This window comes from Pradoshia sp. Z5_111, assembly GCF_058267535.1.
Map to the genome: position 1 here is coordinate 1 of NZ_JBZCPQ010000010.1, position 57,671 is coordinate 57,671.

Annotated in this window: 58 protein-coding genes (1 of these 58 running past the window's edge); 25 read left to right on the top strand and 33 right to left on the bottom strand. The window is 37.3% G+C overall.

The features are described from left to right. Window positions 1-370 precede the first annotated feature (370 nt). Window positions 371-1,252 carry a nucleotidyltransferase-like protein gene (locus tag AC4D4A_RS16320; protein WP_490996859.1) on the bottom strand — a complete coding sequence of 294 codons (882 nt, stop codon included), beginning with the start codon at window positions 1,250-1,252 and terminating at the stop codon, window positions 371-373. 141 nt (window positions 1,253-1,393) lie between these two features. Here AC4D4A_RS16320 and AC4D4A_RS16325 point away from each other — a divergent pair, with 141 nt between their 5' ends. Continuing rightward, window positions 1,394-1,750: a YgzB family protein gene (locus AC4D4A_RS16325; protein ID WP_066107876.1), complete on the top strand. Its 357-nt coding sequence runs from the start codon at window positions 1,394-1,396 to the stop codon at window positions 1,748-1,750. Window positions 1,751-1,807: 57 nt separating this feature from the next. On the opposite strand, the gene perR is transcribed toward AC4D4A_RS16325, so the two are convergent. From perR to AC4D4A_RS16355, 6 genes are all read right to left on the bottom strand, one after another. After that, window positions 1,808-2,251 carry a peroxide-responsive transcriptional repressor PerR gene (gene perR, locus AC4D4A_RS16330; protein WP_066107879.1) on the bottom strand — a complete coding sequence of 148 codons (444 nt, stop codon included), beginning with the start codon at window positions 2,249-2,251 and terminating at the stop codon, window positions 1,808-1,810. Window positions 2,252-2,378: 127 nt separating this feature from the next. Then, complete coding sequence (locus AC4D4A_RS16335; RefSeq protein ID WP_490996860.1) at window positions 2,379-2,930, bottom strand: cob(I)yrinic acid a,c-diamide adenosyltransferase; 552 nt, start codon at window positions 2,928-2,930, stop codon at window positions 2,379-2,381. 1 nt (window position 2,931) lies between these two features. After that, window positions 2,932-3,888 (bottom strand): D-2-hydroxyacid dehydrogenase, encoded by a 957-nt coding sequence (locus AC4D4A_RS16340; protein WP_490996861.1) that lies wholly within the window; start codon window positions 3,886-3,888, stop codon window positions 2,932-2,934. Window positions 3,889-4,571: 683 nt separating this feature from the next. Continuing rightward, a complete protein-coding gene (locus AC4D4A_RS16345) occupies window positions 4,572-5,681 on the bottom strand; it encodes an aminopeptidase (RefSeq protein ID WP_490996862.1) in 1,110 nt (369 codons plus the stop codon). 119 nt (window positions 5,682-5,800) lie between these two features. Then, a complete protein-coding gene (gene bcp / locus AC4D4A_RS16350) occupies window positions 5,801-6,271 on the bottom strand; it encodes a thioredoxin-dependent thiol peroxidase (protein ID WP_490996863.1) in 471 nt (156 codons plus the stop codon). Between the two features lie 61 nt (window positions 6,272-6,332). Further along, the gene (locus AC4D4A_RS16355; RefSeq protein WP_490996864.1) at window positions 6,333-6,755 is read right to left on the bottom strand and encodes an ion channel; all 423 of its coding nucleotides are present in this window, start codon (window positions 6,753-6,755) and stop codon (window positions 6,333-6,335) included. Between the two features lie 164 nt (window positions 6,756-6,919). Here AC4D4A_RS16355 and AC4D4A_RS16360 point away from each other — a divergent pair, with 164 nt between their 5' ends. From AC4D4A_RS16360 to AC4D4A_RS16370, 3 genes are all read left to right on the top strand, one after another. Continuing rightward, on the top strand, window positions 6,920-8,212 hold the full coding sequence (locus tag AC4D4A_RS16360; RefSeq protein WP_490996865.1) for a glutamate-1-semialdehyde 2,1-aminomutase: 1,293 nt from the start codon (window positions 6,920-6,922) through the stop codon (window positions 8,210-8,212). A 327-nt stretch (window positions 8,213-8,539) separates the two neighbouring features. After that, window positions 8,540-13,018 carry a glutamate synthase-related protein gene (locus AC4D4A_RS16365; protein ID WP_490996866.1) on the top strand — a complete coding sequence of 1,493 codons (4,479 nt, stop codon included), beginning with the start codon at window positions 8,540-8,542 and terminating at the stop codon, window positions 13,016-13,018. A 413-nt stretch (window positions 13,019-13,431) separates the two neighbouring features. Next, window positions 13,432-14,514: an FUSC family protein gene (locus tag AC4D4A_RS16370; RefSeq protein ID WP_490996867.1), complete on the top strand. Its 1,083-nt coding sequence runs from the start codon at window positions 13,432-13,434 to the stop codon at window positions 14,512-14,514. Window positions 14,515-14,845: 331 nt separating this feature from the next. Here AC4D4A_RS16370 and AC4D4A_RS16375 read toward each other — a convergent pair whose 3' ends face one another. From AC4D4A_RS16375 to AC4D4A_RS16390, 4 genes are all read right to left on the bottom strand, one after another. Beyond that, window positions 14,846-16,594, bottom strand: a complete 1,749-nt coding sequence (locus AC4D4A_RS16375) for an ABC transporter ATP-binding protein (RefSeq protein ID WP_490996868.1) — start codon at window positions 16,592-16,594, stop codon at window positions 14,846-14,848. Between the two features lie 56 nt (window positions 16,595-16,650). Then, complete coding sequence (gene ntdP / locus AC4D4A_RS16380) at window positions 16,651-17,181, bottom strand: nucleoside tri-diphosphate phosphatase (protein WP_490996869.1); 531 nt, start codon at window positions 17,179-17,181, stop codon at window positions 16,651-16,653. Between the two features lie 356 nt (window positions 17,182-17,537). Beyond that, on the bottom strand, window positions 17,538-17,792 hold the full coding sequence (locus AC4D4A_RS16385; RefSeq protein WP_066107909.1) for a YgaB family protein: 255 nt from the start codon (window positions 17,790-17,792) through the stop codon (window positions 17,538-17,540). Window positions 17,793-17,943: 151 nt separating this feature from the next. Further along, window positions 17,944-18,138, bottom strand: coding sequence for a gamma-type small acid-soluble spore protein (locus AC4D4A_RS16390; RefSeq protein ID WP_490996922.1), 195 nt, complete (start codon window positions 18,136-18,138; stop codon window positions 17,944-17,946). A 137-nt stretch (window positions 18,139-18,275) separates the two neighbouring features. Between AC4D4A_RS16390 and AC4D4A_RS16395 the strand changes: the two genes are divergently transcribed. Continuing rightward, window positions 18,276-18,500 (top strand): hypothetical protein, encoded by a 225-nt coding sequence (locus AC4D4A_RS16395; RefSeq protein WP_490996870.1) that lies wholly within the window; start codon window positions 18,276-18,278, stop codon window positions 18,498-18,500. A 70-nt stretch (window positions 18,501-18,570) separates the two neighbouring features. Here AC4D4A_RS16395 and mutY read toward each other — a convergent pair whose 3' ends face one another. Beyond that, on the bottom strand, window positions 18,571-19,650 hold the full coding sequence (gene mutY / locus AC4D4A_RS16400) for an A/G-specific adenine glycosylase (protein ID WP_490996871.1): 1,080 nt from the start codon (window positions 19,648-19,650) through the stop codon (window positions 18,571-18,573). 185 nt (window positions 19,651-19,835) lie between these two features. Here mutY and AC4D4A_RS16405 point away from each other — a divergent pair, with 185 nt between their 5' ends. Both AC4D4A_RS16405 and AC4D4A_RS16410 read left to right on the top strand, forming a co-directional pair. Next, window positions 19,836-20,816 carry a metal-dependent hydrolase gene (locus AC4D4A_RS16405; protein ID WP_490996872.1) on the top strand — a complete coding sequence of 327 codons (981 nt, stop codon included), beginning with the start codon at window positions 19,836-19,838 and terminating at the stop codon, window positions 20,814-20,816. A gap of 84 nt (window positions 20,817-20,900) precedes the next feature. Beyond that, window positions 20,901-21,062 (top strand): small, acid-soluble spore protein K, encoded by a 162-nt coding sequence (locus AC4D4A_RS16410; protein ID WP_302621346.1) that lies wholly within the window; start codon window positions 20,901-20,903, stop codon window positions 21,060-21,062. Window positions 21,063-21,106: 44 nt separating this feature from the next. Here AC4D4A_RS16410 and AC4D4A_RS16415 read toward each other — a convergent pair whose 3' ends face one another. After that, the gene (locus AC4D4A_RS16415) at window positions 21,107-21,424 is read right to left on the bottom strand and encodes a YfhH family protein (protein WP_490996873.1); all 318 of its coding nucleotides are present in this window, start codon (window positions 21,422-21,424) and stop codon (window positions 21,107-21,109) included. Window positions 21,425-21,437: 13 nt separating this feature from the next. Then, window positions 21,438-22,271: a recombination regulator RecX gene (gene recX / locus AC4D4A_RS16420; protein ID WP_490996874.1), complete on the bottom strand. Its 834-nt coding sequence runs from the start codon at window positions 22,269-22,271 to the stop codon at window positions 21,438-21,440. 131 nt (window positions 22,272-22,402) lie between these two features. On the opposite strand from recX, the gene AC4D4A_RS16425 reads away from it, so the two are divergent. Together AC4D4A_RS16425 and AC4D4A_RS16430 are read left to right on the top strand one after the other, a co-directional pair. Continuing rightward, entirely contained in the window at window positions 22,403-22,531 is a 129-nt protein-coding gene (locus AC4D4A_RS16425) for a YfhE family protein (protein ID WP_066107935.1), read from the top strand. 86 nt (window positions 22,532-22,617) lie between these two features. Continuing rightward, window positions 22,618-22,803, top strand: a complete 186-nt coding sequence (locus AC4D4A_RS16430; RefSeq protein WP_066107938.1) for a YfhD family protein — start codon at window positions 22,618-22,620, stop codon at window positions 22,801-22,803. A gap of 83 nt (window positions 22,804-22,886) precedes the next feature. On the opposite strand, the gene AC4D4A_RS16435 is transcribed toward AC4D4A_RS16430, so the two are convergent. Then, window positions 22,887-23,393 carry a hypothetical protein gene (locus tag AC4D4A_RS16435; RefSeq protein WP_490996875.1) on the bottom strand — a complete coding sequence of 169 codons (507 nt, stop codon included), beginning with the start codon at window positions 23,391-23,393 and terminating at the stop codon, window positions 22,887-22,889. A gap of 228 nt (window positions 23,394-23,621) precedes the next feature. Between AC4D4A_RS16435 and AC4D4A_RS16440 the strand changes: the two genes are divergently transcribed. Continuing rightward, complete coding sequence (locus AC4D4A_RS16440; protein ID WP_490996876.1) at window positions 23,622-25,175, top strand: ABC-F family ATP-binding cassette domain-containing protein; 1,554 nt, start codon at window positions 23,622-23,624, stop codon at window positions 25,173-25,175. 196 nt (window positions 25,176-25,371) lie between these two features. Here AC4D4A_RS16440 and AC4D4A_RS16445 read toward each other — a convergent pair whose 3' ends face one another. From AC4D4A_RS16445 to AC4D4A_RS16460, 4 genes are all read right to left on the bottom strand, one after another. Continuing rightward, window positions 25,372-26,118, bottom strand: coding sequence for a metallophosphoesterase family protein (locus AC4D4A_RS16445; RefSeq protein WP_490996877.1), 747 nt, complete (start codon window positions 26,116-26,118; stop codon window positions 25,372-25,374). A gap of 93 nt (window positions 26,119-26,211) precedes the next feature. Further along, window positions 26,212-27,351 carry a zinc-dependent alcohol dehydrogenase gene (locus AC4D4A_RS16450; RefSeq protein ID WP_490996878.1) on the bottom strand — a complete coding sequence of 380 codons (1,140 nt, stop codon included), beginning with the start codon at window positions 27,349-27,351 and terminating at the stop codon, window positions 26,212-26,214. Between the two features lie 106 nt (window positions 27,352-27,457). After that, window positions 27,458-27,856 (bottom strand): ferritin-like domain-containing protein, encoded by a 399-nt coding sequence (locus AC4D4A_RS16455; RefSeq protein ID WP_490996923.1) that lies wholly within the window; start codon window positions 27,854-27,856, stop codon window positions 27,458-27,460. Window positions 27,857-28,417: 561 nt separating this feature from the next. Then, window positions 28,418-28,987 (bottom strand): general stress protein, encoded by a 570-nt coding sequence (locus tag AC4D4A_RS16460; protein ID WP_490996879.1) that lies wholly within the window; start codon window positions 28,985-28,987, stop codon window positions 28,418-28,420. 141 nt (window positions 28,988-29,128) lie between these two features. Between AC4D4A_RS16460 and AC4D4A_RS16465 the strand changes: the two genes are divergently transcribed. Both AC4D4A_RS16465 and AC4D4A_RS16470 read left to right on the top strand, forming a co-directional pair. Next, window positions 29,129-29,446 carry a DUF948 domain-containing protein gene (locus AC4D4A_RS16465; RefSeq protein ID WP_490996880.1) on the top strand — a complete coding sequence of 106 codons (318 nt, stop codon included), beginning with the start codon at window positions 29,129-29,131 and terminating at the stop codon, window positions 29,444-29,446. 210 nt (window positions 29,447-29,656) lie between these two features. Beyond that, window positions 29,657-30,022 (top strand): VOC family protein, encoded by a 366-nt coding sequence (locus tag AC4D4A_RS16470; protein WP_490996881.1) that lies wholly within the window; start codon window positions 29,657-29,659, stop codon window positions 30,020-30,022. Between the two features lie 97 nt (window positions 30,023-30,119). On the opposite strand, the gene AC4D4A_RS16475 is transcribed toward AC4D4A_RS16470, so the two are convergent. After that, the gene (locus tag AC4D4A_RS16475) at window positions 30,120-30,749 is read right to left on the bottom strand and encodes an HAD family hydrolase (RefSeq protein ID WP_180350013.1); all 630 of its coding nucleotides are present in this window, start codon (window positions 30,747-30,749) and stop codon (window positions 30,120-30,122) included. A gap of 303 nt (window positions 30,750-31,052) precedes the next feature. Here AC4D4A_RS16475 and AC4D4A_RS16480 point away from each other — a divergent pair, with 303 nt between their 5' ends. From AC4D4A_RS16480 to qoxD, 5 genes are all read left to right on the top strand, one after another. After that, window positions 31,053-31,196: a BA3454 family stress response protein gene (locus tag AC4D4A_RS16480; RefSeq protein ID WP_066107964.1), complete on the top strand. Its 144-nt coding sequence runs from the start codon at window positions 31,053-31,055 to the stop codon at window positions 31,194-31,196. Window positions 31,197-31,517: 321 nt separating this feature from the next. Beyond that, complete coding sequence (gene qoxA / locus AC4D4A_RS16485) at window positions 31,518-32,411, top strand: cytochrome aa3 quinol oxidase subunit II (protein ID WP_490996882.1); 894 nt, start codon at window positions 31,518-31,520, stop codon at window positions 32,409-32,411. Window positions 32,412-32,432: 21 nt separating this feature from the next. Continuing rightward, window positions 32,433-34,376 carry a cytochrome aa3 quinol oxidase subunit I gene (qoxB, locus tag AC4D4A_RS16490; RefSeq protein ID WP_490996883.1) on the top strand — a complete coding sequence of 648 codons (1,944 nt, stop codon included), beginning with the start codon at window positions 32,433-32,435 and terminating at the stop codon, window positions 34,374-34,376. Further along, a complete protein-coding gene (qoxC, locus tag AC4D4A_RS16495) occupies window positions 34,373-34,969 on the top strand; it encodes a cytochrome aa3 quinol oxidase subunit III (RefSeq protein ID WP_490996884.1) in 597 nt (198 codons plus the stop codon). The genes qoxB and qoxC overlap by 4 nt, the downstream gene beginning before the upstream one ends. Before the next feature lie 4 nt (window positions 34,970-34,973). Beyond that, on the top strand, window positions 34,974-35,261 hold the full coding sequence (gene qoxD, locus AC4D4A_RS16500) for a cytochrome aa3 quinol oxidase subunit IV (RefSeq protein WP_066108542.1): 288 nt from the start codon (window positions 34,974-34,976) through the stop codon (window positions 35,259-35,261). Between the two features lie 638 nt (window positions 35,262-35,899). Here the strand turns inward: qoxD and AC4D4A_RS16505 are convergent. From AC4D4A_RS16505 to AC4D4A_RS16515, 3 genes are read right to left on the bottom strand one after another with little or no spacing between them, the layout of a single operon-like run. Then, the gene (locus tag AC4D4A_RS16505) at window positions 35,900-36,469 is read right to left on the bottom strand and encodes a manganese catalase family protein (RefSeq protein WP_066107973.1); all 570 of its coding nucleotides are present in this window, start codon (window positions 36,467-36,469) and stop codon (window positions 35,900-35,902) included. Between the two features lie 19 nt (window positions 36,470-36,488). Next, complete coding sequence (locus AC4D4A_RS16510) at window positions 36,489-36,752, bottom strand: spore coat protein CotJB (RefSeq protein ID WP_490996885.1); 264 nt, start codon at window positions 36,750-36,752, stop codon at window positions 36,489-36,491. After that, complete coding sequence (locus AC4D4A_RS16515) at window positions 36,749-36,997, bottom strand: spore coat associated protein CotJA (RefSeq protein ID WP_066107980.1); 249 nt, start codon at window positions 36,995-36,997, stop codon at window positions 36,749-36,751. The genes AC4D4A_RS16510 and AC4D4A_RS16515 overlap by 4 nt, the downstream gene beginning before the upstream one ends. Before the next feature lie 184 nt (window positions 36,998-37,181). Here AC4D4A_RS16515 and AC4D4A_RS16520 point away from each other — a divergent pair, with 184 nt between their 5' ends. Further along, window positions 37,182-37,529 (top strand): DUF4064 domain-containing protein, encoded by a 348-nt coding sequence (locus AC4D4A_RS16520; protein ID WP_490996886.1) that lies wholly within the window; start codon window positions 37,182-37,184, stop codon window positions 37,527-37,529. 201 nt (window positions 37,530-37,730) lie between these two features. Further along, the gene (locus AC4D4A_RS16525; protein ID WP_490996887.1) at window positions 37,731-38,873 is read left to right on the top strand and encodes a SpoIIE family protein phosphatase; all 1,143 of its coding nucleotides are present in this window, start codon (window positions 37,731-37,733) and stop codon (window positions 38,871-38,873) included. A 275-nt stretch (window positions 38,874-39,148) separates the two neighbouring features. On the opposite strand, the gene AC4D4A_RS16530 is transcribed toward AC4D4A_RS16525, so the two are convergent. Both AC4D4A_RS16530 and AC4D4A_RS16535 read right to left on the bottom strand, forming a co-directional pair. Continuing rightward, window positions 39,149-39,574, bottom strand: coding sequence for a MaoC family dehydratase (locus AC4D4A_RS16530; protein WP_490996888.1), 426 nt, complete (start codon window positions 39,572-39,574; stop codon window positions 39,149-39,151). 240 nt (window positions 39,575-39,814) lie between these two features. Then, entirely contained in the window at window positions 39,815-40,252 is a 438-nt protein-coding gene (locus tag AC4D4A_RS16535) for a GNAT family N-acetyltransferase (RefSeq protein ID WP_490996889.1), read from the bottom strand. Window positions 40,253-40,735: 483 nt separating this feature from the next. Here AC4D4A_RS16535 and AC4D4A_RS16540 point away from each other — a divergent pair, with 483 nt between their 5' ends. After that, on the top strand, window positions 40,736-42,091 hold the full coding sequence (locus tag AC4D4A_RS16540) for an arsenic transporter (protein ID WP_490996890.1): 1,356 nt from the start codon (window positions 40,736-40,738) through the stop codon (window positions 42,089-42,091). Between the two features lie 968 nt (window positions 42,092-43,059). Next, entirely contained in the window at window positions 43,060-43,731 is a 672-nt protein-coding gene (locus AC4D4A_RS16545; RefSeq protein WP_490996891.1) for a DUF2642 domain-containing protein, read from the top strand. Between the two features lie 105 nt (window positions 43,732-43,836). Here the strand turns inward: AC4D4A_RS16545 and AC4D4A_RS16550 are convergent, their stop codons facing one another. From AC4D4A_RS16550 to cls, 3 genes are all read right to left on the bottom strand, one after another. Then, entirely contained in the window at window positions 43,837-44,679 is an 843-nt protein-coding gene (locus tag AC4D4A_RS16550; protein WP_257469175.1) for a CheR family methyltransferase, read from the bottom strand. A 21-nt stretch (window positions 44,680-44,700) separates the two neighbouring features. Beyond that, window positions 44,701-47,463 (bottom strand): ATP-binding protein, encoded by a 2,763-nt coding sequence (locus tag AC4D4A_RS16555; RefSeq protein WP_490996892.1) that lies wholly within the window; start codon window positions 47,461-47,463, stop codon window positions 44,701-44,703. Window positions 47,464-47,622: 159 nt separating this feature from the next. After that, on the bottom strand, window positions 47,623-49,077 hold the full coding sequence (gene cls / locus AC4D4A_RS16560; protein WP_066107992.1) for a cardiolipin synthase: 1,455 nt from the start codon (window positions 49,075-49,077) through the stop codon (window positions 47,623-47,625). A gap of 279 nt (window positions 49,078-49,356) precedes the next feature. On the opposite strand from cls, the gene AC4D4A_RS16565 reads away from it, so the two are divergent. Further along, window positions 49,357-49,590, top strand: coding sequence for a hypothetical protein (locus tag AC4D4A_RS16565; protein ID WP_490996893.1), 234 nt, complete (start codon window positions 49,357-49,359; stop codon window positions 49,588-49,590). 63 nt (window positions 49,591-49,653) lie between these two features. Beyond that, on the top strand, window positions 49,654-49,821 hold the full coding sequence (locus tag AC4D4A_RS16570) for a hypothetical protein (protein WP_175354307.1): 168 nt from the start codon (window positions 49,654-49,656) through the stop codon (window positions 49,819-49,821). A 34-nt stretch (window positions 49,822-49,855) separates the two neighbouring features. Here the strand turns inward: AC4D4A_RS16570 and AC4D4A_RS16575 are convergent, their stop codons facing one another. The 3 genes from AC4D4A_RS16575 to AC4D4A_RS16585 form a co-directional block, all read right to left on the bottom strand. Continuing rightward, window positions 49,856-50,578 (bottom strand): amino acid ABC transporter ATP-binding protein, encoded by a 723-nt coding sequence (locus AC4D4A_RS16575; protein ID WP_490996894.1) that lies wholly within the window; start codon window positions 50,576-50,578, stop codon window positions 49,856-49,858. Further along, window positions 50,575-51,231, bottom strand: coding sequence for an amino acid ABC transporter permease (locus AC4D4A_RS16580; protein ID WP_066108002.1), 657 nt, complete (start codon window positions 51,229-51,231; stop codon window positions 50,575-50,577). Before AC4D4A_RS16580 ends, AC4D4A_RS16575 begins: the two co-directional genes overlap by 4 nt. Window positions 51,232-51,302: 71 nt before the next feature. After that, a complete protein-coding gene (locus AC4D4A_RS16585; protein ID WP_490996895.1) occupies window positions 51,303-52,121 on the bottom strand; it encodes a basic amino acid ABC transporter substrate-binding protein in 819 nt (272 codons plus the stop codon). Window positions 52,122-52,368: 247 nt separating this feature from the next. Here AC4D4A_RS16585 and AC4D4A_RS16590 point away from each other — a divergent pair, with 247 nt between their 5' ends. Together AC4D4A_RS16590 and AC4D4A_RS16595 are read left to right on the top strand one after the other, a co-directional pair. Continuing rightward, entirely contained in the window at window positions 52,369-53,256 is an 888-nt protein-coding gene (locus tag AC4D4A_RS16590; protein ID WP_490996896.1) for an STAS domain-containing protein, read from the top strand. Window positions 53,257-53,412: 156 nt separating this feature from the next. Then, window positions 53,413-54,486 (top strand): AI-2E family transporter, encoded by a 1,074-nt coding sequence (locus AC4D4A_RS16595; RefSeq protein WP_490996897.1) that lies wholly within the window; start codon window positions 53,413-53,415, stop codon window positions 54,484-54,486. A 56-nt stretch (window positions 54,487-54,542) separates the two neighbouring features. Here the strand turns inward: AC4D4A_RS16595 and AC4D4A_RS16600 are convergent, their stop codons facing one another. After that, window positions 54,543-57,302: a GTPase domain-containing protein gene (locus AC4D4A_RS16600; protein ID WP_490996898.1), complete on the bottom strand. Its 2,760-nt coding sequence runs from the start codon at window positions 57,300-57,302 to the stop codon at window positions 54,543-54,545. Window positions 57,303-57,631: 329 nt separating this feature from the next. Then, a protein-coding gene (nadE, locus tag AC4D4A_RS16605) for an NAD(+) synthase (RefSeq protein ID WP_490996899.1) crosses the window boundary here: on the bottom strand, window positions 57,632-57,671 show its final stretch. Its footprint extends 779 nt past the window's final position; 40 of the gene's 819 nt are visible here — the last part of the coding sequence; its start codon lies beyond the right edge, outside the window; its stop codon occupies window positions 57,632-57,634.

A 57,671-nucleotide genomic window follows, 5' to 3' on the forward strand; every position in this document is an offset into this window, starting at 1 on the left:
GCCAGGATCAAACTCTCCGAAAGATGTTTGATCTAGCTAAATTTTAAAGCAAATTGACGAGATTTTAAAAATCTCTTTTTTTAGACTTGCTTGGCGTTTCGTTTTGTTTAGTTTTCAAAGAACAATCTGTCGTGTTAGCGACTTTTACATTATATCAAGATAACTTTTCGTTGTCAAGCATTTCTTTTAATGTAATTTACTAACATTTAAAGCTCATTTGTAAAAGAGCGACTTTGTTATCTTATCATTGTTAAACTCGTAAGTCAACAACTTTTTTCATTTTTTCTTTGCCGTCTCGCTTCGTTTTGTTTACCTCAGCGGCGACGTTTATTAATATACCACCCTAAAATCATTTGGTCAATATAATTTTTTAAATTTCTTTATGAATTTTATAATACCTATGAAAAAGCTTTGCTCCCTTAGTGTTTTCCAATACAACATCAATATAACCACGATCAATCAAGTACTCTACTAATATCCTTAAGTCCTCTCCGTAATAGCATAACTCTTGATGTGCATACAGCTCATCAAAAGACCAGTACTCTTCTCCTCTTTCACCTATAATTTCTAATATATGCCCAGACCCTGATTCTGTTCTTGTATGAATAAAAAAGTCACTAACAAGGAAAAGAAGCTCTAGTCTTTGATTAAGACTTTCTTCGCTAAAAACCAGCTCTTCATATAATTTATAAATATCTGGACCAATTTGCTTCACCTGATTCCATACAGTTACTTCAGGGTGAAATCCTTTTTCGATGATTTCTAATCTTGCAAGGTGGTGGAGTGCATGGATTATTTGATTATACGCATCTAGAGAGTTCCCTTGATCAAACAATTCTTTACCTTCCATATAACTTCTAATTAAACGCGCAAACTCTATACCTTTTTTTACTTTCCTTCCATAGAAAGGGAATTCATTTAATTCTCTTTTTAATGAGGCAAGATAATCATTACGGTCAAAAACAATTTTCCCATTGTATATCCAATCAATAATTTTTTTATTGGATCCTAATAACCTCCACTCGTTTAACTTATCATCTGTTACGATGTGGAGTGCAGCTTTTTTATTTTCGTAAGCATAATGTTTAATAAAGACTGGTTGTTTATCCTTACTATCCGTAATGATTAATAAAATGTAATCAAATGTATCTGTAATTGAACTCTCAGGGGAGTTCTTCTCAATTAATAAAACTCCTTTTGTATCCGGGTTGCTGGCTCTTTCTTGATAAACGGGTCTTAGGATGTCCTCCATGTTCCATTCCTCCACAATTTAATTCGCTCTCCTTATCTATTCAACAATATTCGACAGACTCCTGCCACTATTTTAATATCTATTGTTATTAAATCATTTGGATATTATGGTATATTATAGAAGATAAAAGGGGGAAAAACGGTGGCAAAGTATTCAAGTAAGATAAATAAAATACGAACATTTGCACTCAGCTTAATTTTTATAGGCTTTATCATAATGTACGGAGGTATTTTCTTTAGAAACTCACCACTGGTTATGACTATTTTTATGGTACTCGGACTATTAGCTATTTTCGCAAGCATGGCCGTCTATTTCTGGATAGGTATGCTCTCCACAAAAGCTGTTCAAGTTGTTTGTCCAAATTGTAATAAATACACAAAAATATTAGGCAGAGTGGATATGTGTATGTACTGTAAAGAACCATTAACACTTGATAAAGACTTGGAAGGCAAAGAATTTAACGAGGATTACAATAAGAAAAAGTTAAAAAATAAATAAAAAGAAAAAGCTGGCGAACGTCCAGCTTTTTCTTTTTATTTAACTTCCCTATCTGGTTTAATGAACTTCTTTAGCAGAACATTCCGGACAATCACCATAAATCTCCATTCGGTGATGTGTTACTTTAAATCCTGCAACATGCGACGCAAGATGTTCCACTTCATCAAGACCTGGATAATGAAAATCAACTATTTTTCCGCACTTTTCACAAATTATATGATAGTGATCTGATGACACAAAATCAAATCGACTGGATGAGTCTCCGTACGTCAACTCTTTTACTAAGCCAACCTCTTTAAACACACGTAAATTATTATATACTGTCGCTACGCTCATATTAGGAAACTTGCCTTCCAACGCCTTATATATATCATCAGCTGTTGGATGCGCATGGGCAGTTATTATATACTCGAGTATGGCATGACGTTGCGGAGTCATGCGGACACCAGTTTGTTTCAAAGTATCTAACGCTTCTTTAAGTTGTGGTTGAGACACCGTCATGCACTCCTTTTTTATATTATTCTCACTTTATAATTGTTACAATAAGTTTACTTGATGATTGGTTGAGTTGTCAATATTTCCAACACCTCATTCAGATATATTATATCCAAGGTGTTGGAAACTTGTCTCAAGAATTATGTAAAGTTGGTTCCATTTTTCCTAATTTATAATTTACATATCTGGCAACAATAAACAACAGATCGGATAATCTATTCAAATATTTTATAACTAAAGGATTTACCTCTTCTCCGAGAGCAACTGAATTTCGTTCAGCTCTACGTATCACTGTTCTGGCCACATGAAAAGCTGCTCCAGCTGGGTGTCCACCTGGAAGTATAAAATTCTTAAATGGAGGTAATTCCTCATTAAGTTCATCAATATAGGCTTCCATTTCATTAATCGACTCTTCTTTTATAACCCATCCAACTTTTTTGCCGTATGGAGTAGCTAGTTCTGCACCAACGTGAAATAAATCAGTTTGTATTTTATGGAATTCCTCTAATAACTTATCTTTCCCTGAGAACTCTACATCATTTAAATAGCTTATCCCAAGTCCAATCATAGAATTCCCTTCATCACATGTTCCATACGCCTCTACACGTTGGTCAGTTTTGGATACACGTGTACCATAAACAAGAGAGGTTTGACCCTTATCTCCGGTTTTTGTATAAATTTTCATTCTAATACCCCTTTCCTACATCAATTTTATTCACATAGTTATCATCTTTATGATTAACAAACCGCTGAAAATTCTGCTCAAATATATCAAATGCACGTGGTAAGTACTTTTTTGAAACGCTAGAAATATGCGGTGTGATAGTCAAATTAGGATATAACCAGAGCTTATTATCTTCATTTAACGGTTCATTCGGAAAAACATCAAGCACCATATGGCCTATAACTTGATTTTCCAACACCTCATGTATCGTGTCTTCTTTCATTAAGTCTCCACGGCCTATATTGATAAACATAGCTATATTTTTCATCATTTCAAAATGTTTGTATTTTATGAGGCCCTTAGTTTCTGATGTACTGGGTAATACTGATATAATAAAATCTGCTTTCGGGAGAGTTTCCTCAATTTGAGACATTGTAATAATATCATCAAAATATGAACTGGTGGAAATCCCGCTGCGATTCATCCCAATCGTTTTCATTCGAAAGGCTTTTCCTAATCTAGCTATCTCTCCCCCAATTGCGCCAGTACCCAAAATAAGAAGATTTTTCCCATTCAGCTCACCAAAAGATAATCTCTTATCCCATATACGTTTATCTTTATTCTCTGCCATAATCGAGAATTGCTTCATATATGAAAGCATCATCCCCATGACGTACTCTGCCATCGGTATCGCATGAATCCCTCTCGCATTTGTAACCAGGATATTTCTTTCTCTAATTTTTTCAAAAGGCAATCTTTCAATCCCAGCTGACATTACACTGATCCATTTCAACCGTATTGCCTGGTCGATTGTTTCCTCATCCACATCTTCTCCATATGTTATGAGCACATCCATATCCTTAATAACCGAACCTGCATTTTTGATACCTTTACAAAAATGAAACTCATGCTCCTTGTATGACTCAATCAAACGTTTCCTAATCTCCCCCGGAGGATAAATTGCAGAAACAACCTTCATCCAAATACCCCCTTCATCCACACATCACTAATATGATAACATCTTTTACCAGTATAAAAAGCTGAAACGGCTTGCTCAGAAGTGAGGAGCATAAGACAAAGGTACGTAGGGGATGGTCCTTACCCGCAGTAGCTTTGCTTATGTCCTGAGCTTCTAGCCGTCGAAGCTAGATTACATAAAAAGCTGAGACGACTGCATTAAGGAACAAAGGCTAAATTCGCCACGTCCTGTGGCAACGCCTTTGTGACCAACATCCTGTTGGCCTCCGAAAAGCATAAGAGGAGACATGCAGGGAGCGTTCTTTCCTCCCGTAATGGCTCACTTATGTCTCGAGGAGCTAGGAGTCGAAGCTAGATTGAATAAAAAGCTGAAACGGCTTAGTTCAATGAACGAAGACTAAATTCGCCACGTCCTGTGGCAACGTCTTTGTGACCAACATCCTGTTGGCCTCCGAAAAGCATAAGAGGAGGCATGCAGGGAGGCGTTCTTTCCTCCCGTAATGGCTCACTTATTTCTCGAGCGTTTTAAGCTAGCTCACATAAAAGCAGAAACTAAATAAAAAAAACGGACAGCCAGTTCCGGCTGTCCTTCAAATAGTTGTATGAGGAGGTATTCCCTGATTCTATCTTATTCAAAACAGCTTGTTATGCTTGGTCTTTTGCCATAGATTTTAAAAACAATCATTATAAAAGTGATTCAGGATTTAATCCTTTTAACTCCGGTAGTACAAATAATCCATCCTTTCGAATCAATTGACCATCAAAATAGATTTCGCCTCCGCCAAATTCAGTTCGCTGGATAAGCACCATATCCCAGTGAATAGAAGATATATTTCCATTGTCGGCTGCTTTATAGGCTAATCCCGGTGTGAAATGCAGGCTTCCACAGATTTTCTCGTCGAATAAAATATCTCCCATTGGTTTTGTTATTAACGGATTTACGCCTAAGGCAAATTCTCCAATATAACGGGCACCTTCATCAATATCAAATATTTTATTGATTTTATCTGCTTGATCCGCTCTTGCATCAATTATTTTCCCATCTTTAAACGTCAAACTGACATCTCTGAAGGTAGTCCCTTGATAAGGACAAGGTGTATTATAGGTAATCGTTCCGTTTACACTGTTTTTAACGGGGGCTGTATACACTTCTCCATCTGGTATATTTCTTTCTCCGAAACACATCACTGCCGGAATTCCTTTAATTGAAAAGGAAAGATCTGTTCCCGGTGATATGATTCTGACCTGGTCTGTTTGCTCCATTAGAGATTTCAACGGCTCCATTGCCTTCTGCATTTTAGCATAATCAATTGTACATACATCAAGCAGGAAATCTTCAAATTGACTTGTGCTCATCCCTGCTTTTTGAGCAAGTGATTTAGTCGGATAGTTCAATAATACCCAACGGCAATTATTAATATAGTAATCAACGACTGGCTTCATTACTTCTCCACTCAGCTGAAATTTCTCTGATGGAATCTCAGCAAATTCCGCATCATTCTCTTCTCCAATCACAATGATGACAGCATCCATGTCTTCAAATTTTTTCAAATCCCAATTAGCCATGATTTCCAACTGTTCCCGGCTATACCCTTTTGCCATATATTTTTGAATCTCATCATCGAGCATTTGGACAAATGGGTATGCTCCTAGCTCATACGTTTGATTAACAAGTTCAATCAACAGCGGTTTCGTAATGTAGTGACCTTCTATCAACACTTTTTGCCCCGTCTCCAACCGGACAGAATGGGTTAGCAGTTGTCTTGCCAATTTTTTAATTCGTGGATCCTTCATACGTCATCTCCCCTGATCTCTTTATTAAACACCTACTATCAATATACATATATTTCCTTCCAAGAGCTGTTTATTTATAAAGAAAGCAGGCATTATTTTATGCCTGCTCACGATCTAAATTATGATAATTCATTTTTAATAAATGCCAAGGCATCTTCTACATGCCCTTTCACTCTCACCTTACGCCACTCTTTTACTACTATACCCTCTTTGTTAATAACGAATGTAGAACGTTCCGTACCCATATACTCATTTCCAAAATTCTTTTTTAATACCCATACTCCATACGCTTTTGACAATGTGTGATCTGGATCTGACAACAAAATAAAAGGAAGGTCATACTTCGTTTTAAATTTTTCATGCTTTTCAACCGGATCTGGACTAACGCCAACAATAATTGTCTCCAATTCTGCAAATGAGGTGTGATTTTCTTTGAAGTCACACGCTTCAGTCGTGCATCCCGGTGTCATATCTTTAGGATAAAAATAGAGAACTACATTTTTCCCCTTAAAATCAGCTAATGTAACCTCTTTGCCATTACTTGCCTGAAGCTTAAAATCCTGCGCCTTCTCACCAACTATACTACTCATAAAGCTCACTCCCCTGTTAGATAAAAATAGTTAAGAACAGCTCGTTCTATTATTACTATACCTAATTTCGGGTTGTTTTTGCATGTTCAAGGTCTATTGCAGTCCTTACGACAAAGGCTGCTGGTAATGCATATCCAATTAAAGCTTCCATTGAAGCAATCCATCTCCCAAATCCTATAGGAACCATATCTCCATACCCTACTGAGAGAAGAGTCATTGTACTGAAATAGAAGGAAGAGGCAAGCTTCGGAAACAAACCTCCCTCAACGGGTAAACCATTCAAATGAATAACCGGTCCAAATTTTATTTCGACCAATACGTATAGGATTCCGAAACCTATTAAAAAAGTGAAGTACACCGTGATGATCCAATAAAGATAATCGAGTGATATCCGTTCAGCCCGGGTTGGGTCTGTTGGCATCAATAATCCTTTTAAACTCATTAGCAACGTGATAACAACCGCAGCAAGGATAATATAAAACAAAGGTAACACCCCTTTTTATTACAACCGCATTTGTAATATATACGCTCATACAGGCATACCTATGATTGCTTGTACACGAATCTATTGCTAAGGTGACCATGTTGTACAAACAAAGAATTCCAGTGCTAAAATGAAGCAGTTACATACGAAGGAGGAGAAATAAAATGAACCACGCTCAATCTGAAAGTTTGCATGCTGAAGCTATGCAGCACATCGTCGGCGGTGTCAATTCACCATCCAGATCATACAAAGCCGTTGGAGGAGGATCTCCAGTAGCAATGGAAAGAGCAAAAGGCGCGTATTTTTGGGATGTTGACGGCAATCGATATATTGATTATCTTGCCGCTTATGGACCTATTATTACCGGGCATGCCCATCCGCATATTACTAAAGCAATTACAAAAGCAGCTGAAAACGGCGTTCTTTATGGAACACCTACTCCTTTTGAAGTTAAATTTGCCAAGATGCTTAAGGATGCCATCCCTTCCATGGACAAAGTACGGTTTACAAATTCCGGAACTGAATCAGTTATGACCACGATTCGCGTAGCAAGAGCGTATACAGGACGGGATAAAATAATTAAGTTCGCTGGCTGTTATCACGGACATTCCGATCTTGTTTTAGTCGCTGCAGGATCAGGCCCATCCACACTTGGAACTCCCGATTCTGCCGGTGTACCAAAAAGTATTGCTCAGGAAGTCATTACTGTGCCATTCAATGATATAGATGCCTATAAGGAAGCAATCAATAAATGGGGAAATGAAATTGCGGCCGTTTTAGTTGAACCAATTGTCGGTAATTTCGGGATTGTTGAACCAAACCCTGGTTTTCTGGAAGCAATTAATGACATTACTCATGCAGCAGGAGCACTTGTTATCTATGATGAAGTAATTACAGCCTTCCGTTTTATGTACGGTGGTGCACAAAACCTTCTTGGTGTTGAGCCTGATATGACAGCGCTCGGAAAAATCATCGGCGGCGGCTTACCGATTGGTGCTTACGGTGGCAAAAAAGAGATTATGGAAACAGTCGCACCCCTCGGTCCAGCCTATCAGGCAGGAACGATGGCCGGGAATCCCGCTTCCATGCTTGCTGGTATTGCTTGCCTTGAAGTATTAAAGGAAGAGGGAGTATATGAACGACTAGATTATCTTGGCGCGATGCTGGAACAAGGTATCCTTCAGGCAGCAGAGAACCATCATGTTTCTATTAAAGTAAATCGATTAAAAGGTGCATTAACGGTTTATTTTACTAATGCTAAGGAAGATGTCAGTAACTATGCTCAAGCTGAAGCTACGAATGGCGAAGTGTTCGGTCGATTCTTTAAGCTTATGCTTGAACAAGGGATTAACTTGGCCCCATCAAAATATGAAGCCTGGTTCTTAACGACAGCCCATACAGAAGAAGACATAGAAACTACCATTAAAGCTGTAAATCACGCCTTCAAATCATTATAAATACAAATCGTTGAATAATTATGCATAACATCAATTCTACTAATCACGGTAGAATTGATGTTTTAACGTTGTTGAAAGCGTTTACATTAAGATATTTTGATTTTAATAACCAGATAATGTTTATTTGCCAAAAAAACTTAAATGCATATTTAATTGATTTCTGAAAATTCTAATGATAATATAAATCATACTAGTATTGATTATTTATTACCCTCAAAACTGTATTTCCTTCCTCGTTCGTTTTTCCAAAGTAACCTAAAAAACCACAAGTTTAAAGCAGGAGGTGAACCGGCATCGAATAGGCGCAAGCTTATAGTTGCCCAACGTATGAACAAAAGATGGAATCCTAGTACGTTTATGAATTACCACGAATCGGAACATGATGCTTGCGGAATTATTGCATGTATCGAAAAGAAGAAAATACCTACCCGTGATAATATTTTTGCGTGTATTGATGCCCTGGTTACCATGAACCATCGGGCCGGTTTTATTAACGGTGAAGGCGATGGTGTCGGCATTCACATAGATATCCCCCGTCAATTATGGAAAGAGAAGCTAAAGAACTCTGGTGCTGATACAGACCTTGCAGACCATAACCATTTTGTAGTGGGCCACTTTTTTATTAAACGTGAGGCTGAGAAACAACAAACTATTGAGGAAATAATCAAACTGGCAAACGAAAAAGACTTAAAAGAAATTTATGTATCTGATGAAGCTTATTCCACCGATGCATTGGGACCAATAGCATTACAGGAAAACCCTGTATTTCTTCAAGTTGCTTTTATAGCAAAAGAGGATTTAAATCAAACTGACCTTTCATCTCTGTTATTTGATCTAACAATTTCAATTGAAAAAAATGATCACATCCACGTATCTTCGCTTAGCCAATATCATGCCATCTACAAAGTGATGGGAGCTGGCGATATTCTACCTAAGTATTATCCAGACCTTGCAAGTCCACTCGTCGCATCTACGATGACACTTGGACATAACCGCTATTGTACTAATACACTATCCAGCTTTTTTCGCGTACAACCATTTAGCGTCCTTGGACATAATGGTGAAATCAATACAATCGCCAAATTACGCGATGAAGCGCAAATGGTCGGTGTTCCATTAGTAAACGGCGGCAGTGACTCCCAGGATTTAAGCCGTACATTGGAAACATTCATCTACCGTGAGGGATATTCTCTATTTGAAGCACTTGATATTGTCTTCCCTCCAATCATTAATGAAATAAAGGAATATCCCAATCACCTTCAGGATCTATATACGTATTTGCATGAAAGCTGGGGCCATTTCGCTCAAGGTCCGGCAGGAATCATTTCCCGCCACGGCAATGAAGCTGCTTTCTCTGTAGATGCACTTGGTCTACGTCCTTTATGGATGATGGAAACTTCAACCTCTTATTTGTTTGGCTCTGAACCAGGTGTTATTTCACCAACAGAATATGTAGCCAATCCTAAACCAATTGGTCCAGGAGAAAAGGTCGGATTAAAGTGGAATGGCGATTCAATAGAACTATATGAATATATCACTTATCAAGAAGAAGTATTCAAAAGATTTAACAAGAGACTTAACTTTACAGAATCTCGTAATCGCTTAAATCCTCCTGATGTAAAAGAGCATACTTTTGCACAGGAAGAGGACAAAATCCAAAACGGGCAATATAAAGCTTTCGGATGGGAACGTGACCATATTCAACTAATTGAACAAATGGCTGAAAAAGGTGCAGAACCAATCCGTTCACTTGGTCACGATGCTCCACTGGCAGCACTCAATCCTGAGCGTAAGAATATTGCAGACTTTATTAAGGAAAGTGTTGCAGTTGTTACAAATCCTGCAATAGATCGCGACCGAGAGATGGAACATTTTTCGACCCGTACCATTATCGGTAAACGCCCTTCTCTGTTTACAGATGAAAAATCTGTAAACACAGTGATTGAGCTATTAACGCCTCTATTAGCTGAAGGAAAAGCTGGACAGACTTGTGCACAGTTTGCAAAACAACCTTCTTATGAACAAATTCACCAATTATTTATGGATACAGAAGAATTGAAAACGATATCCATGACATTCACGGAGGGTGAAACGATTAAGGAAGCTCTGGATCGTATCAGTAAAGAGGCTCTTACCTTTGTTACTGACGGCTGTGGATTACTTTGCCTAGATGATGAACTAGCCCATCACGCTGAGCATTTATGGTTGGATCCTGCCCTTGTAGTCGCAGCAGTCGATAGAGCATTAGTAAAAGCAGAAAAACGAAGAGACTGTTCCATTTTAGTTCGCTCTGCTGCCATTCGTAACTTGCATGACATTGTGGTGATTTACGGATTAGGAGCTAATTTGATTAATCCATATTATATGTTCCGTACCGTATCAGATGAGCAGTCGAAACCAGTAATTAATTTATATAACTCTTTATCTAAAGGATTAGAAAAGGTCATTTCAACACTTGGAATTCATGAACTTCGCGGATATGGACGACTATTCTCTTCGATTGGACTACAGGAAGAAATAGCAGACATCCTTCAAATCGTGAACTTCTTTGGATCCAATCAATTAATCTATAATTTTGATAAATTGAAGGAAGATGCAAAACAGCGTGCTATTGATTTTGCCAATGAAAAAGAACGTGTTGGGAAGACCTTTCATCTATTCCCGCGAATCTGGAAAGCAATTGGTGAGGTGGCTTCAACTGGTGATTATCAGGCCTTTGGAGAAAAAATCTCTGAACAGGAAGAACAAAATCCCACAACTATTCGCCATTTAACAGATTTCAAGAAAACCGAACAAAAAGTTGATCCAGAAACAGTGAATATTGGTGTTGGCGATCACAGTCTACCATTTGTAATTGCATCAATGTCGTTCGGCTCACAAAATGAAACAGCCTTTCGCGCATATGCAGAAGGTGCCGATCGCCTTAATATGATTAGCATGAATGGTGAAGGCGGAGAAATTAAAGATATGCTTGGTAAATACCCGCGAACTCGCGGTCAGCAAATTGCCTCCGGTCGTTTTGGTGTAAATGCGGAATTGCTGAATTCCTCTAATTTACTTGAAATCAAAATCGGACAAGGCGCTAAACCGGGTGAAGGCGGTCATCTTCCTGGATCCAAAGTAACATCAAAAATTGCCGAAGCACGTAATGCAACGATTGGATCCGATTTAATATCACCTTCAAACAACCATGATATTTATTCTATTGAAGATTTATCTCAAATGATCCATGAATTAAAAACAGCCAATGATCAGGCAAGGGTGGCTGTAAAAGTACCTGTTGTTCCAAATATCGGGACAATTGCTGTCGGGATAGCAAAAGCTGGAGCTGATATTATCACGCTAAGTGGATTTGATGGCGGTACTGGAGCCGCTCGTATCCATGCGCTTCAAAACGTTGGATTACCAGTGGAAATTGGCGTTAAAGCTGCTCATAATGCCTTGCTTGAAGCCGGTCTAAGACAGGATGTTGAGCTTTGGGCTGACGGTGGCCTCAAAAGTGCAAAGGATGTATTGAAGGTCATGCTTCTTGGAGCAAACCGTGTAGGCTTTGGAACCCTCTCTATGATTGCTATTGGCTGTACAACATGTCGAGGCTGCCACCTGGATACATGCCACGTAGGGATTGCTACTCAAATTGATTCTGAAGTGGAAGCAAAGGAACATGGCTTAAGGAGATTTGTTCCAAGACAATTTGATTTAGCCGTCCAGGGGATCATAAACCTATTCAGTGCTTTTGGCAATGAATTAAAAACACTTGCGGCTGAACTTGGAATCACAAATCTTCAGGAAGCTGTCGGGCGTTCCGATTTATTAGTACAAACAAAAGGAAAAGAAATGCTGGATTTAAAATACTTACTTAAAACAATTGAGCTTGGCCAGATTACACATCTCGAAGCCGCTGCTACAAAGGACGAATTAATCGTCCAAATGGCTGCAGTTGGTGCAGAATATCTGGATGCAAGTGTAAATGATCTGCTTCAATCCAGACAATTTAAAAATATCAATTCTATTCAGCGTGTACTTGGAAGCCGTGTTTCCTGCCACCGGGTAAGAGGCAGATTAGATGGTTCCTATGTCAAAATGGATCCTGTTAATCTAACTTATAAAGGTTCCATACCTGGAAATGGGCTTGGTGCATACAATACAGAAGGCATTACAATTACTGTTGATGGCGGTTCACAGGATGGCACCGGCAAAACCTCGTTTGGAGGAACAATTGCAATTCTTAAAGGAATCGGCAAGGATGATAAATTCTATAATGGTTCCGTCGGAAAAGGCTTTGGATACGGAGCACAAAAAGGTCTATTAATTGCCCAGGGTGATGCTGATGCGCGTGCAGGTATCCGACTGTCTGGTGCTGACATGATTGTCGGAGGTTCTTTAAAACGAGATATCCCTGAACAAGAACACGGAAACATTGGCGTTTATTCAAATATTAAAGGCTTTGCCTTCGAATATATGACAAACGGTCGAGGACTTGTCCTTGGAGACCCAGGTCCATGGATTTGCGCAGGAATGACAGGTGGTGTCATTTATCAACGTCATTTGCCTGAACGAGGCCTTACAAAAGATGCGATCCAACGCAGAATTGCAAAAGGAGCCCTCGTCTCTGTTGAAAAATTAAATGAAACAGGTATAAACGATGTAACAGAACTACTTACACGCTATACATCTATTCTTAAAGAAAATGGTCAACAGGCAGAAGCGGACGAACTGGCCCAATTGCTAGGCAACCCAAGCCAGCACTTCCTCCAAATCGTCCCAGTCAAAACCCAAGCTGATCCATCAGTTTCAACGGAGTAAAGCTGAGCCGACTGGTGGTCAGTTATGGACCATATATCAATTTATATTAGGATGATACATTATTTTCCGAACCCTCAAGAGGCCGTTTCGCTTTATTAAAGCGGCGGCCTCTTTTTATTTTCTTAACTTTCTGTTGCGCCGTTCTCAATCCCTTTTATACTTTATGAACACATAAAACCTTTCATTAAAAAATCTATGAATCCCCTTCTCGCCATATGGCGTATACCTGATGAATCTTGAAAAAATTGTATTCAATGCATGCCTTTTAGTCTAAAGGGGAAAGTAAACAAAAGAAGTATTTTGCCTGTATATCTTGAACATGAAGACGAAACCCTGTATAGTACAGTCATGTTCGAGATAAAAATAGATAAATATTCGTAAACAACTATGAATAAAAGGAAGAGGTATTATTTATGAAGGTTGGTGCCCGAGTCTTTAAAACGGGAATAGCCATTGTGATAGCCATCTATGTTGCGACAGCATTTAATGTACCGGCTCCCGTATTAGCCGGGATTTCGGCTGTATTTGCCGTTCAGCCTACCATATACCGTTCGTACAGGACTTTAATTGATCAAATACAAGCGAATATAATCGGATTTCTAATTGCGATATCGTTTGTATTATTATTTGGTAACGATCCCTTATTAATTGGTTTGGCAGCCATTATAACAATTGTAATCAACTTACAGCTGAAAAATGAAAATCAACTAACAATTTCGCTCGTAACTTTAATCCTGATTATGGAGCAACAAGACGGCAATTTTACAGAATTCGCATTTTGGAGAGTTGCTGCCATTTTAATCGGTATTCTATCAGCATTTATTGTTAATCTTGTCTTTCTTCCTCCAAAGTATGAGACAAAGCTTTATAAACGAATTAGCACAACGACAGACGATATTCTACAATGGATTAGAATCGGTTCTAGAAGTTCAACTGAACATACTATGATGAAAAAAGATATTAAACGTATAAAAGAGAATGTCACAAAGGCCGATAGCTTGTACGCTCTATATAAAGAAGAGCGGGAAACTTTCAGGAAAAATACGGTTGCCAAGTCCCGTAAACTCGTAATCTACCGTTATATGATAGCAACAAACAAACGATCACTGGATATCTTAAAAAGATTACATCGCTTTGAAAACGAATTCCATCAAATGCCTGAGGATTTTCAAATCCAGGTTCATCATCAACTGGATTTGTTGTTGAGGAAACATGAACATATTCATCTGAAATTTATAGGTAAAGTAAAGCCGGGACTAATGCTTGAGGAATCTACGGACACTTATAACAAACAATTGCTGATTGATATTGTTAAAGGTTTTCGATTAAATACAGACGAGGATTCTCCCGTCCACTACCATATGGTTACACTAATTTCATCTATGCTTGAATATGGTGACTACTTAGAGCATCTAGAAATGCTTGTTAACAGTTTTCACTCTTATCACAAATCAGAGAACAAATCGATCAAGATAAATGATGATGATCAATTATAAACAATCGTTTAAAGGGTATTCTAAAGCCAGTAAAAAGGCTTTAGGATGCCCTTTCTTATTAAGTAAAAACCTGCTTGTCAATCTTTATTTCAACTACATCCTTCATTTCTCCCATTTCCTCTCCTTCTATAAAACCTTACTGGATCACTTTTCATCTATCCACTAATCACTTCTCTCATAAAAGCTTATTTGTTCTTGCATTCTTGATGACAGCACCTTACATGAAATTCAAAAAGGAGGTTCCTCCCATTTGAAGAAACCTCCTGTGTACCTGTAAATATATTTTTATCCAATTTCGTTAGCTCGCAAGCGATCAATTTCCAACGAGCCATTATGCATCCAACTGTTGAACCTGAAAGAGTCTATAATAAGCTCCTTGTTTAGCCATTAATTCCTGATGTGTTCCCACTTCTATAATACGGCCATGTTCAACCATAACGATACGATCAGCATGTGTAATGGTAGATAATCTATGAGCGACTATAAAAGTAGTACGGTCCCGGGAGAGCTTTTCAAGTGCTTCCTGAATAAGGTGCTCACTTTCCAAATCAAGAGCAGAGGTTGCTTCATCCAACACAATAATAGATGGATTTTTCAAAAACACACGTGCAATAGAAATACGCTGCTTTTGGCCCCCTGATAATTTAACGCCCCTCTCGCCTACTTTTGTCTCGTAACCACTTGGTAATTTGCAGATAAAATCATGAGCATTTGCCGCTTTGGCAGCTTCATAGATTTCTTTATCTGTTGCACCTGGCCTACCCAACAAAATATTTTCACGAACCGATTCACTAAATAAAATACTGTCTTGCATTACCATTCCAATATTGTCTCGAAGTGAGCGTACCTGTACATCACGGATATCCACTCCATCCAGTAGTATACGCCCTTGTGTTACATCATAAAATCGGGGTATCAAGCTGACCAGAGTAGATTTACCTCCTCCACTCATCCCGACAAGCGCGATTGTTTCTCCCCTTTTCACTTCAAGATTAATATCCTTTAGTGCCTGAGTCTCATCTTCCCCATAAGAGAATGATACATGATCGAACGTAATGGTACCCTGTACATCCTTACATGGACGAGCATCGGGCTTGTCCTCAATATCATAAGGAACATCCAAAAATTCAAATACACGGTCCATTGACGCCAGTGATTGCGTTAAAGTGGTGGATGAGTTCATCAATCTACGCAAAGGTCCATACAATAAATCGATATAGCCGACAAAGGCAACCATAGTTCCTAATGTCATATTCCCATTAATGACCTGGTATCCGGCAAACAGGATGACGACTAGAGGAGCAATATCCGTAATTGTATTGACAGCAGCAAATGATTTAGCGTTCCAGCTTGTGTGAGTTAACGCTTTTTTCAGGAAGTTACTATTCACTTTATTAAATTGCTTTTGTTCATGATCTTCAATCGCAAAGCTCTTAATTACTGCCATCCCTTGTACACGTTCATGCAAATAGCCCTGTACTTGAGCTAGTGCCTGTGATCTGTCTCGTGTTAATTCTCTTAATTTACCAAAGAAATATTTAATGGAGAATGAATAGAGCGGTAACAGAAGTAACGATACAATGGTCAATTTCACATCAAAGGTAAGCATAATTCCTACTGCTATTAAAATTGTAACTAAATCCAACCAAACATTCATAAGGCCGGTTATAACAAAATTCTTAGTTTCTTCAACATCATTAATCACTCTGGAGATAATTTCTCCTGCTTTCGCATTAGAGTAATATTTAAAGCTTAATTTTTGTATATGGCTGAACATTTTATCACGAATATCAAACAAGATTTTACTTGCTGTCCATTGAGCAAAATATTGACGATAATATTCTACTGGAGGTCGAACTACTATAAAAATGAAAAACATGATTGCCATTAACATATAGAGCTTCCTTAATTGCTCTCCCTTTTGCAACGCATTGGCACCGATTATATCATCAATCACATATGCCAACATGGCAGGAGTCAGTAAAGGAATCGCAAATTTAACAATCCCTATTAGGATTGTCACAATGATTTGCCACTTATAAGGCCTTACAAACCTCATATATCTTTTTATACTATTCATCAAATGTCTCTCCCATCAAGCATAAAAACCTGTCCATAAAAGAGACAGGCTTCTTCTCAACTTTTAATTGTTAAATATCGTTTATACCAATTATGAACGAACTCCTGAGAAAACGGCCCTTTTTTCGCTCGAATCATACTGATCAGCTTTTCCACATTTCTCCTGAGAATATGGTCAATGACATTCGGATAACCCATTTGAAGTTTATGCTCTTCATATTCATCTTCATCTAACAGGTTATAGGTCATATCCGGATAAACCTTTATATCAAGATCATAATCGATATATTTAACCGCTTCCCCATCAAATACAAATGGAGAACTTAAATTACAATAGTAGTAAATACCATCATCTCGAAGCATCCCGATGATATTAAACCAATACTGTGAGTGAAAGTAGGTAATAGCTGGCTCTCTTGTAAGCCATGTCCTACCATCAGATTCAGTCACAAGAGTCCGATCATTGCAACCAATTACAATAAACTGGGTACCCTTTAATATGGTCGTCTCTTGCCAAACCCGGTGTATATGTCCATTATGTTTGTAACTGTGTATTTGGATCTCTTCTCCTTCTCTCGGTACTCGCACGTTGTATTACCTACTTTCTCTCCCTATAGGGCAGGGCACTTATATACCGTCTCTGTGTTCAAATTGACAATATATTAACCGTTAAATTAAGATACTTTTTTCCGTATTCTTCTATTATTATAACGATTCACTTACAATTTTAAAACAAAGAGCCACCATGAAAAGCGGATAAGCTATAAATTGTTAAACAAATCGCCACTAACCAGCTCTTTTTTAGGTTGAAATATTAATCCTATAACCAAAATTAATCGTTTACAAACATGAGTCATAAGGAATGAAGGAAATAAAAGTGGAAGAATAAAAATAAAAGAACACCTATATAGATGCCCTAAATAATGATGGATTGTATTTATATTTTATAGTTTCGGGGCAGATTTCGACTGATAGCTTTCAATCACTTTTTCTGTTAATTGCATAAATATCGTTTGGATTGTATCCAATTCTCTTTTCATCTCACTTATATCATCCTGGACACATAATAAATCTTCATCGTTCTTTCGATTCCTTAGTTCCTCCTCTAGTTCCATATAACGGTCAAGTTCAGTTTGCATATGTAAAAGCTTATCCATAATGACCATTTGTTCATTAACTAACTCTTCAAAACTCTTCATGCTCTACACCACCCAAAATCAGTATAAGAATACATTTCTCTAATAAGCAGAAAATACCTTTGACTTTTTCTGTAGCCTTCTGAGAGGTTTTGTCGAGCTATTAAAAAGCACTCGCCCGCTAGGGGCAAGCGCTTTAAATAATGCTTTAACGTTATTGTTGTCCGTAGTTTCCGGAGTTTTTAGCTTTGTTTTTCTCTGCTTTCGCGTTTGCTTGTTTCACAGATTGCACATCAGTTTCACTTGCAAATTCAGAACCAAATTGACCTTGGCTTTGACCTGCAGATTGTGCGTTTTGTTGTCTCACTTGATTTGCATTTGTTTTTGAACTGTTGTTAGCCATTAATATCACCTCCACACCTATTAATGTATCCAACAGAGGTTTTCATATACAAAAAGAGTGTTTCTATTTTTTTCCTTGTTTTTGCTTCACTTATAGAGGCATCCTATATAGAAATTTAAAACAGGAAAAGAGGAGGCTTTATTATGTTTGTAGGAAGAGATATGTCAGAGTTATCCATGATTCCTAAAAGTGAATGGAAGGAAGATGAACTAGAATTTTACCATCATTCATTTCAGCAGATTATGCCCTATTTAAATATAGAGGGACATACCATTCAAAGAGAAATTATCGAGGAAATTGAAAGAAGAGGCGGCTTGAAGAGACAGGAAGCAACCTGGACACAAGGAACGCGTGTTTCCTACGATTAATTAAAATAAACCCGGCATCAGCTATACCCGAAGGTGTTACTTCGCAGTTAACTGACGCCGGGTTATTTTTTTAACCATTAAATACATATGTTTCATAAATTTTTTGGTGAGATACAGGTAATGCATACTGTTGAAAATCATGATCTTTCACATATGCTAATTTATGCGTATCACTTTTAAAGTTTTCCAGATTTTTCACAGTGGCTGTATAGATATCAATTTCCCATATCAAATGCGAAAATACATGATTGATATGACCGATTGGAGTTAATTGATTTAATTCAACTTGATTCTGTTCCGCAACCATTTCTTTCAGTTCTGTCATATCACCTGATGTTTCATAGCTTGGGAATTCCCACAGTCCTGCCAGAAGACCTGCCTCCGACCGCTTCCTAATCAGGATTCTTCCACTTTCATCGTTTATCACAATTGCCGATAAATGAACAATTTTGGTCTTTTTAGCTTTCGTTTTTACCGGAAGCTCCTGTTGGATTCCTTTATCAAATGCCCAGCAGTGCTCTCTTACCGGACATAATAAGCATGCAGGTTTACCGGGAACACATATAAGAGCGCCAAGTTCCATCAATGCCTGATTAAATTCTGACGTATGTTCAGGATCAATTAATTCACGTACAGCTGACTCGAATAGTTTGCGGGTGGCAGGCTTCGCTATGTCATCATATATTTCTAATATCCTGGAAATGACTCTCATGACATTTCCATCAACTGCAGGCTCGGGAACACCATAAGCAATGCTTAATATCGCACCGGCAGTGTATGGACCGACACCTTTTAATTTTTTTATTTCTTCAGGAGTGTTTGGCACGATTCCGCCGTAGTTTTCCTTTACCTCTTTAACTGCACTATGCAAATTACGAACCCGAGTATAGTAGCCAAGACCTTCCCATGCTTTTAAATATTTTTCCTCATCAGCATCAGCAAAATCATCAAGTGTCGGAAACCATTCCATAAAACGTTCGTAATAAGGAATAACGGTATCCACACGGGTTTGCTGAAGCATAATTTCAGAAACCCAGACGCGATAGGGATCTTTATTTACTCGCCATGGGAGCTGTCTTTGTTCCTGAATAAACCAATCTATAAGATCTTTCCTGAATTGTTCTATATTGCAACTGACAAGTGTCTTCACGTTTCCTCCTGTTTATGTTAAAAATTAATGGAATAGGGAATAAATTAAGTAATCATACTGAATAGGTTTACCCATGATTTTTTGATTCCCTTCATTTTAAAACAACATGACTGGTATGAAAAGTAATTAATTTTGGATAAAAATAGTGGTTTCCTTTATAAGTCAGTAGAAAAGGAGGATGTATTATGGATACCGGTACTCATCTGGTAATGGGTATAGCACTTGGCGGGTTAGCCACATTGGATCCTCAGGTCGCATCCCATACAGGAACAGCAACGGCCGTTATGATCGGTACAATCCTTGGTTCCCAGGCACCTGATATAGATACAGTCCTAAAAATGAAAAATAATGCAGTATATATACGCAATCATCGAGGAAGAACACATTCCATACCATTTGTAATTCTTTGGCCTATATTAATTACGGCTCTTATTGCCCTTATCATTCCGGAAGCGAATACCTTACATCTATGGTTATGGACCTTTTTCGCTGTTTTTTTGCATGTATTTGTAGATATATTTAATGCATACGGAACACAGGCTATTAGCCCCCTGTCCTCAAAATGGGTTGCGCTCGGGATTATTAATACATTTGATCCCTTTATCTTTGGAATTCATATTGTTGGTCTAATTTTATGGACATTTGGCTTTGATCCAGGACCTACATTCTTAATCATGTATCTAATTATTATCGGTTATTATATTGCTCGGATTACAGAATCGAGAAGCTTAAAGGCTCGGATTCGTTTACAAATCCCTGATGCTCGGCGAATTACACTTTCCCCAACCATGCGTTATCACCGCTGGAAGGTAGCTGTTACAACGTCTGATAAGTATTATGTTGGGGTAGCTGAAAATCGTGAAATACAATTTTACGATACGTTTGATCGTATTCCTTTACCGGAAAGTCCAATACTGGATGCTGCTTTAAAGGATGTGAATCTTTCTGCCTTTGTATCTTTCTCGCCGGTATACCGATGGGAAATGGACTATCAGGAGGGAATGCACATTGTTCGATTCATTGATTTACGTTATCGGAGCAGAGGACGATATCCTTTTGTGGCTATCGTTCATTTAGATGATGATTTAACTATTATCAACTCATTTACTGGATGGGTTTTTACAGAAGAAAAGCTTCAAAAGAAACTAAATATGATCACTGGATAATCAGGAAGGCTTTCTCATGAATGGGTGGGAGCCATATAAGAATACTAATAAGGCATCCATCATCCCAGAACGAAAGGTGAGAGAATCTTGAGAAATAAAGCAAAAGGCTTTCCTTATGAGCATGATAATAAATTTAATGGGGAACCCCGTGCCAAGCCAGAGTATGCTTCAAAACGAGCAGATGGCACTACAAATACTCGTCCACAGGAGCGAATGCACGCATCTGGAGAACGGGATTCTGAATAAAATCAAAAGAGCTTTCTGCACCCAGAAAGCTCTTTTTTCTCGTTTTATTTCAAATTCATCAGTAAGGAAATAGGCAGCCCTTCTTCTTCATTTTGATGAAGACGATACCCCCAGGCAAACACACCTTTTAGATACTCCACCTTGAAATATTCTCCAGGCGCTCCATCTATACCATACATTTCACCGACTATAATTTCAGCCGGATCTAATGTATAAGCCTTTGCCATAACAGCTCTCCTTTTATGTACGGCAAACTCATTAACCATCCCGAGCTGCTCAGCCTTTCTTGCTTTTTCATTTAAATCTGCAATTGTTTGTCTAAGCTCATGCTCTGACATCTCACTGAATTTTTTCTCCTGCATTTCCTTACCCCTCTCAGTACAATTCAAAATCTCCGTTATCAATTCGCTCTTTGCCAAGTTCCACAAACCGAGAAATCAAGTCCATATCAAAGCCTTTTCTAAATAGAGCTGTTTTCATTTTTTGACTATACGAATAGTCATCCAGGTGAGCATACTTTCTGTGAAATTTAGTCGCTGTTTTTACAAGACTTTCCCATTCTGCATTCTTATCATCAACCGCTAACTCTTCAGTCACCAATTTGGCCAGGCTCATTGAAAAACCCTTCCGTACGAGAAATTGGATTGTTTTCTGTTTTGCTTCTTTCATGGAACCCTTACTTTTTTTTAATGTCTTACTGGCCCATTCTTCAGCATTTTCTCTTTGCAAATCTTTCGTATACTGACTTAATGCCGTCTGTTGATCCTTTTCTGAGATTCCCTTATTGAGCAGCTCTGTCCGGATGACATCAGGCCCTTTTTTACTGACATTCATTTGGGTTCGTACAAATGCTTTCGCATATTCTTCATCATCAACATATCTATACTCACGCAGTTTATGCATGACTTCATCAATAACCGCTTGTTCCCATTCCTTTTCACTCAAATAGGAAATAACCTCATGTTCTGAACGAATCCGATAAGATAGATAATTGACAGCGGACTGAAACGCTTTTTGGATATGGTCACGGTACTGAATTTCCATAATGGATAATTCATCGACTTCCATCCCCTTCGATAGCCGCATGCGGACAAGTAAGTCATCATCCACACTAAATGCGTATTTTTCAGGCTGTCCTTCTTCTGTTATGTATATATTAAAACGATTTTTATTCTTTTTTTGTTGTTCAATTTTTGAGATAAGTGGCATCGTTAGCTCGCCTCCTCTTTTAATGTAGCATATATCCTTATCTTAGTCCTTTCTTTGATATTAGAAAATGAATTAAAACATTTAATTATGGAAATTATAGGAATGACACTACTTTGAAAAGGAGAATGTTCATGGATAAAAAAAAGCGGGATCAAATGAAAAATCGCCTGACCTCTACTCAAGAAGTCCGTTACAAAAGGGAATTTAAAGCAGCAGACCGAGCGGCTGGGTATACAGGATCTAAAGGAATACGTCCATAAACCAACCTTTTATTTACCAGAATAATGGCTTGGATTTTGTTGCAATCTAATCAGGAAGATATTCTTCATTTGGGAGGTAATCTAAAATGGGCAGATATAACCATAACTTACTTCACGGCAGAAGCAGGATGGCAACTGGTGGAAATACTCCGCCTTCCATAAAATCTGACGGATTAGATGTAGAATTTTCTGAGGCATTAGCCGATCATGATGATCTCGTTGCACAAGCCAGATCAAAAGCAGCTGATGCACGCGCTAAATCCAGGAAATAAACTAATTCGCTTGGGAATTTTCTTCCCAAGCGAATTAAAAACCATCCGATTTTTAAACAATCGAATGGGTATGATTGCACATATTAACCATTTACTTCAGCAGCTAAATTGGGTGCTATAAGATCCTCTGCTTTAAAAATATTGTTAACTTTTTCACTTCCAGCATTAAAATGTTCATTTGCTTGATCCAATTTGGGTTCAGCTGTACCGGACAATTGAATTCCTTTTTCTTTATATGAGTCAGAAATAGTTTTTATAGCCTTTTCTAAATCCTTGCTATATTTTTCTAAACTATCAGGAACTTCCACATCTTCCAAAGCATCCACAACAGAATTTGCAGAAGCAGCAGCTTTTTGTTTATCTTCCTGTGTTAAGACGGAAGGATTCTCCGCTCCCTCATAGGCATTTAAATCACGATCACTTCCATTAATCACATTCGCGATGGAAAGATAGAAATCTAATAAGTCACTTTTTATGTCCGCTGATTCTTTAGTGCTCCCTTCCTCTTTTGTCTCTTCTTTGGATGAACAACCCATGACGATAACAAGTATCAAGGCCATAATACTGCATAACCACAATCCCTTTTTCATACTCTCTTACCCTCTTTTCATTATTTTCGAATTATTCTAATTGTTGCATTAAACATCATACAACTTATGTGAGCATTCGTAAATACTGCCCCATCTAGGGATGAACCCTCCAAATTTACAATTACTGTTAATCAATTGATTATCTATGCTTTTATCCCGAAATATTGTACTATTAAATGCGTATAGACCCATTAATTACAAACAATTAAGAGTCAGGAGTATAGATAAATGATATTATCCGTTAAAGATTTAAGCCATGGCTTTGGTGACCGAGCCATTTTTAACAAAGTTTCCTTCCGCTTACTAAAAGGCGAACATATTGGCCTTGTCGGAGCAAATGGGGAAGGAAAGTCTACATTTATGAACATTGTAACCGGACAGCTGGAGCCTGATGAGGGGAAAGTTGAATGGTCTAAAAAAGTTCGTACTGGTTACCTTGACCAGCATGCTGTTCTCGAAAAAGGGATGACCATACGCGATGTACTGAAAACCGCATTTCAGTATCTTTTTGATATGGAAAATGAAATGAACGAAATCTTTGCTAAGATGGGTGAAGCTTCCCCTGAGGAATTAGAAGTCTTACTTGAGGAATCAGGTGTGCTGCAGGACGTCCTCACTAACAACGACTTTTATGTTATTGATGCAAAGGTTGAGGAAATAGCAAGAGGATTAGGCCTCGATGAAATTGGGCTTGAACGCGATGTTCAGGACTTAAGCGGCGGCCAGCGTACAAAAGTCCTTCTCGCAAAATTATTACTTGAAAAACCTGATATATTACTTTTAGATGAGCCGACCAACTATCTTGACGAGCAGCATATCGAGTGGCTCAAACGTTATCTTCAAAATTACGAAAATGCCTTTATTTTAATTTCACATGATATTCCATTCTTAAATAGTGTAATCAATCTTGTGTATCATATGGAGAACCAGGAATTGACCCGTTATGTCGGCAACTATGATGATTTTATGAAAGTGTACGAGGTGAAAAAGCAACAGCTTGAAGCCGCCTATAAAAGACAGCAACAAGAGATTGCAGGCCTCAAGGATTTCGTTGCACGTAATAAAGCGCGTGTATCTACTCGAAACATGGCCATGTCCCGTCAGAAAAAGCTTGAAAAAATGGATATCATTGAACTGGCGAAAGAAAAACCGAAACCAGAATTCCATTTCCGCGAAGCACGTACATCCGGTAAACTGATATTCGAAACAAAGAATCTTGTCATTGGCTATAATGAGCCTCTTTCCAGACCATTAAATTTACGCATGGAGCGTGGACAAAAAATTGCCTTCGTCGGTGCCAATGGAATTGGAAAAACGACCTTGCTCAGAAGTATTCTCGGCGAAATTAAACCAATCTCTGGCCAGGTTGAGCTTGGCGAACATTTGTATATGGGATATTTTGAACAAGAAGTAAAACAAACATCCAATAATACCTGTATCGAAGAAATTTGGCAGGAGTTCCCTTCCTATAATCAGGCAGAAATCCGTGCTGCTCTGGCGAAGTGCGGCCTTACTACCAAGCATATTGAAAGTAAAGTTGAAGTACTGAGCGGTGGAGAAAAAGCGAAGGTTCGTTTGTGTAAACTGATTAATCGTGAAAACAATTTACTTGTTCTCGATGAACCAACCAACCACCTTGATGTGGATGCTAAAGAAGAATTAAAACGCGCATTAAAAGCCTTTAAGGGAAGTATTCTGCTGATCAGCCATGAACCTGACTTCTATCAGGACATAGCTACAGATGTTTGGAACTGTGAATCCTGGACAACTAAAGTATTTTAATGTAACGATGCTATACCTTAAATACCCGTTAACTTTGGACAATTACATCCTGGTTAACGGGTTTTTTATTTACTTTATACTCTTTACCCTGCTTTAGCCGTGGCATAGGCAAGGAATAAGTAGGAATCCCAATTTACCAATATCCTGCGATATGGAATTAGAGTTGTTTAATAATCTCAGATACAGCAATTAAGAGTTATTGATTTAATTGATTGCCATGAAAAATCTTAAGAATAAAATCACGATCCGGGACCTGCAGCCATTCATATGAAGCTAAATATTCTGTATTATCATAGGCAGCTTCTTCGTTAGAGATAACCATCTTGTCTCCCTCTATATCTACGATTGAATAAGGGGCAGTTGGTTTTGAATTGCATCCTAAAGAACCTGGATTTAGAAAGATAGTACGGTTACTTCTGAAGAAATGAAGTGGATGATGATGACCAAAACAGATCAACTTTTCTTCCCTTCCTTTAAATAAAGAACTTATATTCTCAAGACTTGGCTCAACAATTCTGCTAAAAGGGTCTTGGCTTATATGGTCATGTAGCTTCGTTGGCTCAATCTGATAATGAATAAACAAAATTGAATTCTCTTCGACAGTTAACTTGATTGCCCTGGGCAGCCCTTCCAACTTCCTGATGAATTGCTTATCCATCCTCTCTGCTATCCATTGATGATGCTCTTTTACATGGAAGTGACTTTGTGGGTGTTCCTCTCCTTTTAGAAGTGCTAAAACCGCTTCATCATGGTTTCCCGTAATCATGGATACATCATTTCTTGTAAATAGACTATCCAAAACTTCATTGGTATTCGGTCCGATTCCAATCATATCTCCCAGACAATAGATATGTTCAATGTCCCTCCTTCTATCAAGCTTAGATAGTACCGCTTTTAAGGCAGGCTCATTCCCGTGAATATCAGCAATCACTCCAAATTTCATACCAATCCCCTTTTTTATGTAAAATTATACCTTAAAAACCTAATTAAAAAAGCATTCCTACTACTGCTGGAGGAATGCTTTCATTTATCTTAGTTATGGTTTCAATATAACCTTCGTACAATTATCTTCATGCTCATTAAATAGCGAATACCCTTTCGCTGCGTCCAAAAGTGGTAATTTATGAGTTACAATTTCTGTAGGGTCGAGCTTTCCTTCTTCAATCATTTTATATAATCGAGGCATGTAATGAACAACAGGAGCCTGTCCCATCTTCATTGTAATATTGCGTGAGAAAAATTTCTCTAATGGGAACATATTATAAACAGATCCGTAAACACCGGTAAGCTGCAAAGTACCAAATTTCCTTATCGCCTTCGTGGCAATTTGAATAGCACTTAGCGTTCCTCCCTGCAATTTTAACTTTTGCTCAATTTTTTCAATAGCTGATTTTTTGCCATCCATACCAACACAATCGATGACCACATCAGCTCCACCCTGTGTGATTTCTTTTATATAGCTCCCTGTATCATCATAATTATTAAGGTTAATCGTCTCTACTTTATTCATTTTCTCAGCTTGTTTTAATCGATAATCTAAGTGATCAACAGCTATAACCCTTTTAGCACCAGCCATGTATGCAAATTTTTGTGCCATTAAACCAATTGGTCCACAGCCAAGTACTACCACGGTATCATCCGGTTTTACTCCCGCATGCTCCACGCTCCAAAGGGCTGTAGGCAAAACATCAGACATAAATAATAATGACTCATCCTCTAATTCACAGGATTCCGGTATGACAAACGGCATATAGTTCGCAAATGGAACCTTTAAATATTCTGCTTGTCCGCCGGGATGATTCCCATATCGCTCTGTATATCCAAAATATCCGCCTGTATCCTGATGTGGATTGGATTCGGTATGATCACATTGACTTTCCATCTCATGCTGACAGTAATAACATTGACCGCAGGATACATTGAAAGGGATAACTACCCGGTCGCCTTTTTTGACCTTTGTCACCTCAGGACCGACTTCTTCTACGATTCCCATTGGTTCATGTCCAATTATATATCCTTCTCTAATCGGCATGTTCCCTTGATAGATATGAAGATCTGATCCACAGATGGCCGTAGAAGTGATTCTGACGATTATATCATCATTTTTTTCAAGCTTCGGATCTTCAACCTCTTTTACCTCAATTTTTTTGGCCCCTTGGTATGTGACTGCTTTCATATTTCATCCTCCCATTCAGTTTAGTACAGTTACCTTATTCCCGAATAGGAGGACTCTTATTCAGGACATTTTCAAATTATGTGCTCTAATTCCAATTTAGCCCTTTTCATTTATTCTTCATAAAATAATAAAGAAACCATACTGCATGCTGTTGTTCATCCTTAGCTGCACGATTAAACAACTTCTTTGCCGCTAAATTAATGGTTCCGTCCGCAACTGAAAGATAAAAATCCACGGTACGCTGCTCATCTTTTAAAGCCGCTTCAAGCCCCCGTAAATAATCATCCTCACAAGGTTCTGTCTGTTTTGGCTTTGGATCTCTCCCTGTTATGCCTGTATATAGTAGTACCAGTTGTTTAAAATGTTTAATCTCATCATCTCTGATTTCAAATATTTGCTGCCGTTCATCTTCCGTTGGTGCTAGTCGGGCTAATTTTTCATAACACTGTATAGCACTGTACTCTCCATTAATAGCCCTTTGGGTTTGTTTCACTAAATCATTCATCAATTGTTGTCTCAATTATGTAACCTCCCCATTTTTCCTTATGACCTATCCTATGCGTGTTTCCTTTGAACAATTTCTACCTAAGTAAGATAACCTACAGGTTTTTTATCATTTTTATTTGGGTATATGAGAAATAGCGGTTAAACAAGTATCGTGGTTATCTTCGGACGTCGTTCTGTAAAAAACATATTTGACAAATGAAATTCTAAAGTATATACTTAGAAGATATAATTTTAAAGTAGTGACTTACACATAGATATGTAAATAAATATGGCATTCTGCAATTTATGTTTTTCGGAACACTTATTCACACTGGAACGGCTTCGGAGCCGTAAGGATATAAGAGAGGTAGGGCTTATATCGTCTAAGTAAAAACGTCCAAGTGGAATAGATAACCGCGGCAATTTACATCACACACATAAACGAATACTAATAAATGAGAAGTTGTTACTTACATTTCAAAATTATTTTAAAACGAATCAGGCAGATGCTTGGTTCGTTTTTCAATGCATAAAAAGAAAGAAGCCATCAAGGAATCGATGACTTCAACTTATAGATGTATTATTTATAACTATCTTTTCCTCTTAAATTGGGATCTCCACCTGTGGCAGGGTTTATTGTGACTTTCACTTCGCGCTGTGCTTCCACTAATGGATCATCTGATCTTTCATACGTATCACGAGCTGCATATTTCTTTTGGGATTCGGAGTCGACTAATATAAGAATCTTTCCCTTTTCTACATCATTAGCATATTGATCAGCTCTATCTTTAGGAATACCCAATCCAACCAGCGCACCGGTCAATCCGCCAGCTCCAGCGCCGGCTGCAATTCCTCCCAATGTTGTAGCAATCGGCCCTGCTGCAACAATTGGCCCAATACCTGGGATTATCAGTGCACCGATACCTGCCAATAATCCTGTTAATCCTCCCAAGATTCCACCTGTAGTTGCCCCTGCTGCAAGACCACTGTCAACATTTGTATGAGTCTTAGATGTGATTTTATCAGCCTTTTCTTTGTCCTTCACCACTACGGAAATATCTTCTTTTTGATACCCTAGCTTCTGTAATCTTTCCACTTCCCGTACAGCATCCTGCCCATTATCATAAACACCAATTACTTTTTTATCCATTCTCTTCATCCCCTCTCTTAAAAGTTAATATATGGGTTCAATACCCGCTTAAGCACTTATTAATCCTTTTTTCTTTGTTACTTAACACTCAATAATGGGTAAGATATAGTTATGATAAGGAATTTTAAAGGAGGACTTCGCATGATCATCGTTTGGATTAGTTTAGCTATTATTGTTGGATCAATCGTATATCTCGGTATATATGCTTTTCGAACATTCAAAGAATCATCACCAACTATTAATGAGATACAGGCTACCGTTACACGAATACAACAACAAACGGATAGCATTAAACATGAAACAGATCGTTTAACAGCAAAGCAACAAGCAATCATGAGTGATGTTGAATATAAAAAAAGCGCTATTAATTATCCAATAAATCAGGCAAAAGGTATTCTCCCTTCTGCAAAAAGATTATGGAAAAGTACACCTGTGGCAAAATTAATCTCGAATAAATGAAAAAAGCTCATATTAAATTAACTATGAAACGCATTTGAATTCTCACCCATGAATTTCAGTGCGTTTTTATTATGTTTAGATTAAGAAGGCAAGAACTATAAAACATGAAGTAAAGCTTATCAAACACGATAATGACTCCGAATTACCAAGCTCGTAATTGAAGATATAAAATGAAAGATGAACAGTTTATTTTTAAAGGGGGACGATTTGATGATTTTGGGATTACATCATGCTCAGATAACCATTCCAAAAGGGTATGAAAAAGAAGGGAAACATTTTTATTGTGGGATTCTCGGTCTGGTTGAAAAAGAAAAGCCTGATTCACTAAAGGGACGCGGCGGATTTTGGGTATCGGTCGGAGATCAGGAAGTACATATAGGTACGGAAGATGAAATTGACCGATTAAAAACAAAGGCCCATATAGCCTATCAAGTCGAGGATTTATCATATTGGGAACAGGTGTTACATGAACAAAATATTCAATTAATAAAGGGTATACCTATCCCAGGCTTTGAACGATTTGAATTTAGAGATCCATTTGGAAACAGGATTGAAATGATTCAAGAATTATTATGATTTTAAATATACGAAAAGCTTAAAGTTTCTTAAGCTTTTCGTATCGAATGTATACTGCAAATTGTATTGTCATAAACTGCCCTTTATTTATAAATGTTTAGTTGAATATCTCTAATAAATCTTTCAAACAATAAATATGGTAATCCGCATCCTCCAGTTCACCATCCTCAGCATATCCAAAGTGACAAGCTATAGCTGGTACATGATGCGCTTTTGCCGCCTCAATGTCAGACGAACGATCTCCTATCATAAAAGCATCAGATTTATTTAAATGTTGAAAGTGCGCTAACAAAATATCCTTTTTCTTACGGCCGCCGACCCTTTCAATACACAAAGGCTCATAAAATAAGTCTTTAATTTGCTGTGAATTTAGTATTTCATTTAAATATGCAGTTGAACAATTACTTGCTGTTGATAAAATATGCCCTCTTCTTTTTAGTTCAGTTAACACTTCTCTGGCATAGGGAAGCAGTACATTTTCAGTTTTTAAGCTTTCCAGTAATTCTTTCTCCGAACGCTCAGAAATCATTCTTACTTCCTGTTCGGTGGCATCAGGTGTTAAAAGCTCCCAAAACTCTTTATGAGGTAAACCAAACGCAGATTGAATCTTTTTAGGATTAGGGACCTTTAGGTGTGGATAATTCTTGATTTCCGCTTGAATAATAGGTATACTTAATCTCGTTGTCTCAACTAATGTACCATCGAGATCAAATAACAATACAGACAAAAAAATCCCTCCAATTTTTTTATTTTTATTTTTATTTATAAACAAAAAACATATGGAATTATTGCCAATTTTATTATATAATTCCTTTAACCTCTCAATTTATTCCAATTGCCAATTGCTAAGTTTATATTTTTCAAAAAACGGGAATAGTACATTCATCCTCTCAACAACATACCGTCCATTAGAAAAACATCACTTCACTTTTACTCTAAAACCTTGGAAAACCAATTTTAGATGAACAAAAATGATGCATTTAATGCGTCTATTAACTATTGATTAAACGAACAAAAGGAGTAGATTTATATGGTAAATGTTACAGTATTAATAGATTTCATGGGGAAAAACTATCAAACAAATGTCCTTGCACCAAGAGACACTGATGAATCAGAAATCAGACAGTTAGCCTATGAACAAGTCCGTAAGCAATGGACACCGGAAACTAAATAATTGACTCAATTATCCGAGCTACCGATTCCCGATTGGTAGCTTATTTTTTTGTTCTTTTTATATTTACCCATTTATTCTTTATCGGAATCAGCATTCACTTAAACACTCTAAGGCCAAAACCTCCCTTTTAACCCTCTCTTCCCCATCACTATATCAAAAAAATATAATATTCTATATAACTTTTATTTCATATCAAAAATTCATATAAAAACTTATTAAAAACGAGGGTTATCAGTTGAATTTTCATTATTTTAAATTTTATCATAATAGTATAATACTTTATTTATATAATATAAATAATTTTCAAGAAAGGAGACTATCATGAAGAAGAAATGGACTTTATTCGGTATGTCTTTTGCTGCTTTATTCGCACTGGCAGGTTGTAACCCTTTAATGGTACTGAATCCAAAAGGGCCACAAGCAAAAATTCAATCCGATACGATTATTTTTTCAATGATCGTGATGGCTGTTATTTTAGTGGTTGTTTATGCTCTTTTTATCTATATGATTGTGAAATATCGAGCATCCAAACAGCCAGTAGACTATGTACCACCATATGAAAAAGGAAATAAGTGGCTTGAAATTATATGGACTGCCATTCCTATCGTTATAGTAGTCGTACTTTCAGTTGTTACGGTCATCACCACTTTTAAGGTGGAAAGTACACCAGCTGGATATGAAGACGAAGAACCTTTGGTGATTTATGCATCTTCTTCCAACTGGAAATGGCATTTCAGCTATCCCGAGGAAGGAATCGAAACAGTCAATTATGTCAACATTCCAACCGATCAGGAGATTGAATTTCGCTTATATTCTTTTGGACCAATCACTAGCTTTTGGGTTCCCCAGCTGGCAGGTCAAAAATACGCAATGAGCGATATGGTAACTACATTACGAATCGTTGCAGACGAACCAGGTTCCTATTTTGGAAGAAACGCCAACTTTAGTGGAGAAGGCTTTGCACAAATGGAGTTCGAAACATTAGCCATGTCTCCAAAAGAATTTGATAGCTGGGTAGATGAGGTCCAAAAAACTGCCGAACCTTTAACTGAGAAGGAATTTAACAAACTGCTTGATATGGAAGTAATGGGCAGAGCCACCTACTCTTCCACACACCTTGATTTCAGTCCGGCTCCTGTATGGCCATTCCATGAAAGCAATGATGATGCTACAGATGGAACAGATACAGAAACGAACGAACATAATCATGAATAAATCAGGAAAGGGGATTAGACCATGAAATGGGATGAATTCTTTGTTACAGGCGATCCGCTTATCTATGGTGCTATGGTTAGCATTGTTGTTGCCATGTTGGCAATCATTATCTATCTGACCTATACCAAAAGATATGGATGGCTGTGGCGTGAATGGTTAACTACAGTAGACCACAAACGTATTGGGATCATGTATATCCTTGCTGCGTTCCTTATGTTATTTCGCGGTGGCGTTGACGCATTAATGCTGCGTTTGCAGCTTGCAACTCCAAATATGACATTCCTGGAGTCACAGCATTACAATGAAGTTTTCTCTACTCACGGAGTTATTATGATTCTTTTTATGGCTATGCCATTTGTATTGGGAGTCATGAATATCGTTGTTCCTTTACAAATTGGAGCTCGTGACGTTGCCTTTCCGGCACTCAACGCTATCAGCTTTTGGTTATTCTTTGTCGGAGCTATGCTTTACAATCTATCGTTTGTTATTGGCGGATCTCCAGATGCAGGTTGGAGTGCCTACTTCCCTTTGGCAAGTAATGAATTCAGTCCGACTGTCGGACACAATTATTATGCAATTGCTCTTCAATTATCCGGTCTTGGTACATTGATGACGGGCATTAATTTTATCGTAACCATTATCAAAATGAGAGCTCCGGGTATGTCTATTTGGAAAATGCCAATGTTCACTTGGTCTGCATTAATCACATGTATCATTATTTTGTTTGCATTCCCGACATTTACGGTGTCACTTGCACAAATGATGTTTGACCGACTTTTCGGAACACAATTTTTCACAACCACCAATGGCGGTATGGATATGCTTTGGGCAAACAACTTTTGGATTTGGGGACATCCTGAAGTATACATCGTTATATTGCCTGCTTTCGGTATTTTCAGCGATGTCATTTCTACTTTCGCACGTAAAAACCTATACGGCTATAAATCAATGGTATATAGTATGATTGCCATCTCATTGCTATCATTCCTTGTATGGACCCATCACTTCTATACAATGGGCCACAATGCAACGGTTAATAGTATATTTGCGATTGCTACGATGGCTATTTCTGTACCAACCGGTATTAAGATTTTCAACTGGCTGTTTACTCTACGAAAAGGGAAAATTGTATTCCCTACAGCCATGCTATTCTCGCTGGCCTTTATACCGATTTTTACAATCGGTGGTGTAACGGGCGTTATGCTCGCAATGTCAAGTGCGGATTACCAGTACCATAATACAATGTTCCTAGTTGCCCATTTCCATTATGTATTAATTCCGGGAACTGTTTTTGGAATGATTGCAGGTACTTATTATTGGTTCCCGAAAGTTTTCGGTTTCCGCTTAAATGAAAAAATCGGAAAAATTAGTTTTTGGCTGATTGCGATATTCTTTAATGTAACATTCCTGCCTCTATTCTATTTAGGTCTGGATGGTATGGCGCGTCGGATGTATACCTATTCTGAAGCTACAGGCTATGGTCCACTGAATTTAACAGCAAGTATCGGAGCCATAGGCTTAGCAATCGGCTTTGGATTGATTATCTATAATATTATTTATAGTGCATTCAAAAGTCCTCGTGACAAACATGCGGATCCATGGGATGCACGTACATTGGAATGGTCAATTCCAAGTCCGGCACCATTCTATAATTTCGCGGTTATGCCAAACGTTAAGGATGCCGATCCTTTATGGTATTCCAAAATTAATAATGAACCGCTTTACGAAGATGAAATACAGCCTATCCACATGCCAAGCAATACAGGAAAACCAGCGATTATGGGCATATTCTTCTTTCTCTCTGGTTTTTGCTTAGTATTCAGTTGGTGGATTCCAGCTATTATATTTGGGATTGGTGTATTTATCACGATGGCTGCTAAATCCTTTGAACGAGATCCTGGCTATTATATTTCTGTAGAGGAAATAGAAGGAACTGAAAAAGTACTGCGAGGTGAAAAACTATGAAGATAGATTCTTCCCTTCCACTGGAATACAGTACAGAACAAAATCAGTTAAGAATCTTTGGTTTCTGGTTATTCCTTGGAGCTGAGATTGCATTGTTTTCTATGTTATTCGCAACCTATTATACACTCTTTAATGGTACGGGCGATGGTCCTACAGCAAAAGAGATTTTTGAAATTAAAGGCGTCATTATTGAAACGATTGTCCTTTTAACAAGTAGCTTTACTTGCGGGCTAGCTATTCATAGTATGAGACTTAAATTGAAAAAACCGATGATTACATTTTTTATTATTACCATGCTGCTTGGTCTTGTCTTCCTAGGTGTAGAGATTTTTGAATTTATGACCTATATCGAAGAAGGCGCAACCATGCAAACAAGCGGATTTTTATCAAGCTTATTCATGCTGCTCGGTACGCATGGAGCCCACGTAACATTCGGGTTATTCTGGGGATTATGTATACTCATTCAAGTCATACGAGAAGGATTTACAGCAGAAACAGCCAATAAATCTTTTATCTTTTCCCTATATTGGCATTTCCTTGACGTAATCTGGATTCTCATCTTTAGCTTCGTTTATTTGAAGGAGTTGATATAGGATGATAAAACAACTATTTCCACTTAAACATGTTTTAGGTTATGTCATATCATTGATTCTAACCATCATTGCGCTATCCGTAGCCTTTTATGATATATCCTTTACGGCCGGAATGGTGATCCTATCCATAACCGCCATTATTCAAACAGCTGTACAACTCTTTTTATTCATGCATGTTAATGAATCTAAAGAAAAAAGAACAATCTATCTAAACATTATCTATGCTCTATTCGTTGCACACGCAGTCATCTTCGGAACCATCCTAACCATGATCTGGGGCCATGCCCACTAAAAAGCTGAAGGGCCTTGCTCAGGAGCGACAAGCATAAGAGGAGGTGCGGAGGGAGAGCGCTTTTCTCTCCCGAAGCAGCTACACTTATGACTCGAGCTCCTAGGCCCTGAAGCTAGATTTCACTAAAAAGCTGAGGTGACTGTATTAATGAACAAAGACTAAGAACGCCACATCCTGTGGCAACGTCTTTGTGACCAACATCCTGTTGGCCTCCGAAAAGCATAAGGAGAGGCACGCAGGGAGGATGTTTTCCCCTCCCGTAGTGGCTATCCTTATGACTCGAGGGACTAGGAGTCGAAGCTGGATTGACTAAAAAGCTGAAGGGCCTCAATTAATGAACGAAGACTAAAATCGCCACGTCCTATGGCAACGTCTTCATGACCAACATTCTGTTGGCCCGTGAGGAGCATAAGACAGAGGCTCGCAGGGGACGTTCCTCCCCCGCAGAGGCTATGCTTATGTCCCGAACTCCTAGGCCCTGAAGCTAGATTGAATAAAAAGCTGAAACGGCTCGATTAATGAACGAAGACTAAAATCGCCACGTCTTGTGGAACGTCTTTGTGACCAACATCCTGTTGGCCTAAAGAAAAACCTGTGTTGTTCAGCCAACACAGGTTTTTTTATTAATGATAAATGGTTTAAAATATCTTCTTCTTTTCCCTGTCATCTGTAATAATTTGTACTGCCTCACGGAATCGCTGAGAATGAACGATTTCTCTTTCTCTTAAAAATCGTAAGCCATCATTTAAATCTGGATCATCTGACATATTGATAATCCATTGGTAGGTAGCCCTTGCTTTTTCCTCAGCGGCAATATCTTCATATAAATCTGCGATAGGATCTCCCTTTGTCTGAATGTATGCAGTTGTAAATGGTACACCTGCTGCATTATGGTAAAAAAGAGCAGAATCATGATCAACATAGTGGTCTGCTAAGCCAGCGTCTCTCATCTGCTCTGGAGTAGCATCTTTTGTGAGTTTATATATCATAGTGGCAATCATTTCCAAATGAGCGAATTCCTCTGTGCCAATATCATTTAACAAACCTACAACCTTATCAGGAATGGTATACCGTTGATTCAGGTATCTAAGAGCGGCCGCTAACTCCCCATCCGCCCCTCCATATTGTTCAATTAAATATTTGGCTAAAGTCGGATTACAGGTACTGACTCTAACAGGGTATTGTAATTTCTTTTCGTAAAACCACATTCTGATATCACCTCATCTTTTATATTTGCCACGGCCATGGAGTAGTTCCCCAACTCCAATTGGCATCTGTATAACTATTACCAAATTGTTGAAGTGGGCCGAATTTCTTTTCGAACTGCTGTTTAAGCTGCCTGCTCTGATGAGAGTGTTCGTTAAATTGCTGCATGGCTTCTAAATCATTTGGATGAGTATCTAAGTAAAGGGTTAGCTCCACTAAAGCAAAGTCGACTGCCTGGATTTCCTCTAATAACTGATAATATTCATCAGGTAATTGGGGCTTCACTGAGAATCCCTCCTCTTATGTTCATAAGGGTTTTCATAAAAGTCATAAAATACTGGCCAAAGTGTGCCCTTGAATAATGCCTCCTTTGGTGAAAATTGAGGCAGGTTAGGCGGTTGAAATCCGAGAAATAAATTAGGAGGAGTAGAGTAATACTTCTTACCAATTGGTCTGCACGGATCAAATCGACTGTGAAAAGGTGTATAAGATTTCATATGCGATTTTTCAGGCCGATTTTGCTCAGTCATAGCTACACCATCCTTTTTAAAATTCATTTTCCTTTCAAGTTATGAGCATACAAACTGATTTATTACGTTTTATTGTTTAACGGAGTTTTCAGTATCCATAAATAATCAACAATTTAATTCTTTGAAATAATATTTCATTATATTAGTAAACAGGTATAAATGAAATAAAAAGGAGGTATTCAAAATGAGCAGAACTACTGAATTTGTCCTTGGTTTACTTGGTGGCATTTTTGGAATTTTTGCAGCTGGTATAGCATTATTTGTTGGCGGTTTAGATTCTGTCCTCAACGAAACAGGTGAAAGTGCAATCATCAATCTTGGATGGTTAGCTGTTCTATTCTCTATTCTTGCGATCATTGGATCAGTTGTTGTTAAAAGCAAGCCTAAATTAGGAGGCTCCTTTATGCTTTTTGCAGCTATTGGTGGATTTATCTGCACTTCGGCTTTCTATATACTTCCGGGAATACTTTTGCTGATAGCAGGATTAATGGGTCTACTGAAAAAAAACAATAAATTAACTCCGGTAACTTAATTATTTTTGAATAGAATCCTATCCATTGATGATAAGTCCTTTTTACTATGTAATCTTTTATTACAGACCTTAATTTATTATTTTTACTAGTGTAATAACCTAACTATTTACCCCTAGTTTCAACTATTTGTATTTTCAGTAAAAGTGACATACCATTATTAATATAAGATTTAGTATTTTAGAAGATGGGTGAAAGAAAGTATGTCAATACTTGTGGTAGATGATAACAAGGTGAATTTATTTGTGATTGAGACCATCTTAAAGAAGGCAGGATACAGGAATATTAAGCTGGCTAAATCCGCAAATGAAATGATTCATATTTTAGAAGAAGATTTAAGTAAAAATCACGGAAGAAGCTCATTTAATTTAATTCTTTTAGATATCATGATGCCAGAGATAGATGGAATCGAAGCCTGCAGGCGAATCACTGCAACGGAGGAATATAAAGATATACCCGTTATCTTTGTGACCGCATTAGGTGATACCCATAAACTCGCTGAAGCACTGGATGCTGGCGGATCAGATTATCTAATGAAGCCGATTAATAAGGTAGAGCTGTTGGCTCGTATACGTGCTGCTCTCCGCTTAAAAGAGGAGAAAGATTGGCATAAAAATCAGGATGAAAAAATAAGCTATGAGCTTGATCTTGCCACAAAGGTGCAGAGAAGCTTGTTAAGTGAACCCATTTTAAATGATCAAATCAAAATAACGAGGTCCTATAAGCCATCCTCTAATCTCGCAGGTGATATGTATTATTGGCAGCAGATTGATCAGGACCGTTATGCCATATTTATGTTTGATATGATGGGACATGGCATACCTGCATCATTAGTATGTATGTATATCTCCTCTATCCTTCGTGAAGCGGTACGGAATGTGGTTGATCCAGAAAAAGTCATTCTCGAATTAAATCGCTGTATGACTTTACTAGAGGAAAAAACAAAATTAACATCCTATTACTTAACAGGTATTTATTTATTGGTAGATACGAAATCAAAAACGATTGAATATGTCAATGCCGGCCATCCACCGGGCTACCTTTATATCGATGGAAAAGACTTAATCGAAATGGGACAGCGAAATACAGCTATCGGATTTTTCGAAGAAATGCATATAAATAAAATAACTATTCCTTATACTGATAGCTTTCAGGCATTAATTTTTACTGACGGAGTGGCGGAAGCTATTGATAATGATGAAGCTAAAGCCTTAGCGCATTTGCGAGAAATAGGAAAGTATCATTGGTCAGAAAAAGAAGCAGCAGCTCCATTAAATGTTATCCTTCCGGAGGAAAAACAGGCAAATCAACATGATGATATGTGCGTCATCCTTGTAAGAGGATAAAAATCAACTTTTCTAAAAAGATAAAGAACAGATTCTAATGGAATCTGTTCTTTATCTTTTTTTGGCTGTTTTTCGTAAGAATTGTTGCCAGCAATACTATTTTTCTGAGCTGTGAATACAGCTACCTTTAGAAAGTAGGTGGCTGTATTCGTTATTTAAGTAAAGCCCCAGTTTGTTAAAGTACATATATTCACAAAGTATTAAAAACAACCCTTAATCTATCATAAGTACGAGAATATAGTTATTAAAAAATAGTTATTTTCTTTCAATATCATTTATCGTTTTATTAATACGGACAATTCACCCTCAAAAACTTTTTCTTTTTTATCATTGAAAGTAGTTAACAATACTGTAAGAATTCCCGTTTCATTTTTCTTCGCTTCCATGTCAATAACCTCAACAATGGTATGTAATTCATCATTGGGATAAACGGGCTTTATAAATTTTATATTATTCATCTGGGTTCCAGCAATGACATCATCACCATATATGCCTTGTTCAACCCACAATTTAAATGAAATGGCTAACGTATGTATACCAGAAGCAATGATTCCATTAAACCTTCCCTGATTTGCTTTTTCCTCATCCAAATGCATATATTGAGGGTCAAACTCTGCAGCAAATTTCATAATATCCTCTGTAGATAATTTAAATGATTTAGTTTCGAACACCTGTCCAATTGCAAACTCACCTAACTTCATTAATACACCTCTATTAATTAATTGTTCTACTTGTTTTATATTAGCATCATATTTTCAATAAGATAAAATAATAGCCAAACCGTTATTCACTAACCAGCCCCTCAATAAGAAATTCAACACAAAAAGGCATTAATCCCTCTTGGATCAATACCTCTGTTTGTTGAAGTGTAATCTTTTTCAATCTCTTCTACACCTTAATATAACTTCAATCCCTAGCCTATAATGACGAGTGTGTTGTCTTTATAAAATCATATCGACGTGAGGGATATTATCATCTAAATATGTATCGGATACAGCTTGAAAACCAAAGGAAGTATAGAATTTTCTTAAATAATCTTGGGCTTGAATTTTAACCTTTGTTTCTTTTAGTTCATTTTGGATAAAATCTAGTCCTTTCTTTAAAAGTTCCCCTGCAATTCCTTGTCCTCTGTATTCTTTCTTTACAAAGACTCTTCCAATAGAAGCTTCTTGATAAGAAACACCTGCAGGAACAATTCTTAAATATGCAACAATTTCTCCATTGTCTTCCTTAAAAAGATGATATGAAAAAGGATCTTTACCATCAACTTCAAGATAAGGACAATTTTGTTCCACCACAAAAACTAAAGTTCTTTCTTTTAAAAGATTATATAGTTCAATATTTGTTAACTCATTAAATTTTTTAAGTTTCCAACTCATAAAATTTCACCTCTTATTTTTTAAAATGCATTTAAAAACATAGCATATATTAAATTTAATGTAACTTTGCCGTAGTTGCAAAATCATCTCAATTCATTTTAGATTCTTACTCCGTTAAATCCCGATTATTGAACACAAGTTAAATATCACTCTTCCGACAACCTTCCCCTTTTCTACAATAAGGAATTCAACAAAAAAAGCATTAATCCTCTTATCATTATGGTAAATCATTAAATCTTCTGGTGTTCAGGACTAATCCATACAAAAAGGAATTACACCGTTTTCAAATGCCAAAACAGCCTTTTTTCAAAATCATAAGGTACACAGGCACGTATCTTATAGGTACAAATATCATATATGGACAAAGGTATATTCCATTAAGAATGGACAAATTACTCTATCCAATATAATTCATTTGAATATGGATATAGAAGATTACCATCGAAGGGAAACTATGAGTAACCAGTATAAAGGAGGGCAGTTATGACTTTTGAAATCGGATTGACTATACTGGTATTCGCAATGACTATGTTTATGATTTTATGGAGACCAAAAGGAGTAAATGAATCAATACCAGCAACAATTGGAGCAATCCTCATTATTTTATTTGGTTATGTCTCATTTGATGACATTTTGGACATCCTTCAAAAAATAAGCGGTGCTTCTATCACCATTATATCTACACTTGTAATGGCGGTCATTTTAGAAAGTTTTGGTTTCTTTCATTGGGCAGCAGCCAGGTTGGGCAAAATCGCCAAAGGCTCCGGATACCGTTTATATTGGTATATTCAACTATTATGTTTTTTAATGACATTGTTATTCAATAATGATGGCAGTATATTAATCACAACTCCTATATTGATTTTATTATTGAAAAACTTACGTCTGAAACCGCATCAGTTCATTCCTTATCTAATAAGCGGTGCATTCATTGCTACTGCAGCCAGCACTCCTATCGGAGTCAGCAACATAGTAAACTTAATCTCATTACAGATTGTCGATATGTCTCTTTATACACAAACGGCAATGATGTTTGTTCCTGCCTCTCTTGGATTAGTCTTTATGTCCATTTTAATGTTCTTTTGTATAAAGCAAACATTACCAATAAAATTACCTCCCATGTCATATGATATAGAAATTATATTTTTCACAAAAAACTTCCATCCACTGAAAACAGGTATATCTGTAGATACAAAGAAAAAACGAACACAATTCATGTTAAAAGTATTATTATTTGTTTTTATTGTGCGCTGCCTGCTCTTTGTCGCCTCTTATTTTTCAATCCCCATTGAATTGATTGCCGTATTGGGATCCTTACTTTTATTAATATGGAGATGGTACTATTTACAAAAAAATCCAATGGATATTTTAAAAAAGACACCTTGGCATATTTTCTTATTTGCCTTTTCTATGTATATCCTAATCTATGGATTGCACAATGCTGGGTTAACAGAACTACTCGTTCAGCTATGTCAGCCCATTGTTAATCAAGGTTTATTAAATGCAACGTTCATAATGGGTGGCTTAGTGACGATAATGTCCAATTTCTTTAATAATCATCCTGCTTTAATGATTGGAACCATCACATTAACGGAAATGCAATTAGATCCGATTACATTAAAAACAGTCTATCTTGCCAATATAATTGGGAGTGACATCGGCTCACTTCTACTGCCAATCGGAACTCTCGCTTCCCTTATTTGGATGCATATTTTAAGACAAAACAAAATTGAAATCAGTTGGAAAAAATATTTAAGCTTCTCCGTATTAGTTATTCCAATTACTACAGTTGTAACGTTACTTCTTCTCTATTATTGGATCCAACTGGTTTTTATTTGATTAAACTAGCTTGCTCAGGAGGCCAACAGGAGGTTGGTCACAAAGATGTTGCCACACGATGTGGCGTTCTTAGTCTTTGTTCATTAGTTTCGGCTTTTTTACTCAATCTAGCTTCAACGGCTAGAAGCTCAGGACATAAGCATGGCCTCTACAGGAGGTAGAGCGCCTCCTTCCGTGCCCCTGTCTTATGCTCCTCGCTTCTGGGCAAGCCGTTTCAGCTTTTTATCTAATCTAGCTTCAGGGCCTAACCGCTCGAGACATAAGTGTAGCTGCTGCGGGAGAATAGAACACTCTCCCTACGGCACCCTCTTATGCTTGTCGCGGGCAAACAGGAGGTTGGTCACAAAGACGTTGCCACACGATGTGGCGTTCTTAGTCTTTGTTCATTAGTTTCGGCTTTTTACTCAATCTAGCTTCAACGGCTAGAAGCTCAGGACATAAGCATGGCCGCTACAGGAGGTAGAGCGCCTCCTTCCGTGCCCCTGTCTTATGCTCCTCGCTTCTGGGCAAGCCGTTTCAGCTTTTTATCCAATCTAGCTTCGACTCCTAGTCCCTCGAGTCATAAGCAAATACTCTGCGGGAGGGAAGGGCGTCTCCCTCCGAGTATTCGTCTTATGCTTGTTGGAGGCCAACAGGAGGGTGGTCACAAAGACGTTGCCACACGACGTGGCGTTCTTAGTCTTTGTTCATTAGTTTCAGCTTTTTACTCAATCTAGCTTCAGGGCCTAACCGCTCGAGACATAAGTGTAGCTGCTGCGGGAAAATAGAACACTCTCCCTACGCACCTCCTCTTATGCTTGTCGCGGCTGACCAAGGCCCTTCAGCTTTTTATTTAATCTAGCTTCGACTCCTAGTCCCTCGAGTCATAAGCAAATACTCTGCGGGAGGGAAGGACGTCTCCCTCCGAGTATTCGTCTTATGCTTGTCGGGCCTGAACAGTCGTCTCAGCTTTTTATATTAAGGGGGGAATGATTTTGGCTTCCATTCAGGATTTAATTGGGGAACAGGTCACTGTTCATTTGTCGGGTAATACGTTATTTAATGGAATATTAACTGATATAGGGCCTGATATTATTGTCTTGTTCAACGGGGAACAATATTTCTATATCCCGCTTTTGCATATTCATAGCTTCAATAAAAACAAAGAACCTAAAGAGCATGTTACCCAACCAACAAACTCATCTATTGTGGATGATATGGAGTCTATTTCTTATCGTAAAACGTTGACCTATGCAAAAGGCACTTTTGTTGAAATTTATGTTACTGGGAATTTAACATTTCATGGATATATTACGAATGTATTGAATGATTACTTTGTCTTTTATTCTCCTGTTTTCAAACAAATGTTCATATCTCTATCTCATTTAAAATGGCTGTCACCATATCATCAAAATATCACACCATTCAACCTCAGCTCGGAGAAATTACCTGTTAATCCTTCTAATCTACCTTTACTCCGTTCTCTCGGGGATCAATTAAAAAGGGAAGTAGGCAAACTAATCGTTTTTGACGGTGGCGGCAATCCTTTAAAAATAGGATTATTATCAAATATCAATCAAGGCATACTGGAATTATTAGTGGCTAATGGTGATGCGGTATACCTAAATCTAGACCATATAAAATCAATCCATTTTTCTTAATCTCTCTCTTAACTATAAATAAAAAGGAGACCTTAAACCCTAACTGACACTAAAAAACCTGTGTCAGAACAGTTTGAAGATCTCCTTTTCCTTTTATAAATCCTATTATGAATATAATTTTTTCCTATAAAGCCGCTGATTAATATCTAGTTCCATATACGTATCAGCCAACTCCATGATCTTTAGGGATTCTTTGTTACCAAGCCCCAAAAAGCCGCCAGGACTTAGACTTTCATCAAATAGTTGGAATACTTTTGCTTGCAATTCCAATGTGAAGTATATGATAACATTTCTACAAATAATCACATGAAATTCATTAAATGATCCATCCGTCACTAAATTATGCTGGGCAAAAACTATATTTCTTGATAAGGATGGGCGAAAATACGCATATTGCATATCGGTCTTATAATATTTAGAAAAAGCATCCAATCCACCAGCCTGCAAATAATTCTTCGTGTAAGATTGCATTCTTTTTAAGGGAAATGCCCCTTGGCGAGCTTTTTCAATAACTTTTTCATTCATATCCGTCGCATAAATCTTTGTTTTATCAGCCAATCCCTCTTCTTCCAACAGGATTGCCATCGAATATACTTCCTCACCGGTCGAACATCCCGCATGCCATATCCGTATTTCTGGGAGGTCCTTCAATCTAGGAACAATCTTCTTCCGAAAAGCATAAAAGAAATCTGGATCTCTAAACATGTCTGTAACATTAATCGAAAAGTCACTCAGAAGATTATTTACATACCCTTCTTCATGAATCACTCGTACTAGAAGCTCGGAAACAGTTGTCAGGTGATCCTTATTAAGTCGATTTTTTATGCGGCGAGCAATTGATGAACGCATATAACCACGGAAATCGTACCCTGTCATCCGGTAGATTGCCTCTAGCAATAAATCAATTTCTAAATTCTCGCGTTCTTCTATAGATGATGGATACCCCAACACTAAGCAGCTCCCTTCTTCCTATTTCGTTAACCAAACAGACATCACTGAATATAGCTGTTCTAAATTGATTGGTTTGCTGATATAGTCTGTTGCACCAGCTTCCAAACATTTTTCTCGATCTCCCTTCATTGCTTTAGCTGTTAATGCAATGATAGGAATCGATGTAAATTCAGGATTTGCACGTATATGTCTCATCGTATCATAACCATCGAGTTCAGGCATCATAATGTCCATAAGAATCATATCTAAATCATCTTGCTCCTTAATGATTTCAAGACATTCGATTCCATTTTGGGCAACAATGATTTGAACACCTTTACTTTCCAGGGCTTTTTGTAGAGCAAATATATTACGATGGTCATCATCCGTGATTAATACCTTTTTCCCATTAAAGACATCCAAAATTAATAATTCTTCTTCCTCAGGATCTATTACTTCTTTTTGAACAGCAATTTGCTCCATAACATCATTGGCAATTGGCAAATGAATAATGTCATCGTTCACTTTACTGTTCTTATTAGTCATTCCATCCGGCAGATTCGGCAAATACACAGTAAATGTACTTCCCTTGCCCTCTTCACTTTCTAGAGTTACATATCCGCCAAGTAACTTTGTAAATTCTCGGCAAATCGATAATCCTAATCCAGTTCCGCCATACTTACGGGCTGTTGCTCCATCTGCTTGCTGGAAGGCCTCAAAAATAATTTGTTGTTTATCATCTGCAATACCAGGACCTGTATCGGTTACAACAATTTTCATCCAGAAGTCGGTTTCCGTAATACCATCAAGAAGTTCTTTCTCTCGAGTATTTCTCACTTTTTCCATCTTCATAGTAACCGAACCTTTTTCCGTAAACTTCACAGCGTTGGATAATAAATTCTTTAGTATTTGTTGCATTCTTTGTTCATCCGTATAAAAAATGGAAGGCAGGTCATCTTCTTTTCCAATAACCAGTTCCAGACCTTTTTGTTCTGCCTGAGGAGAAAAGACTCGTTCTAAGCTCTCAATAACTTCACAAACATTGGTTTCATTAAAGAAGACTTCCAGCTTACCAGCCTCAATTTTAGATAAATCCAAAATATCATTAATGAGTGCCATTAAATCATTACCTGATGTATGGATCACTTTTGCAAATTCTCTTTCATCCTCTGTATATTCACCAGGCTCTTTATCGGCCAGCATTTCAGATAATATTAAAATACTATTCAGAGGCGTTCTCAATTCATGAGACATATTCGCAAGAAACTCAGATTTGTATTTTGAACTTTGAAGGAGCTGTTCATTTTTAACCTCAAGCTCCTCTTTAGAAATCTCAAGTTCCTTCGATTTCTGCTCTGCTTCCTGATTGCGTTCTTCTAATTGTTCATTAATCATACGTAATTCTTCTGATTGCATCTGAAGTTCTTCAGATTGTGTTTGTAATTCTTCTGCCTGAACCTGTAATTCTTCTGTCATCGCCTGTGATTCATTTAGTAATTGTTCCACTTCCATCCGGCTCAGTACACTCTTAATAGCCATACCAAGATTATCAAGCATATGATTAATCGTTTTTAATTCTAAATCAGTAAAGCCTTTAATACTTGCAAATTCCAAAACAGCAATAACTTTATTCTCGTATAATACTGGAGCAATGACAATAGATTTCGGTTTAATTTCTCCAAGCCCTGTTGTAATAAGTTTATAATCTCCCGGAACATCATCAAGTAATACAACTTCTTTATTAGCAACCGCCTGGCCGATTACGCCTTCTCCAAAACTAAATCCATCACGTCCTCCGTCACCATAAGAGGCAGCCTTATAAAAATGGTCATCCTCAGTTTCACTTTTTAAATAAAAAGCACCCAGTTCTGCTCCCATGATTGGAGTAATTTTATTAATGAATTCATCTGCAAGCTGTCCAACTTTAAAGATACCCTGATACATCTCCGCAACTTCGGCAACTTGTGTTTGCACCCAGCTTTGATTCTCAATTTCCCGAGTATATTCTTTTTCGTTTCTACTAAATGTCTCCAATGAAGCTGACATCCTATTAAAAGCAGATGCAATTCGGCCAATTTCATCCTCTACTTTTACTTCAATCCTCGGCATAGTCGTGGTATCACTTAGGTCGACATTAGTGATCACCTTTGTAATTCTATTTAATTCCCGTGAAGAGGTCATGATTACCCAATAAGCCAAAAATAACGTTAGAACAATTGTAACAATTAGAGAACTGATAATAATAGTCTGCATTTGTTCATATTTACCGTCGGCACGCACCAGTGCGTCATCCATAAGGTTTTCTTGAAAATCAACGAAATTTGCAATGACAGCAAGTACATTATCACTTGCTTTATCTTTTTCTGCCCTTACGACATCATAGTTTGATACCCCTTTTTGCATATCAGTGATTAATTGTGTTTCTAGCTTTGTATAGTTCTCATATGATGCACGGAACTCCGCCAACAAGGCCTCGCCTTTTTCCGTATTAGCAATGCTTTCTAATTTTCTAAAACGGTCTTCGATATATATATGATTTTGATCTATTGTTTCAGAGGCTGCGCTCAATTCTTCTTTACTTGGAGTACGCGAATCCTGTCCCAATAAATTAAGAGTACGCTCCGATTCCGCAAAATTTCTTTGAATATCATTAATATAACTAACCTTTTGGTAGCGATCATCCACTATTTCAAGTAAATCTTCTCTAGAGCTGCTCAATCTACCGTCAATTATGACCATCAATATAATTATAATCACTAGTATTGAGCCAAAACCCACTAAATTTTTTTGCTTAAATGTCATGTGTGTACCCCTCCCCCTGTTCCAAACTCTCTACTATCTATTAATAAGGAGTATGATTAGAATGTTTTAAAAAACATACCAATATTATACTGCATTACCATAACAAAAAGACACTAACTCGCCCTAGTGTCTTTAAAAACAGTACATATTTACTTCTATTCATAAAACTGGAGACAATAATCTGGATAAAGACTCTTTAAACCGAATTAAAAGGGAACGATTATTATAAATTTCTGATGTAAGTTCATGGCTCTGTTTTAAATCATCTGCAAATGTATCCCTTAGGCGAACAGCTGTGTCTGCATGATATATAATGGCATTCACTTCAAAATTCAATCGAAAACTGCGTACATCTATATTGGCTGTTCCAACAGTTGCCAATCGATCATCTATCACCATAGTTTTCGCATGCAAGAACCCATTCTCATATAAAAACACCTTTGCACCAGCCTTTAATAATTCTCCAACGTATGAATAAGTGGCCCAATAAACAAATAAATGATCTGGTTTATTTGGTATCATTACTCTGACGTCCACCCCTGACATGGATGCAATCCTGATGGCGTCCAACAAACTGTCATCCGGTATAAAATAAGGCGTCTGCAGATATATATACTCTTTTGCATCCAAAATCATACGTATATAGCTTTTTTTAATTTGTTCCCTCTCAGAATCAGGCCCAGAGGTAACAATTTGAAGCCCAACCCCTTTTTCGTTGTGTTGCTTGCTATATTTAAAGTAATCTTCCGTCCATTCCATTTTATCTCCTGAAGCCTGAGCCCAATCGAGCATAAAACGAGACTGTAAATCATTCACAGCGTCTCCGATGATCCGTAAATGGGTATCTCTCCAATAACCAAACTTCGGATCAAGTCCTAAATACTCTTCACCTACATTGAATCCACCAAGATATCCTACTTTCCTGTCAATGATGACAAGCTTCCGATGGTTTCGGAAGTTGATTCTGAGATTAATAAGCGGTAATTTCCCAGGAAAAAACGCTTCTGCATTTCCGCCAGCTTCTCTTAATTTCTTTATTCGCTTTTTAGAGATTCTCCTGGAACCGGCGTCGTCATAAATCAGCCGTATCTCTACACCTTCTTTAGCCTTTTCAATCAACGCATCCAGAAGCCTGTTTCCATATGTATCGTTTTGGATAATGTAATATAAAACATGAATATGTTTTTTAGCACTAGCAATATCCTGAAATAAGGCATTGAATTTTTCCTTGCCATCTGTGAAAATTTCAACTTCATTATCATTGGTATATACAGCATGGTCTGTTTTCATATTCATTAAAATTAAATCCTTATACCTCTGTGTAATAGAAGTATTAAATGGTTCTTCCATATTTTTCATGTGCTCTTTTTGTTCAGCGATACGCTGCTCTAAGTAATCATAGCCCCGTTTATCCCATGTGAATATTTTCCTTTTACTTAAATTCTGCCCTAGAACAATATACAAAATAAAGCCTCCAATTGGAAAAAAGCTCAAAACCATTAACCACGCCCATGAAGCGCTGACATTACGCCTTTCTAAAAAGGTTATAGTAATAGCAAATATCAAATTGATTGCTATTAAAAATTGCCATACATAGCTATCAGTTATTCCCATTCATCTACAACTCCAACCGAAACATTATCTAACCTAATATAAATATTATAACGATAAAGTATTAAAAAACCTACTGAACTATATCAATTATCAAAAGGCAACCTAATTTTGAAGGTTGCCTTTCGCTTCTGTATTTATCCAATAATATGCCAATAATCTGAGGTTATTATTCAGTTAATGGCATTAAATAACAACCTTGACTACTCCATAAAATTGTATGAATAAAAGAAGTTTAGGGAACTTATAGAATGAATACACAAAAAGAAGGGAATGTTCCTATTGCCCAGAAACAGTGATCAAATCCACGTTAACCCAGAACCAAATCCAGATGGCAGACAGGAATCCATCATAAATGATTCTAAAGCTACTAAAATGGGAGTTGTCACCGGCAGCTTGCAGCCCGGATTTAACCAAAGTCAAAACCCTTATCATGTAAGTAATAAAGATGAAATACCAGAATCGATGCAAGAATTCGAAAAATTAACCAAGGGTAGAAAGTTGGATGAGTTCTAATCTTGATGTTATGGCTTATTGGGGATATTATAAAGGAAATCCATTTAAGGAGTTCATTATAATATGTCTAAAAAAGTAAGTCTTCAAGAAGCGATTAAACAAAAACTTGCTTCTAAGCAACAATCAAATCAAGCCGGCAGCCATGTAAACGGACCTGTCAAAAAAACAAAAGAATTGCAAAGCCAACTGACAAAGAAACCAAACAACCAACGCAAACGTACAGGTGTATAACGACTCAGGGACTGCTATTGCAGTCCCTTTTTCATTATAAAACTTTACTCAAAAACAGCTTTGTTCGATTGTGCTGCGGATTTTCAAATAAACTGGTCGGTTCATTTTCTTCAACGATATATCCATCATCCATAAAAACAACCCGATCTCCCACCTCACGCGCAAATCCCATTTCGTGTGTAACAACCACCATTGTCATTCCTTCGCGCGCAAGCTCTTTCATAACCTCAAGGACCTCTCCAACCATTTCCGGATCAAGTGCTGAAGTTGGTTCATCGAATAACATGATTTCCGGCTCCATTGCCAATGCACGTGCAATGGCGACCCTTTGTTTCTGACCACCTGACAATGAATCTGGATAAGCATTTTCCTTATCTAATAGACCTACCTTTCGAAGGAGCTCCAAACAATGTTTTTTTGCTTCTTCATCAGGAACCTTTTTCACCTTGGTAGGTGCCAGCATTAGATTTTCCAGTACCGTTTTATGAGGAAACAAATTGAAATGTTGAAATACCATTCCTGTTTTGGTTCGTACCTTATTAATATCAATTTTTTTATCGGCAAGATCTACTCCGTTTATAATGACATGTCCGTCCGTTATTTGCTCCAGTAAATTTAAACAACGAAGAAAGGTGGATTTCCCTGAACCAGAGGGACCTATCACTACTACAACTTCCTGAGGTTCAATCCTAATAGATATATCTTTTAATACCTCATTGGATCCAAAGTTTTTTTTCAAATTCCTAACATCTATCATTTTGTCTCCATCCTTCTTTCCAATCGATTTAATAACAAGCTAAGAGAAAGCGTAAGGATGAGATAAATCACAGCGGATGTTAAATAAGGCTCCCACACCCGATAATATTCAGTCGCCATAGCTCTACCCCAATACGTTAATTCTGGAGCTGCGATAACAGCGGCTATAGATGACTCCTTAATCAATACAATAAACTCATTACCCAGAGGCGGAATAATGCGCTTAAATGCTTGTGGTAAAATAACGTACCTCATAGCCTGTCCATGAGACATCCCAAGCGACCTGGCTCCCTCCATTTGTCCCGAATCAATCGACTGAATGCCTCCTCGAAATATCTCAGCTATGTATGCAGCTGAATTTAATGAGAGGGCAAGAATAGTTGCGAGTATGGCATTTGTCTCTCCTGTCAATGCTGGTACAACACCAAAGTGAACTAATAGGAGTTGGACAAATATTGGAGTCCCACGAAAAAAAGCAATATAGCAATTTAGGGGAATAGATAACCATTTCCTTTTGGTCAATCTACCAAGACCGATTAATAACCCAAGAATCGAACCTATTAAAATACCAGCTATTGAGAGTCCAATTGTATAAAGTGTTCCTTTCATTAACAATGGAGCATAAATTTCAATAATATCCCACCTGAAGTCCACATCTGTTCCCCCTTAGACAAAGATTGCGCAGCACAGCATCACCTGTGATACGCAATTCTCTCACACCTTTATTATTTCGATTGCTGAGCTTTTAACGTTTCAAGATCTGGATCAATCCCAAACCATTTTTTATAGATTTCAGTATATGTTCCATTTTCTATAATTGCTTTTAAAGCTTTATCCACGGTAGCCCTATCTTTACTGTCCTTCGGAAACATTAAGCCATAGTATTCATTGTCAAATGCATTTGGGTCTTTAACTACTACAAACTTATCCTTAGGATTATTTTTTGCGTATTCCTCGACAACTCCATTATCAGCTACAACAGCTTTTGCACCACCTTTTTTCATATCCATAATCGCCAGTACAGTTGTTTCAAACTTCTTGATGTCTTTATTATTTTTGCCTACTACCTTTTCAACCGCAAATTGACCTGTCGTACCAGCCTGAACAGCAATTTTCTTCCCTTTTAAATCCTGTGCAGATTTAATATCGCTGCCTTCCGGGACAAGAATTTTATTGGTTGATAAAAAATATGGAACAGAGAAATCATATGTTTTTTTCCGTTCATCATTTATTGAGATCGCTGACATCCCAAACGCTGCCCTTTTGTTTTTAATCTCGACAAATAATGGATCCCATCCTACATGTTCAATATTCACTTTAAAACCGGCTTCCTTCGCCATAGCATTCACAATATCAACGTCAAAACCAACCAATTTACCTTCCTTCTGGAATTCAAATGGTGAATATGCCGCATCAGTCACGACTCTCAACGTCTTATCTGTACCGCCTTCACCGCCGGCACTCTCTTCCTCCTTCGAACCGCAAGCTGCAATGACAGTAATAATAGCTATCATAATAAACATAAATAATGATTTCTTTTTCAAAATGACGCCCCCTCTTGTTTTCTATTTTAAATATTCAGAAAAGTCTATGAATAACATTATAAGGTTGCTTACAAGAATACGCAATTTAATTTTGATTTTTTTGTATTTTATTACACTAAAAGTCAAAACTACAAATTCCTTTAAAATAACCCATGTTTTTCTTCCAAAAATAGTAATTAATTAATTGTGTTTTTCTCATAATACACGCAAAATATTGAATATAGAATGGTAAAGAAAAGAGGTCATTATGGAAACTAAATCAAAAGCCTTATATGATTATTTGATTACTCATTCAGATGAAATAATTGAAGATTGGTATTCACTAATGCCGAAGAGTACTGAAGCAGATTATTCTCTTAACGGATCTATCCATACAATTAATGCATTAAAGAAGCAGTTTAAAGAATATTTGTTTTTAATAGCAAACAACTTGTTTCAATCAGAAGAAGAGAGAGATTATATAATAAAAGAACGCACATTATCTATTGCAGAGGTACGCCTTGAATCCGGTACACCTCTAAGTAATTCTATTAATGCTGCCGGGCTTTTAAGAAGAGTTATATGGAAGTACACCCAAAAATTTATCGATATTACCAGCTTGGATATTGCCTTTAAAGATATTTTTTTCTGGGAGGAAAAGTTTAATTCTACAATAGATCAACTTACACATAGCTATACAGAAAACTATACAAACATATTGATAAAGCGAATCCACTCACAATCCAACCTAATCAATGAGTTAAGTTCTCCTGTGATTAAATTGACTGAAAATATCGGATTACTGCCGATAGTGGGTGATATTGATTCCACCAGAGCCAGAGCTATAAACGAAAGTACCCTTCAGCAAAGTGCAGACAATCAAATTTCCACATTAATTATTGATTTATCTGGTGTATTTATCGTTGATACTTTAGTCGCCCACCGCCTTTTTCAAATGATAGAGGCACTGAAATTAATTGGCGTAGAGGTAATCATGACAGGCATCCGTGCCGAGGTGGCACAAACGAGTATCCAGCTTGGAATCGATTTTTCAAGTATCCAAACAGAAAGCAGCGTAGCTCAGGCATTTAATAAATTAGGAATTATAATTAAAAGCAGTAAATCGTCATTTTCGAACACGAAATTAATATATTAGAATACTAAACAGCGATTATCACTTTATTTATTAATGATAATCGCTATTTGTATTCTCAGGATATATGGCGCCATCTATTTACTCTACATTGGAGTATAAGTAAACCAATTATGGGTATAGATGTGAAGACGTTGATTAAACATTTGGGGGTGCTCTATGTGGTTTAATAAACCTTTTTATAAGTATGCAACCGGCACTATTTTAATACTAATCATTATCTATTTATTAGGGAAGATTGATTACTTTATATGGCCTTTTCAAAAACTGATTATAACTATCTTTTTTCCGATTTTAATAGCTGGGCTCCTATATTATATATTGAGGCCGGTCGTTCATTTTTTGAGTAAGTATATGCCGATTACGATCAGTATACTTCTCATCTATGCATTAATCGGCGGAATGGGTTACGCTGCTTTTCATTTCCTGGGGCCCGTCATTGTTTCTCAGAGCGAAGAACTCATCGATAAAATACCGGAAAGATTAGAAGCAATCACATCCGAGTCAAAGGAAATTATAAATGAGAATGCCGCTTCAACTTATTTGTCCGTAGACAAGCTCACTCAATACGGGAAAGAATATGCGGAAAGTGTTCCTAAAGTATTATCTGATCACGCTGTAACCATTTTTTCAACGGTTACAAGCATAGTTACTGTACTTTTAATTGTTCCCTTTATTGTTTTTTATTTTCTTAAGGATGGTCATAAACTTAAACCGTTTTTATTAAAACATATCCCTGCTAATGTAGAGGACGAGGGCAACAGAATATTAAGGGATGTTGATAAAACCTTATCCACTTATATCGTCGGGCAATTTACCGTTGCAATTGTCGATGGCATCCTGATGTATATTGGATATCTAATTATTGGACTTGAGAACGCATTAATCTTAGCTATTTTTGCAACTCTACTGACTGTTGTACCTTTCCTTGGACCGTTCCTTGGAACCATCCCTGCGATTATATCAGGTCTATTAATCAGCCCATTTACAGCCTTTAAAGTTCTGATTCTATTAGTTATTGTCCAACAGCTTGAGGGCCATCTCGTTACACCTCAGGTAATGGGAAAACGCCTGGACATCCACCCGCTGACGGTTATATTATTGCTGCTTGTAGCAGGTTCTTTATACGGTTTTATAGGAATTCTCATAGCTATACCTACTTATTCAGTAGTAAAGGTTGTTCTCAAAAATTTCATCAAATTCTATAAACTGCGAACATCTGAAAGCTCTTAAACATATAAAAAGGTGATTTTAGAATGGCTTAACCACCATCCTAAAATCACCTTTTTTTACCTTGAAATAGTTTGAACTTCTTTTTGACCAATCAAAATCCATTCGTATTGTCGTAATCGCAATTCGTATAGCTTTAATGGGTCGCGATACAATTCTGGCTGAGAACGCATCTTCTCAAGCACGCCATTATGTTCAGCAATTTTCTCAGTCGTATCTGCCATTGCACCATTCATTACTTCTGTCGGATCTGCAAAGAACATTGAAACATCTCGAGTAATCGATTTTTCAAACATATCAAATTGCAGCAGGAATTTATCTGCAATCAATTGAGCGACCTCAGTATAATCCTGTGTTTCAATCAAGGTTGTATATTTATTGTACATAACACTTTTATTCGCAATCGAGCCAAATAGCATGCCTGCACTCTTCAATAATAATTGTTGCGGTGTGTGGCGAAGCAGTATATTAATGGTCTCCATTTGTACACCGCTCGTCATTCGGTTTGCATCCCTGCGCCAATCATCCAGCACTCTGAAATCACATTCCATTTTCATTCGTTCTTCCTGATAAATAGCATTGAAGCCTTCAGCCATTTCTTTTAAATACGCCTGGCTCTCTTTTAACTCTACTTCCGCTTCGGTAATCCAATCCTTTAAGGAATAAAAATACTTAGGCAAAATGGTATTCTCCAGGTATTCCTGTATCCGTACATTCATTTTCTCATTTAAATCTATATGAATCTTGCGGAAATCACTGTCCTCTGTAATTAAATCTTTGCTGGCACGAAGAATTTTAGGTACAGCTGCCTCCACATCAAGGCGAATGGCTTCCTTCCTTTGTTTAAACGTCTTACGCAACAATACGGCTTTTTCTTTCTCCAAATCCTCCATCTGATTCTTCGCACCATTTAGTTTTGCTAAAAGGTCCTCATTCCATTGAATGGATTCAATCAAGCTTTCTTCCCTTTCCAATCGTTGGTCGAGCAAGCTTGATATAGTCTCACGTACAAAGTGAAGCAGCTTAGCAGTACGTGCGCTTTCCTTATATTTACTTGTTAGATTCATTTTAATAAATTCAGCAAAATCTGAAAGCTGCCTGTTGCTTCTATAATGAGCAGAATGAGCAAAGATTGTTGCATTCGGCAGGTAAGGACTGATTCTGGACCATGCTTCATCCACTATACGAATAGCCTCCTGATCATTGTGAACAAGATCCATTTTATTTAATAAGAAATGAATTGGCAGATCAGGTGCTTGTTCATGAAGGGCCATTACAATTTCGCGTTCTTTGTTTGTAAATGGATCATTTACATCTAATACAAGTAAAAGACCATCTGCCATATTCAAATAACGGCGTACTTCCTGGATTTTATTATTTGCAATGCTGAATCCCGGAGTATCGATGATTGCTATTTGATTGTCGGCCAAAAATTGGCTCGGAAGCTGGTATTCGATGATACTTGGCTTGTTATCAACAAAGTTTCTGTTTGAAACTTTCTCTTCAAGCTCCTCTAGATTTAGTGGATTAATTGAAGAGTCTGTCACTTCCATTATGCTTTCTTCTTCGGCATTTTTAAACATGATAGCCGATGAAGTTGGTTTATCAAATAACTCTTCTCCTAAGATAGAATGAATTAAGGCAGATTTACCGCTACCGCTAGTTCCGGCAATCATAATATGTTGTACATTTATATCTAATAACTCATCAATAATCCATTTTTGTCTTTCGCTTACAGATAAATTATTTTGGTTTGCCCATTGATCAAGTTCCTCAAATAATCGAACGCTATCCTCCAAGCCATTCCGGTTATTTTCAGCCTGCATTAACACTCTCTCTGCATGATCAATATCAACTTGGCCTATCATACCAGGAAAATTATCATTCCATGACAATATAGCAGAAGAAGCTAAAAGAGCATGCTTCCGATCTGTAATGCGAAGCCAGTTACGTAATAAACTTGGTAATAAGCCTTTTAATGTTTTTAATAATTTATGTCCATTAATTAATTCGAAGTAACCCACTTTAAATAAGAAGGATAAATCTGACCATGGTTCGGGATGTACAAGTTCAAGATCCTGCAGTAAATCATTAAATCCCTGAACCCATTGCAAATATGCCGGTTCGCCCTTATAGCTGTTCCAAAGAGATACTGCAAGTTGTTCAAATTGACCACTGTCAATGGAATAGAGCTTATGTAATACTTGATAAAAATAGCCAGGTTCCATATTTTTCGTTACACCTTGATCAATATAGGACTGCAGAACATCATACCAAAGCAATGACTCCGTACGAATGGATTCATTTACTGCAAGTTCAACTGCACTATTCCAATCACGTTGCTCTTCAAAGAATGAACGTGCTATTTCTGTCACTTGAGAATCATCTGGATTCAACTTAACTACCTTTTTAATCGTTTTATCAGCCAGTTCAGTTTTATCCAATTTCGTATATAGAGCAAATAATTGCAATCCAACTTCGGTATTCAATATAATCGAGTCTGATTCAATGGATTTATAAAGCTCTTCAGCGTTTTTATACATAGCCATTGCAAAGTAAGCATCCGCCATATTCTTTATAGCCCAAGGCGCCAGATCATTGCTAACCTTTTCCCATTTAAAAATGGAAGTCTCATAGTCTTTATAATGGAAATAAAGCTCTCCCTGAGCAAATCTAAGCGTTGATAGCTCAGGCAATTCCTTTTGTTGTTCTGCCAAAAATTCTTCACTTATTATAAGCAACGGATTCGCCGCATTATCGTTTGTTAATAAGGTTTTATATAAGGACTTTTCAATCAAGTTATTTTCATTATTCATCATACGACCCCTCCCTGGTTCTCTCACACAAATTTGTTCAATAGAATACATTATAACTTATATAGTGTAATAAAATTTGATTGCAAAATGGTTTCGGTAAAGTTTCATCTTCAATACAATATGATAGCAAAATGGAACATTTGTCATATTTGAAATAAATATAATACTAGATTATATCCTATACCCTCAGATAATTAACTAAAACAATTCGTGTTTTTTATTTTCCTTCAATTAATTATACCAGTATATCGTTATCTTAATCACGATTCATTTTCACCTTACAATAGAATAAGCCCATGATTATGAAAATCACAGGCTTACTTTTTGGTTAGTTATTTCCACCAATTATCATGAATGGATGCAGGCATTTGA

Coding starts and splice junctions, on each gene's coding strand:
- AC4D4A_RS16530 (WP_490996888.1), bottom strand. CDS start 39,574: ATGAAGTTAGGTGAGTTTGCAATTGGACAGGTGTTCGAAACTAAATCA.
- AC4D4A_RS16480 (WP_066107964.1), top strand. CDS start 31,053: ATGGTAAATGTTACAGTATTAATAGATTTCATGGGGAAAAACTATCAA.
- AC4D4A_RS16465 (WP_490996880.1), top strand. CDS start 29,129: ATGATCATCGTTTGGATTAGTTTAGCTATTATTGTTGGATCAATCGTA.
- qoxB (WP_490996883.1), top strand. CDS start 32,433: ATGAAATGGGATGAATTCTTTGTTACAGGCGATCCGCTTATCTATGGT.
- perR (WP_066107879.1), bottom strand. CDS start 2,251: ATGACGGTGTCTCAACCACAACTTAAAGAAGCGTTAGATACTTTGAAA.
- AC4D4A_RS16340 (WP_490996861.1), bottom strand. CDS start 3,888: ATGAAGGTTGTTTCTGCAATTTATCCTCCGGGGGAGATTAGGAAACGT.
- AC4D4A_RS16595 (WP_490996897.1), top strand. CDS start 53,413: ATGTGGTTTAATAAACCTTTTTATAAGTATGCAACCGGCACTATTTTA.
- AC4D4A_RS16370 (WP_490996867.1), top strand. CDS start 13,432: ATGAAGGTTGGTGCCCGAGTCTTTAAAACGGGAATAGCCATTGTGATA.
- qoxC (WP_490996884.1), top strand. CDS start 34,373: ATGAAGATAGATTCTTCCCTTCCACTGGAATACAGTACAGAACAAAAT.
- AC4D4A_RS16460 (WP_490996879.1), bottom strand. CDS start 28,987: ATGGATAAAAAAGTAATTGGTGTTTATGATAATGGGCAGGATGCTGTA.
- AC4D4A_RS16385 (WP_066107909.1), bottom strand. CDS start 17,792: ATGAAGAGTTTTGAAGAGTTAGTTAATGAACAAATGGTCATTATGGAT.
- AC4D4A_RS16450 (WP_490996878.1), bottom strand. CDS start 27,351: ATGAAAGCAGTCACATACCAAGGGGCCAAAAAAATTGAGGTAAAAGAG.
- AC4D4A_RS16445 (WP_490996877.1), bottom strand. CDS start 26,118: ATGAAATTTGGAGTGATTGCTGATATTCACGGGAATGAGCCTGCCTTA.
- AC4D4A_RS16320 (WP_490996859.1), bottom strand. CDS start 1,252: ATGGAGGACATCCTAAGACCCGTTTATCAAGAAAGAGCCAGCAACCCG.
- AC4D4A_RS16590 (WP_490996896.1), top strand. CDS start 52,369: ATGGAAACTAAATCAAAAGCCTTATATGATTATTTGATTACTCATTCA.
- AC4D4A_RS16600 (WP_490996898.1), bottom strand. CDS start 57,302: ATGATGAATAATGAAAATAACTTGATTGAAAAGTCCTTATATAAAACC.
- AC4D4A_RS16520 (WP_490996886.1), top strand. CDS start 37,182: ATGAGCAGAACTACTGAATTTGTCCTTGGTTTACTTGGTGGCATTTTT.
- recX (WP_490996874.1), bottom strand. CDS start 22,271: ATGCCACTTATCTCAAAAATTGAACAACAAAAAAAGAATAAAAATCGT.
- AC4D4A_RS16575 (WP_490996894.1), bottom strand. CDS start 50,578: ATGATAGATGTTAGGAATTTGAAAAAAAACTTTGGATCCAATGAGGTA.
- bcp (WP_490996863.1), bottom strand. CDS start 6,271: ATGAGTAGTATAGTTGGTGAGAAGGCGCAGGATTTTAAGCTTCAGGCA.
- AC4D4A_RS16440 (WP_490996876.1), top strand. CDS start 23,622: ATGATATTATCCGTTAAAGATTTAAGCCATGGCTTTGGTGACCGAGCC.
- AC4D4A_RS16435 (WP_490996875.1), bottom strand. CDS start 23,393: ATGAAAAAGGGATTGTGGTTATGCAGTATTATGGCCTTGATACTTGTT.
- AC4D4A_RS16455 (WP_490996923.1), bottom strand. CDS start 27,856: ATGAATGATTTAGTGAAACAAACCCAAAGGGCTATTAATGGAGAGTAC.
- AC4D4A_RS16360 (WP_490996865.1), top strand. CDS start 6,920: ATGAACCACGCTCAATCTGAAAGTTTGCATGCTGAAGCTATGCAGCAC.
- AC4D4A_RS16345 (WP_490996862.1), bottom strand. CDS start 5,681: ATGAAGGATCCACGAATTAAAAAATTGGCAAGACAACTGCTAACCCAT.
- AC4D4A_RS16470 (WP_490996881.1), top strand. CDS start 29,657: ATGATTTTGGGATTACATCATGCTCAGATAACCATTCCAAAAGGGTAT.
- cls (WP_066107992.1), bottom strand. CDS start 49,077: ATGGGAATAACTGATAGCTATGTATGGCAATTTTTAATAGCAATCAAT.
- qoxA (WP_490996882.1), top strand. CDS start 31,518: ATGAAGAAGAAATGGACTTTATTCGGTATGTCTTTTGCTGCTTTATTC.
- AC4D4A_RS16365 (WP_490996866.1), top strand. CDS start 8,540: ATGAACAAAAGATGGAATCCTAGTACGTTTATGAATTACCACGAATCG.
- AC4D4A_RS16555 (WP_490996892.1), bottom strand. CDS start 47,463: ATGACATTTAAGCAAAAAAATTTAGTGGGTTTTGGCTCAATACTAGTG.
- AC4D4A_RS16540 (WP_490996890.1), top strand. CDS start 40,736: ATGACTTTTGAAATCGGATTGACTATACTGGTATTCGCAATGACTATG.
- AC4D4A_RS16430 (WP_066107938.1), top strand. CDS start 22,618: ATGGGCAGATATAACCATAACTTACTTCACGGCAGAAGCAGGATGGCA.
- AC4D4A_RS16545 (WP_490996891.1), top strand. CDS start 43,060: ATGATTTTGGCTTCCATTCAGGATTTAATTGGGGAACAGGTCACTGTT.
- AC4D4A_RS16505 (WP_066107973.1), bottom strand. CDS start 36,469: ATGTGGTTTTACGAAAAGAAATTACAATACCCTGTTAGAGTCAGTACC.
- AC4D4A_RS16525 (WP_490996887.1), top strand. CDS start 37,731: ATGTCAATACTTGTGGTAGATGATAACAAGGTGAATTTATTTGTGATT.
- AC4D4A_RS16405 (WP_490996872.1), top strand. CDS start 19,836: ATGGATACCGGTACTCATCTGGTAATGGGTATAGCACTTGGCGGGTTA.
- AC4D4A_RS16425 (WP_066107935.1), top strand. CDS start 22,403: ATGGATAAAAAAAAGCGGGATCAAATGAAAAATCGCCTGACCTCTACT.
- AC4D4A_RS16335 (WP_490996860.1), bottom strand. CDS start 2,930: ATGAAAATTTATACAAAAACCGGAGATAAGGGTCAAACCTCTCTTGTT.
- AC4D4A_RS16375 (WP_490996868.1), bottom strand. CDS start 16,594: ATGAATAGTATAAAAAGATATATGAGGTTTGTAAGGCCTTATAAGTGG.
- AC4D4A_RS16570 (WP_175354307.1), top strand. CDS start 49,654: ATGTCTAAAAAAGTAAGTCTTCAAGAAGCGATTAAACAAAAACTTGCT.
- AC4D4A_RS16535 (WP_490996889.1), bottom strand. CDS start 40,252: ATGAGTTGGAAACTTAAAAAATTTAATGAGTTAACAAATATTGAACTA.
- AC4D4A_RS16395 (WP_490996870.1), top strand. CDS start 18,276: ATGTTTGTAGGAAGAGATATGTCAGAGTTATCCATGATTCCTAAAAGT.
- AC4D4A_RS16515 (WP_066107980.1), bottom strand. CDS start 36,997: ATGACTGAGCAAAATCGGCCTGAAAAATCGCATATGAAATCTTATACA.
- AC4D4A_RS16415 (WP_490996873.1), bottom strand. CDS start 21,424: ATGCAGGAGAAAAAATTCAGTGAGATGTCAGAGCATGAGCTTAGACAA.